Below are 57,671 nucleotides of genomic sequence, written 5' to 3'. Positions count from 1 at the left end.
GCAGATCAGCACCGAGACCGGCATCTCGCGCGCCGCGGTGCGGCGCGTGCTCTACACCCTGGCCAAGCTCGGCTATGTCGGCGAGCAGGGCCGCGGCTACGTACTGCTGCCGCGCGTGCTCGGCATCGGCGGCGCCTACGTGGCGTCCTCGTCGATGACCGCCGCCGCGCAGCCGGTGCTGGACGCGCTGCGCGACCAGGTGCACGAATCCTGCTCGCTGGGCGTGCTCGACGGCGACGACCTGCTGTACATCGCCCGCGCCGAGACCGTGCGCATCATGTCGATCGGCCTGCGCGCCGGCAGCCGCCTGCCGGCCTACTGCACCTCGATGGGCCGGGTGCTGCTGGCGGCGCTGCCGCACGACACCCTGGAAAGCTACCTGGAGCGCAATCCGCTGCGCCCGCGCACCGAACGCACCGTCACCGGCCAGCGCGAGTTCCTGGAGACGCTGGCGCGGGTGCGCCGCGAGGACGCCTCGCTGATCGACCAGGAACTGGAGATCGGCCTGCGCTCGATCGCGGTGCCGGTGCGCAACCGCCGCGGCGAGGTCATCGCCGCGCTCAACATCGGCACCCAGGCCGGCCGGGTCAGCCTGCAGGCGATGCAGACGCAGCTGCTGCCGCCACTGAAGGACGCCGCGCAGCGGCTGGGCGGCTTGCTCAGCTGAGGCAGCGCACGCGCCGGGCGCGACGCCGGTAACGCCGAGCGCGAGGCGCAAACCCGGGCCGCGCGGCCGCACGCTGCCGGCGCGAGCGGCGCAAGGACGGCTACGGCCGCGGGCCGCTCGATGCGGATGCGGGCGCAGACCCTGGCACAGCCGCAGGATGCGGCGCGGCGCGCGACGCACTGCACCGCGCCATTGCCGCGCTCAGCGCGGCCGGCGCAGGAACCCGACCACCGCATCCACCCAGGCCGCATGCGCGTCCTCGACATGGGCGACGTGGTCGGCATGCGGCAGCGTCACCCAGCTGCGGTCCTCGCTGCGCAGGCGTGCATACAGGTGCGCGTTTTCCTGCTGGGTGGCGAGCGGATCGTCGACGCCGCGCAGCAACAGCACCGGCACCGCCTGCACCTGCTCGGGACGGTAGGCGAACTGCTCCTGCGCGCGCCAGTCGCTGCGTACCGGGTCGGCGGCCAGCGCCTGCGCCACATAGGCCGCGCGCACCGCCGGCGGCGCGGCGCCGGCGGTGACGAAGTCAGAACCGGCGGCCTCGGCGGTGGTGCGTGCCCGCGGCGGCTGCGCGGGCAGCGCCTCGGCCGCGAGCGGCACCTCGACATCGTCGGGAAAGCCGTACAGCACCAGCGCCGACAGCGCCTGCGGTTGCGCCTGCGCGACCAGCAACGCGACCCGCGCGCCGTTGGAATAGCCCAGCAGCGCCGGCGGCGGCAGCTGCGGGTGCTGGCGCGCGATCCAGGCCAGCACCTCGCCGACGTCGGCAACCGCGCGCGCGGGCGTGTTCCAGCCGCTGCGGTCGCGCGCGCTGGCGCCGTAGCCGCGCAGGTCCAGCGCGTAGGCGGCATAGCCGGCACGCGCCAGCGCCGCCAGCACCGACCGAGAATCCGCCGCCTCGCCCGGCACCTGCAGGTCGAAGTTGGGCAGCGAACTCCAGGTGCGGCCGTGTACCAGCAGGATCGTGCCGCGCGGCTGCGCCGGTACCCGCGACCAGACCGCGAGCGCCTGGCCGTCGTCGGCGCGCACCTGCGCCATCCGCGTCCCGGGGCCGGGCTGCGGTTGCGCCTGCGCGGCGATGCCGGAGAGCAGCAGCAAGGGCAGCAGCAGGGCAAGGCAGGCGCTTCGAAATGGCATGGCGGACCTCGCGAAGTAAAGGGGCACGCGGCGCGGAGCCGCGTCCGGCCCATTGCCCGCATCTTGCCACGGCGACCCGTGCCGTCGTGCCGGTCGATGAAGTACGGATTACCGTGTGGGAGCGACTTCAGTCGCGACGGGCATTACCGGGAAGTCCCGTCGCGACTGAAGTCGCTCCCACAAAAAATGCTGCGTTGCGCCGCCACCGGCCTCAGCCCTCGGCCGCCTGCTCTTCCAGGATCGGCTTGGCCAGCGCGAAGGCGTGGTTGGCCGCGGGCACGCCGCAGTAAATCGCCGTCTGCAGCAGCACTTCCTTGATCTCGTCCGCGCTGACGCCGTTGTTGCGCGCGGCGCGCACGTGCAGCTTGAATTCCTCGTCGTGGCCGAGCGCGACCATCATCGCCAGGGTCAGCAGCGAGCGGGTGTGCCGCGGCAGGCCGTCGCGGGTCCACACCGTGCCCCAGGCGGTGCGGGTGATGAACTCCTGGAACTCGCTGGTGAAGTCGGTGCGCGCGTCCAGCGAACGTTGCACATGCTCCTCGCCGAGCACGGCTTTGCGGACCTGCAGTCCGGCGTCGTAGCGTTGTTTCTCGTCCATGGGGACTCCGTTGTGAGGGCGGGAGGACGCAGCGCCTGATTCGCCGGACGGCGGATCTTCGGCAAGCAGCGGAGCGTAGCGGGATGCGTTCTAGGAAGCCTGCAGAAATTCGAGCAAGAGGCGGTTGAACGCCTGCGCCGACTCCACGTTGCAGATGTGGCGGCCAGGCACCTGCGCGGCGCGACCGTCCTGCACCGCCGCGGCGATGTCGCGCAGGTCCTGCGGCGGGCACACCGGATCGTCGTCGCCGGCGATCGCCAGCAGCGGCACCGCCAGCGCGCCGAGCCGGCCACGGAAATCGGCCGTGGCCACGGCATGGCAGCACGCCGCGTAGCCGTCCGGCGAGGTGGCGAGGAAGCCGGCGATGATCGCGTCCAGCCGCTGCGGCTGCCGCGCGGCGAAGGCGGGAGTGAACCAGCGCTCGCGCGTCGCCGCGGCCAGCGCGGCCAGTCCCTCGGCCTGCACCTGCGCGATGCGCGCGCGCCAGCTGTCGGCGCTGCCGATCTTCTGCGCGGTGGCGCTGACCACCAAGCGCTGCAGCCGCGCACCGGCGTGCAGGCCGAGCCACTGCCCGGTCAGGCCGCCGATCGACAGCCCGCAGAAATGGCTGCGCTCGATCCGCAGCGCGTCCCACAAGGCCAGCACGTCGCCGCCGAGGTCGTCCACGCGGTACGGGCCGGCCGGCACCCCGGACGCGCCGTGCCCGCGACGGTCGTAGCGCAGCAGGCGATAATGCGGCGCCAGCGCGGCGATCTGCTCGTCCCACATGTGCAGGTCGGTGCCGAGCGAGTTGCAGAAGGTCAGCCAGGGCTTGCCCTCGCTGCCGTCGAGGCGGTAGTGCAGGCGATGGCTGGGCAGGTCGAGGAAAGGCATGTCGGCTCCAGGGAAACCAGGGAAATCGCTCAAGCGTTGCCGAGCACGCGGTCGATCCAGGTGTCGGCCATGCCGCGCCAGCTGTCGGCGGCGAACAGGGCCTGCAGCTGCGCGGCGTCCAGCACCGCGGTCACCCGCGCATCGGCGCCCAGCACGTCGCGCAGGTGCCGGCCTTGCTGCAGCGCGTGGCGCGCCGATTCCTCGACCAGCGCGTGCGCGGCCGCCTTGCCCAGGGTCGCGGCGAGCGCGACCGACACGGCCTCGGCGTAGAGCAGCCCGCCGTGGCTGTCCAGGTGGGTGCGCATGCGCGCGCGATCCAGCTGCAGGCCGTCGATGACGATGCGCATCTGCGCCAGGCTGCCGGCGCTCAGGCGCACGATCTCCGGCAGCGTTTCCCACTCGGCATGCCACTGCCCGGCGGCGCGCTCGTGCGGCTGCGGCAGTGCCGCGTACAGCGTGCACACCAGGCCGGGCACGCGCGTGGCCGCGGCGATGGCGGCCACGCAGCCCACCGGGTTGCGCTTGTGCGGCATCGCCGAGGAACCGCCCTTGCCGGCCGCGGCCGGCTCGAACGCCTCGGCCACTTCCGACTGCATCAGCAGCACGATGTCGGTGGCGATCTTGCCCAGGGTCCCGGCCAGCAGCGCGAACGCGCTGCCGACCTCGACGATGCGGTCGCGCGCGGCATGCCAGGGCAGCGCCGGCAGCGGCAGCCGCAGCGTTTGCGCCAGCGCCTGCGCCACCTCCAGGCCCTGCGTCTGCAACGAGGCCAGGGTGCCGGCGGCGCCGCCGAACTGCAGCACCAGCGCATCCTCGCGCAACGCCTGCAGCCGGCGCTGCGCGCGTTGCAGCGCATCCAGCCAGCCGGCCGCCTTGAGCCCGAAGGTCACCGGCACCGCCTGCTGCAACAGGGTGCGCCCGGGCAGGCCGGTGTCGCGTTCGCGCTGGGCGAGCGCGCGCATGGCCTCGCACAGCGCGGCCAGCTTCGGCTGCAGCGCGTCCAGCGCGGCGCGCAGCTGCAGCACGCTGCCGCTGTCGATCACGTCCTGGCTGGTGGCGCCCCAGTGCACCCAGCGCGCGGCGTCCGCGTCGGCGGCCTCGACCTTCGCGGTCAGCGCCTTGACCAGCGGAATGGCCGGATTGCCGGCCAGCGCGGTGGCCTGGCCGAGCGCGGCCAGGTCGTAGTGCCGCGCCTGGCAAGCGGCCTGGATCGGTGCGAGCGCCGCTTCGGGGATCACCCCGCAGCGCGCCTCGGCCTGCGCCAGCGCGGCCTCGACGTCGAGCATGCCCTGCACGCGCGCGGCGTCGTCGAACAGCGCATCGATGTCGGGGTCGCCGAACAGGGGGCTGAGCAGGGAAAAGCTGGAACTCATGCGTGATCTCTCTGCAGGTCGGGCCGGCGCGTCGGGCCGGCCAAGGGTAGCGCCAACGCGATGACGGGATGCGGCGGAGCGCGCCGAGCGGGACATCGCCCGGCTGCCGCGGTCATCTGTGGGAGCGACTTCAGTCGCGACGGGCTCTACATGTAAAGCCCGTCGCGACTGAAGTCGCTCCCACAACACGCATCAGCGGGGACATGAACGCGGCGAGCGCCAGCGCTCAATAGCTGAAGAACACCGTCTCCTGCTCGCCCTGCATGCGCACGTCCCAGGCGTACTGGCCCGGCGCGGTGCGTGCGGCCAGCAGCGTGCCGCGGCGCTCCGGCGGCACCAGCGCCAGGATCGGGTCCTCGCCGTTGCCGGCGGCATCGGCGAAGTACAGCCGGGTGGAGGCGGCGCGCAACAGCCCGCGCATGAACACCAGCACCACCAGGTGCGGCGCCTGCGGCGTGCCCCGCGGCCCGGCCACCCGGCCCGGCATCACCGTGCTGAAGGAGAACCGGCCATGCGCGTCGGTGGGCACGCGGCCCCAGCCGTGGAAGGCCGGATCGTGGTCGTCGTGGCGCGGGTCGTCGCGATGGGCGTAGATGCCGGCGGCGTCGGCCTGCCAGATCTCCAGCACCGCATCGGCGACCGGCACGCCGGCGCCATCGAACACGCTGCCGCTCACCTGCACGCGCTCGCCGCGCGCCGCGGCCGGCGCGATCTCGGTGCGGTACAGCGGCTCCAGGCCCAGGCGGTAGTACGGGCCGACGGTTTGCGAAGGGGTTGCCTGAAAACTCATGGTGTCACTCCCAGACGGTCTGCTTGCGGCCGCGCAGCACGATGTCGAACCGGTAGGCCAGCGCGTATTCGCTGATCGCGTTCTCCCAGTCGAACGCCGACACCATCCGCGCCTTGGCCTTGTCGTCGTCCACGCAATTGAAGATCGGGTCGTAGGCCAGCAGCGGATCGCCGGGGAAATACATCTGTGTGACCAGGCGCTGGCCGATGCCCTCGCCGTGCAGCGAGAAATGGATGTGCGCCGGGCGCCAGGCGTTGTAGTGGTTGCGCCACGGGTAGGCGCCGGGCTTGATGGTCTTGAAGCGGTAGCGGCCGTGTTCGTCGGTCAGCACCTGGCCGGTGCCGGTGAAGTTGGGGTCCAGCGGCGCGTCGTGCTGGTCGCCGCTGTGCAGGTAGCGGCCGGCGGCGTTGCACTGCCAGACCTCGACCACGCTGTTGCGCACCGGCTGGCCGTTCTCGTCGAGCACGCGGCCGGAGACGACGATGCGCTCGCCCAGCGGTTCGCCGGGGAAACCGGCGGTGAGGTCGGCGGCATGCGCGCCCAGGGTGATGCGGTCCAGGGTCGGACCGGTGACTTCCGACAGCGTCGCCGGGATCGCGATCGGGTCGCGGCTGGGGCCGCGGCGCACGGTCGAGGCGTAGGCGGGATGGATGTACGGCGGCTGCGTGCCCGGATACGGCTTGCGATAGCCGAGCAGCGCCTGGTGGGTGGAATCGCTCATCTTGCTCCTTCCGGTGGCTCCGCACGGAGCCTGTTTCGTCTGCGGTTGTTGCGCCCGGCAGGCGCGGCTGCATGGCGCCGCGCTCGCGGCTGAAGCCGCTCCTACAGGGTAGTCGCTCAGACCCGCTCGATCGCCAGCGCCACGCCCTGGCCGACGCCGATGCACATCGTCGCCAGGCCGCGGCGGCCGCCGCCAGCCTCGAGCTGGCGCAGCAGGGTCAGCGCCAGGCGCGCGCCGCTCATGCCCAGCGGATGGCCGAGCGCGATCGCGCCGCCGTTGGCGTTGACGTGCGCGGCATCGTCGGCCAGGCCGAGTTCGCGCAGGCAGGCCAGCCCCTGCGCGGCGAAGGCCTCGTTGAGTTCGATCGCGTCGAAGTCCTCGATCTTCGCGCCGAGCCGCGCCAGCAGCGTGCGCGTGGCCGGCACCGGACCGATGCCCATGTAGGCCGGCTCCACGCCGGCCGCGGCGAAGCCGAGCACGCGCGCCCGCGGGGTCAGGCCCAGCGCCTGCACCTGCGCGGCGGAGGCCAGCAGCAAGGCGGCGGCGCCGTCGTTGATGCCCGACGCGTTGCCGGCGGTGACCGTGCCCGGCTGGCGGAAGATCGGCTTGAGCCTGGCCAGCGCCTCGGCCGTGGTGTCCGCGCGCGGATGCTCGTCGCGCGCGACCTCGACGCTCTCGCCGCGCCTGTTGCCGGGCACCGTCACCGGCACGATCTCGCCGTCGAAGAAGCCGCTCGCCTGCGCGGCGGCGGTGCGCTGCTGGCTGCGCAGCGCGAACGCGTCCTGGTCCTCGCGCGACACGCCGTAGCGCGCGGCGACGTTCTCGGCGGTCTCGCCCATCAGCTCCACGCCGTACAGACGCTTCATCTCGGGATTGACGAAGCGCCAGCCCATCGTGGTGTCCTCGATGCGCTGCTCGCGCGCGAACGGCGTCGCGGCCTTGCCCATCACGTACGGCGCGCGCGACATCGATTCCACGCCGCCGGCGATCGCCAGCCCCAGCTCGCCGGCGCGGATGCCGCGCGCGACGGTGCCGACCGCATCCAGCCCCGAGCCGCACAGGCGGTTGACGGTGCTGCCGGGCACGCTGGACGGCAGGCCGGCCAGCAGCAGGCTCATGCGCGCGACGTTGCGGTTGTCCTCGCCGGCCTGGTTGGCGCAGCCGAGATAGACGTCCTCGACCAATGCCGGATCCAGTTGCGGATGCCGCGCCAGCAGCGCCTGGATCGGCAGCGCGCCGAGGTCGTCGGCGCGCACGCCGGCGAGCGCGCCGCCGTAGCGGCCGATCGGGGTGCGGATGCCGTCGATGATGTACACGTCGCTCATTGCGCAATCTCCAGGTCAGGCCAGCGCCAGCGGCAGGCCGGTCAGGCGTTGCAGCTCGTCCAGCGACACGCCGTCGACGAGTTCGATGACGGCGGCGCCGTGCTTGCCGACCGCGAACACGCCCAGGTCGGTGTAGACGCGCGAGACGCAGCGCAGGCCGGTCAGCGGATAGGTGCATTCGGCGACCAGCTTGCTGTCGCCGCTCTTGGTCAGCAGGTCCATCATCACGAACACGTCCCTGGCGCCGATCGCCAGGTCCATCGCGCCACCGACCGCCGGGATCGCATCGGGCGCGCCGGTGCTCCAGTTGGCCAGGTCGCCATGCACCGAGACCTGGAACGCGCCGAGCACGCACACGTCGAGGCGGCCGCTGCGCATCATCGCGAACGAGTCGGCATGGTGGAAGTAGCAGCCGCCGGTCAGCAGCGTCACCGGCTGCTTGCCGGCGTTGATCAGGTCCGGGTCCTCCGCGCCGGGCGCCGGCGCCGGGCCCATGCCGAGCACGCCGTTCTCCGAATGCAGGAAGATCTCCTTGTCGGCGGGCAGGAAGTTGGCGACCAGGGTCGGCAGGCCGATGCCGAGGTTGACGTAGGCGCCCTCGGCGATGTCGCGCGCCACGCGCGCGGCGATCTGTTCGCGGCTCAGGCGGTTCATGCGCGTTCTCCTGCGGCGACCACGCGTTGCACGAAGATGCCGGGGGTGACCACGGCTTCCGGATCCAGTGCGCCCAGCGCCACCACCGCGCCGACCTGCGCGATGGTGCAGTCGGCGGCCATCGCCATCAGCGGGCCGAAGTTGCGCGCGGTCTTGCGGTACACCAAGTTGCCCCAGCGGTCGCCGCGGTGCGCCTTGATCAGCGCGAAGTCGGCGCGGATCGGGTACTCGAGCACGTAGTGGCGGCCGTCGATCTCGCGCGTTTCCTTGCCCCTGGCCAGTTCGGTGCCGTAGCCGGTCGGGGTGAAGATCGCCCCCAGGCCGTTGCCGGCGGCATGGATGCGTGCGGCCAGGTTGCCCTGCGGCACCAGTTCCAGCGCGATCTCGCCGGCGCGGTAGGCCGCGTCGAAATGCTGCGAATCGCTCTGCCGCGGGAACGAGCAGATGATCTTGCGCACGCGCTTGTGCTTGATCAGCGCGGCCAGCCCGGTCTCGCCGTTGCCGGCGTTGTTGTTGACGATGGTCAGCTCGCGCGCGCCCTGGGCGATCAGCGCGTCGATCAGTTCGTCCGGCATGCCGGCGCTGCCGAAGCCGCCGATCATCACCGTGGCGCCGTCGTGGATGTCGGCCACGGCGGCCTCGAACGAGGCGACGGTCTTGTCGATCATTGCGCCATTCCTGCAGGGCCATGCCCGGGCGCCGGACGCAGGCCGGTCGCGGGGCGGTGAAGGGTTGCCGACATGTCTGCTGTCTCCCGCAAATGCGCAGCGGCGCCGGGCGCCGTGGTGCCTGGTTGATCGGAGCGCCGGTGTGCGGAACAGGCCTCGCAAGGCCGTCGTCCTGCGCCGGGCAGAGCGACACGTTAGGCCCAGCACCGCGCCCGGTCAATTCGATTACCGGCCATGTAAATCGATAATCGAACATTATCGATGCTGCAGTGCGGCGTGCGCAGATGCGGTCCAATGTATACAAAACGCCGGCATCCGCTTTTTTTAACTCTCAGAAAACGGATGCAGGCGTAATTCTTCCGCTGCGCCCAGCTGGGCGCGTCGCCAAATGTATACAGGACCCGCCATGTCCGACCAACTTCCCCGCTACCCGCTCAACGCCTGGTATGCCATCGCCTGGGACCACGAGGTCCGCCACGCGCTGCTGCCGCGCAAGGCCTGCAACCTGGACATCGTGCTCTACCGCACCGGCGCCGGCGCGCTGGTGGCGCTGGAGGACGCCTGCTGGCACCGGCTGGTGCCGCTGTCGATGGGCAAGCTGCGCGGCGACGACGTGGTCTGCGGCTACCACGGCCTGGTCTACGACGCGCACGGCCGCTGCGTGCACATGCCTTCGCAGGAGACGATCAACCCCTCGGCCTGCGTGCGCAGCTTCCCGGTCGCCGAGAAACACCGCTACGTGTGGATCTGGCCCGGCGATGCCGCCCTCGCCGATCCGGCGCTGATCCCGGACCTGCACTGGAACAGCGACCCGGCCTGGGCCGGCGACGGCCGCACCATCCAGGTCAAGTGCGATTACCGGCTGGTGCTGGACAACCTGATGGACCTGACCCACGAGACCTTCGTGCACGGCTCCAGCATCGGCCAGGACGCGGTGGCCGAGGCGCCGTTCGAGGTGGTGCACGGCGAGCGCACGGTCACCGTCTCGCGCTGGATGCGCGACATCGACCCGCCGCCGTTCTGGGCGCGGCAGATCGAGCACGCGCTGGGCTACCGCGGCAAGGTCGACCGCTGGCAGATCATCCGCTTCGAGGCGCCGTGCACCATCGCCATCGACGTCGGCGTGGCGATCGCCGGCAGCGGCGCGCCGGAAGGCGACCGCAGCCAGGGCGTGAACGGCTACGTGCTCAACACCATCACCCCCGAGACCGACGGCAGCTGCCACTACTTCTGGGCGTTCATGCGCAACCACTCGCTGCACGAGCAGTCGATGACCACACTGCTGCGCGAGGGCGTGACCGGTGTGTTCGGCGAGGACGAGGCGGTGCTGGAGGCGCAGCAGCGCGCGATCGACGCGCATCCGGACCACGTGTTCTACAACCTCAACGTCGATGCCGGCGGGATGTGGGCGCGGCGTCTGATCGAGCGCATGATCGCGCGCGAACAGCGCAGCCGCGACCTGGACATGCGCATGGTCGGCTGATCCCGCCCGCCCTCCCTTTCTTTCGGATTGCCATGAACGCCACGCCTCCGTTCCGCTCCAGCGCCGCGCAGACCACCCGCGCGCTGCTCGAACTGCGCGACCTGATCCTCGGCGGCACGCTGGCGCCGGGCGAGCGCCTGTCGGAACTGGCGGTGGTCGAACGCCTCGGCGTCTCGCGCACCCCGGTGCGCGCGGCGCTGCAACGTCTGTGCGAGGAAGGCCTGACCACCGCCCTGCCCGGCGGCGGCTACGCGGTGAAGTCCTTCAGCGAGCGCGACGTGCACGACGCGATCGAACTGCGCGGCACCCTGGAGGGGCTGGCCGCGCGCCTGGCCGCCGAACGCGGCGCCAGCGCCACCGACCTGCAGCAGGCGCGCGTGCTGCTGGAACGGCTGGACGCGGTACTGGCCTCGGACCTGGCCGAGGACGACTTCGCCGACTACGTGCAATACAACGAACGGCTGCATGCCTTGCTGATCGGGATGGCCGGCAGCGAGCTGCTCGCGCGCGAGTTCGCGCGCACGGTGCAGCTGCCGTTCGCCTCGCCCAACGGCTTCGTGATGGCGCAGGCGGCGGTGCCGGAAGCGCGGCTGATCCTGACCCTGGCGCAGGACCAGCACCGGCAGGTGGTCGAGGCGATCGAGCAGCGCCAGGGCGCACGCGCCGAGGCGCTGATGCGCGAGCACGCGCACCTGGCGCAACGCAACTTCCGCTACGCCCTGCGCGACCAGCACGCGATCGGCCGCGTCCACGGCGGCGCGCTGATCCGGCGCAAGGCGCCTGGCGCGCGGGCGCGCGGCAGCGACGGAACGTCCTGAGCCGACAGCGTGCCGGCCGCGGCGCGCACCGCTCGCGTTCTCAGCAGACCGTTCTTCTTCCTCCACACCTGGACCCCCGCCATGCGCAAGGAAACCCAGTGGTACCCCACCCGCGTGGTCGCGATCGCCGATGCCTGCGACGGCGTGCGCGAGATTCTGCTCGATCCCGGCGCGCACACGCGTCCGTTCGCGGTCGGCAGCCACCTCGACTTCCGCCTGCGCCTGAACGGGCGCGAGGACATGCGCTCCTACTCGCTGGTCGGCGAGCCGCGCGCCGACGGCCGCTACCTGATCGCGGTACGCGCGATGCCCGACAGCCGCGGCGGCTCGCGCCACATGTGGACGCTGGCGCCGGGCGACAGCCTCGAGACCTCCGTCCCCAGCAACAACTTCGCGCTCGACGAGCGCGCCGCAGAGATCCTGCTGGTGGCCGGCGGCATCGGCATCACCCCGATCCTGGGCATGGCGCAGCGGCTGGCGCAGCGGCATCCGGCGTTCCGCCTGCTCTACGTGGGCCGCGCGCGCAGCGCGATGGCCTACCTGCCGCAGCTGCAGGCCACGCTGGGCGAGCGCCTGCAGCTGCATTGCGACGACGAACACGGCGCGCCCGACCTGGAGACCGAGATCGCCAAGCTGTCCGCGACCGCGGAGATCTACGTCTGCGGCCCGCTGGGCATGCTCGACGCGGTGCGCCGCCACTGGCACGCCGCCGGACGTTCGCGCGCGCGGCTGCACTTCGAGACCTTCGGCAACAGCGGCAGCGCCGCGGCGCAACCGTTCGTGGTGCGGCTGCCGGCGCTGGGCCTGGAGGTCCCGGTGGCCGAGAACGAATCGATGCTCGACGCCCTGCAGGCGGCCGGCGTGGAAATGATGGCCGAATGCCGCCGCGGCGAATGCGGCCTGTGCCAGGTGGACGTGCTCGCCGCCGACGCCGGCCTGGACCACCGCGACGTCTTCTTCAGCGACGAACAGCGCCGCGAGAACCGCAAACTCTGCGCCTGCGTCTCCCGCGCCCTGGGCGGCAGCATCAGCATCGACACCGGCTACCGCGCCGACGCGCTGTGAGCCTGCGTCGCGCGACCGGCCAGAGTGGGATTGCCTCACACGCACCCCATCGAGGCAAATGAGGGTACGCGCGGAACCTCGTGCAATTTGAAGCAGCGCCAGGCTGCGCCCGTACCCTCACCCCAACCCCTCTCCCGATGGGAGAGGGGCTAAGAGCGCGCTAGCGCCGTTACTTCCACCGTCACGCTTGTCCTTACCCGGCTGTTGCTCCTGCTCCTGCTCTTGCTCTTGCTCCTGCTCTTGCTCTTGCTCTTGCTCCTACTGTTGCTGTTGCTGCTGTGCTTTTGATTTTCCGGGCCCCCTCAGCGCGGCAGACCCGGCGGGCGAATACCCGAAGGGCGGCGCGCAGGATGCGCGCCGTTTTTCGCTGGCACAGGGATGTGCCATCGAAAAATGCCCGTCGGGGCTGCGGCCCCGGAGCGCGCAGCGCGGAGGGCGCGCTGCGGGGTGTGCTTTCTTTTGGTTACTTTTCTTTGCACAAGCAAAGAAAAGTGACTCGCCGCAAGGCGAAAGCCTTTGCTGTTGCTCTCTGCTGTTGCTCTAGCTCTAGCTCTAGCTCTAGCTCAAGCGCTGGCTTCAGCACGTCTCCGGACCAAATAATCCAGCCCTCTCGCGGCGAATGAGATCGGACGCTGTACCGCTTCGTTCGTCGCGACTGAAGTCGCTCCTACAAGGAGCGGGGCAATCGATACGCCGATGGGATCCGCTGCCATCCGGCCTCGCGTTCCGCCGACCCGGCTAAGCCAACGCCGCCCCCGTCTCCATCGGCAACCCCGCATAGTTCTCCGCAATCGTCGCGCGCCCACCGGCACTGCCCAGCAGATAGTCCAACTCGGCTTCGTGCAGCCGCCGCTCGAACGCGTCCTCGTCGGGGAAGTGATGCAGCATCGTCGTCATCCACCACGAAAAGCGCACCGCCTTCCACACCCGCTTCAACGCCAGCTCCGAATAGCGCTGCAGCGGCGCAGCGTCGCCCTGCTGCCGCGCCTGCGCGAACAACGACGCCAACAGCCCCACGTCGCCCGCCGCCAGATTCAAGCCCTTGGCCCCGGTCGGCGGCACGATATGCGCCGCATCGCCGGCCAGGAACAGCCGCCCGTACTGCATCGGCTCCACCACATAGCTGCGCAGCGGCGCGATGCTCTTCTCGATCGCCGGCCCGGTGCGCAGGCGCGCGGCCACCGCGTCCGGCAGGCGCGCGCGCAACTCGTCCCAGAAGCGCGCGTCCGGCCAGTCCTCCACCCGCTCGCCGGCCGGCACCTGCACGTAGTAGCGGGTGCGCGTGGGCGATCGCATCGAACACAGCGCAAAGCCGCGCGCGTGCCGCGCATAGATCAACTCCTCGTTGACCGGCGCGGTATCGGCCAGCACGCCCAGCCAGCCGAACGGATAGACCCGCTCGTACTCGCGCAGCACCCCGGCCGGGATCGAGGCGCGGCTGATCCCATGGAAGCCGTCGCAGCCGGCGATGTAGTCGCAGCCCAGCCGCAGCCGCGTCCCGTCCTGCACGTACTCCACCCACGGCTGTTCGCCGTCCAGGCCGTGCAAGGTCACGTCCTCGGCGGCGTACACGCTGACGCCGCCGGCCTCGGCCCGCGCCTGCATCAGGTCGCGGGTGACCTCGGTCTGGCCGTAGATGGTGACCGCGCGCCCGCCGGTGGGGCCGCTCAGGTCGATGCGCTCGCGGCGCCCGTCCAGCATCAGTTCGAACCCGTGGTGGACCACGCCCTCGCGCTGCAGCCGCGCATCGGCGCCGGCCGCGCGCAGCAGCTCCACCGTGCCCTGCTCCAGCACCCCGGCGCGGATGCGCGAGAGCACGTATTGCGGCGAACGCCGCTCGATGACGATGGTATCGATGCCCTGGCGCAGCAGCAGCTGGCCGAGCAGCAGCCCCGCGGGACCTGCGCCGATGATGGCGACGGTGGTCTTCATGCTGTCCTCCCGAACACGGTTGCGGTACTTTTCGCCAGTCTTCTGCCGCGATCGGCGGATGCCAATGGACTAACCGCAGGATTTCCTGCACTTTCCGACGATGGCTGCGATCACCGAACCGAGCGTTCAGGCACACCCCGTCCCCGCGTTCCGCCTGTATGGGGAGACCGGCGACGGCGCCGCGGCCGATGCGCTGCACTGGGAATCGATCGCGGCGCGCAGCCGCCTGCACGATTGGCGGATCCGCCCGCACCGCCACCACGACCTGTCGCAGCTGCTGTACGTGCAGAGCGGCCCGGCCGGGATCCACATCGACGGCCGCAGCCAGCGCGTGGACCGCGCCACGCTGGTGTGGATGCCGCCGCTGTACGTGCACGGCTTCGATTTCCATCGGCGCATCCGCGGCCACATCGTCACCCTGTCCGCCGCGCTGCTGCAGGCCTGGCACGCGCAGTGGCCGCAGATGGCGCAGGCGCTGGCGCGGCCGGCGTGCCTGGAGGTCGGGCGCGAGCGCACCACGCTCGACGCCTGCTTCGCCGCACTCGCCGCCGAACACGCGCACCGCCGCGAGGGCCGGGTGCCGATGCTGCATGCGCTGGCCGGCCAGCTGCTGGTGTGGACCGCGCGGCGCGTGCTGCAGCAACCCGCGCCGGGCGCTGACAGCGGCCACGACCGCGGCAGCGCGCATGTGCGCGGCTTCCTGGCGCTGGTGGACCGGCACTATCGCGAACACTGGCCGCTGCAGCGCTATGCCGACCAGCTCGGACTCAGCGCCAGCCACCTCGGCGCGCTGTGCCGGCAGCATGCCGGCGCCGCGCCACTGCAGCTGCTGCAGCGGCGGGTGATGCTGGAAGCGCAGCGCAGCCTGGTCTACACCTCGCTGAGCGTGCAGCAGATCGCCACCTGGCTGGGCTTCGCCGACGCGGCCTATTTCAGCCGCTATTTCGCGCGCAACGCCGGCTGTTCGCCGAATGCGTTCCGCCGCGCGCAGCAGGGCGGCGGCGTGCCGGCACCGCGCTAGACTGCCCTCCCTCTCCGAACAGGTCGCTTTGGGCCGGTCGAGTTGCCAGCCGGGGCTGCGCGGCGCAGCGAGCCGGACCCGATCGCGTCACGCCAGGCGCTTGCGCAGGAAGTCGCCGCTGCGCTCGATCGCCTGGGCCGCGGCCGGCACCACACCCGCCATCTCGATGAAGCCGTGGACCATGCCGGGCAGTTCGACGTAGTCCACCGGCACCGCGGCGGCCCGCAGCGCCTCGGCGTACAGGCGACCGTCGTCGAGCAGCGCATCGCACTCGGCGGTGAAGATCAGCGCCGGCGGCAATCCGGCGAAATCGGTCGCCTGCAGCGGGGACAGGCGCGGATCGCGCGTGTCGATGCCAGACGACAGGAACGGACCGGACATCGCCTGCATCAGCTCCAGCGTCAACGGCGGCACCGCGCCATTGCGGCGCCGCGACGCGAACGCGTCGCCAGTCGCCGACAGGTCGGTGCCCGGATAGAACAACACCTGCGCGCGCAGCGCCACCTGGCCGCGCAGCAACTGGCACGCCATCGCCGCCAGGCCGCCGCCGGCGCTGTCGCCGGCCACCGCGAAGCGCGCCGGATCCAGATCCAGCGTGCCGGCATGCGCGGCCAGCCAGCGGATCGCCGCCAGCACGTCCTCGGGACCGGCCGGCGCCGGGTGCTCCGGCGCCAGCCGGTAGTCCACGGCGACCACCACGCAGCCCGCGGCCTGCGCCAGGCGCCGGCAGACCTTGTCGTGGCTGTCCAGGTCGCCCAGGCTCCAACCGCCGCCATGCAGGTACACGATGGTCGCGTACGGCGCCAGCGCTCCCGCCGGCACGTAGCGCCGCAGCGGGATCGGCCCCAGCGGCCCGTCGGCCTGAAAATCGCGCACGTCCTGCATCGGCCATGGCTCGCCACCGAGCAAGGTGGTGACGCCCTTGTACGCCTGGCGCATGGCCGGCATCGGCAAGCTGTGCAGCGGCGGCGCGCCCGCGCTGGCGGCGGCGATGGTCGTCAGCGCTTGCAACGCGTCGGGCGCCAGCCGCGCGGGATCGAAAGGATCTGCCTGCATCATGTGCTCCGGGTCAGGTGGCGTCGTGGAAAAGCCGGCCGCGCGGCCGGGTCAGTCGATCAGCATCAGCGCGTCCAGCGCGAGCACGCCGCGGCCCCGCGGGTAGACGAGCACCGGATTGAGGTCGATCTCGCGGATGCGCGGTTGCGCGCGCAGCACCGCGCCCAGCCGCACCACCAGTTCGGCCAGCGCGGCCACGTCCAGCGCCGGCGCGCCGCGATGGCCATGCAGCAGCGCCGCGCCCTTGAGCCGTTCCAGTTCGCGGACTACCGCGGCCGCCGGCAGGTCCGGCGCGAGCAGGCGCACGTCGCGGATCACCTCGGCGGCGACGCCGCCGAAGCCGACCAGGACCACCGGCCCCCACTGCGGATCGTGGCGCGCGCCAACGATCATCTCCATGCCGCGCTCGGCCATCGCCTCGACCAGCACGCCCTCCAGCGGCGCGTCCGGCGCATGCCGGGCCAGGTTGGCGTGCAAGCGCTCCCAGCCCTGCGCCAGCGCCGTCGCATCGCCGAGGCCGAGGATCACGCCGCCGACATCGCTCTTGTGGCCCAGCTGCACCGATTGCACCTTCAATGCCACCGGATAGCCGATCCGCGCCGCCGCCGCCTGCGCCTGCTGCAGCGTGCCGGCCAGTTCGCCGGGCGCGAACGGCAGCCCGAGCGGCGCCAGCAGCGCCTTGGCGCGGTGCTCGGGAATCACCCCGGCCTGCGCCGGCAAGGCGAGCTGCACCGGCACCGCCGCGGCTTCGTCGAAGTCGCGCGCGGCCAGCGCCGCCAGGCGTGCGAGCGCACGCAGCGCGCGCTCGGTGCTGGGGAAGTACGGCACGCCCAGTTCGCGCAGTTGGGCGAGATAGTCGGCCGGCAACGCCGCGCCCTCGTCCAGGCCGGCGAAGATCACCGCCTTGCGCGGGCGCAGTTCGCGCACCGCGCGCAGCACCGGCGGCAGCTTGATCGCGCAGGTCACCGGATCGGTCTGGATCAGGCCGACCACGATCGAGGCGCAGCGCGGGTCGTCGAACAGCGCCGCCAGCGTGCGCTGGTACAGGTCCGGATCGACCAGCCCCTGCGCGGTGAGATCGAGCGGATTGCTGACCGCGACGAACGGCGGCAGCGCCGCGCGCAGCGCCGGCGAATCGGCGTCGTGCAAGGGTGGCAGGGCCAGGCCCAGGTCCTCGCACAGGTCCAGGCACAGCGCCTTGAACGCGCCGGACTCACCCAGGATCGCGGTGCCCGCCGCCGGCAGGAACTGGCAGCGCAGCGCGATCTCGACGATGTCGCCCAGTTCTTCCAGGGTGTCGGCCAGCACCACGCCGGCGCGTTCGACCAGCGTGCGCATCACCTGATGGTCGCCGGCGAGCGCGCCGGTGTGGGTGGCGGCCGATTCGCGCGCGGCGCTGCTCTTGCCCGGATGCAGCAGCACCAGCCGGGTACCGGCGGCGCGCGCGCGCCGCGCCAGCGCCAGCAGCCGCCGCGGCTGGCGGAACTGCTCGGCGATCATCGCGATCACCCGCGTGCCCGGATGATCGAGCAGGAACTCGATGTAGTCCTCGATGTGGCTGGCGGCCTCGTTGCCGGTGGAGATCGCATAGGACAGCGGCAGCTCGCGGCTGGCCAGGGTGGTGTTGAGCACCGTCATCATCGCCCCGCTCTGCGAGAGGATGCCGATCGCCGGCGCGGCGCGGTTGCGCGCGGCCTGTTCGGCGCTGACGTCGGCTTCGATGAAGGTCAGCGGGATGCGCGCCAGGTAGTTGATGCAACCCAGGCAGTTGGGGCCTTCGACCAGCATGCCGGCCGCCGCGGCGATGCGCGCGATCTCGCGCTGCTGCGCCTGCCCGGCCTCGCCGGCCTCGGCGAAACCGGCCGAGAAGATCACCGCCGCGCCCACCCCGCGCGCGGCCAGCGCGCGCACCGCGTCGAGCACCGCCGGCTGCGGGATCGCCAGCACCGCCACGTCCACGCCGTCGGGCAGCTGTTCGATCGCCGCCAGGCACGGGCGCCCGCCGATCTCCTCGCGCTTGGGGTTGATCAGGTGGATCCGCCCTGCATAGCCGTTGCGTTCGAGATTGCCCAGCACCGAGGCGCCGAGCGCGCCGGGCGTCGGCGAGGCGCCGACGATGGCGATCGAGGCCGGCTCCAGCAGGCGCTGCACCGGGGTCCGCGCCGCGCCCAGCGGCGGCGCGGCGGAAGTCGTGCTCATGTCCATCGCGGCCTCGCTGTGGTCAGGCGTCGCGGCGTTGCCGGGACAGGTCGTAGGCGCCCAGGCCGGGCTTGTAGGTCTTCTCGTCCAGGAACTGCTTCAGGCCTTCCTTGCGGCCGTCGTTGTCGTAGCTGTTGGCCGCCTCCTGCGCGCGCACCAGGTAGTCCTCGGCGTTCTCGTAGGTCATCTCGCGCACGCGGCGGACCGCGTCCTTGGTCGCCTTCAGCGCCACCGGATTCTTCTTCGACAAGGCCTGCGCCACCTCCGCCACGCGCGCGCGCAGGCGCTCGCCCGGCAGCGCCTCGTTGACCAGGCCCCACTCGGCGGCAGTGCGCCCGTCGATCGGCTCGCCGAGCATGGCGTGGTACATCGCGCGCCGGAACGACAGCAACTCGGCCGCCACCTTGGACGCGCCGCCGCCGGGCAGGATGCCCCAGTTGATCTCGGACAGGCCGAACTTGGCCTCCTCGGCGGCGAAGGCCAGGTCGCAGGCGAACAGCGGGCCGTAGCCGCCGCCGAAGCACCAGCCGTTGACCATCGCGATGGTCGGCTTCTGGTACCAGCGCAGACGCCGCCACCAGCCGTAGCTCTCGCGCTGCGCCTTGCGCGTGCCGGCCAGGCCGTGCGCCTCGGTGTCGCGGAAATACTCCTGCAGGTCCATGCCGGCGGTCCAGGCGCTGCCCTCGCCGCTCAGCACCAGCACGCGCACGTCGTCGCGGAACTCGAGCGCGTCCAGCACCTCCATCATCCTGCGGTTGAGCGCCGGACTCATCGCGTTGCGCTTCTCCGGGCGGTTGAATTTCACCCAGGCCACGCCGTCCTCGACGGCATAGGCGACGGTGTCTTGTTCGGTGTTGCTGCTCATGTGGATCAACCTCAGTGGGGGGAGAATGGGAATCCTCCTTCTCCCGTCGGGAGAAGGTGCCCCGTAGGGGCGGATGAGGGGCGCCGCGAGAAATCCAACGCCGCAGTGAAGACGAACGCGTCGCCACGCGCCAGTGAGGCAAACGATCCAGCAACAGCATCACGATGGTTCACCTTGGCTGGCGCGTGGCGACGCGTTCGTCATGGCGGCTTCTGCGGATTTCTTGCGGCGCCCCCAACCCCTCTCCCGGCGGGAGAGGGGCTGACGCACGTCGCTCAGTACGGGTACTGCGGCACCGCATCCTTGATCGTGACCCACTGCCAGTGGGTGTACTGCTCCCAGTCCGCCGGGCCGCCGACGCTGGTGCCGTTGCCGGAGGCGCCGGTGCCGCCGAACGGGTTGACCACCTCGTCGGCCACGGTCTGGTCGTTGATGTGCAGCAACCCGGTGTGCAGGCGTTCGCCGATCGCCAGCGCGCGACCCACCGAAGCCGAGATCACACCGGCCGACAGGCCGTACTCGGTGCGGTTGGCCAGCTCCACCGCCTCGTCGTCGCTGTCGAAGACGATGATGTTGGCCACCGGCCCGAACACTTCCTCCTCGAACGCGCGCATGCCCGGCTGCACGTTGGACAGCACCGTCGGCGCGTAGAACAGGCCCTCATGGCTGCCGCCGGCCTCGACCACCGCGCCGGCCGCGACCGAGGCGGCGACGATGTCCGCGATGTTCTGCAGCTGGCGCTGGTCGATGATCGGCCCCAGCGCGACCTGGCCGCTGGCCGGGTCGCCGACCGGCAGGTGCCGCGCCTTCTCGGCCAGGCGCCGGGTCAGCTCGGCGGCGATGCCGCGCTGGACCAGCACGCGGCCGGTGGCCATGCAGATCTGGCCCTGATGGAAGTAGGCGCCGAAGGCGATCGCCGAGACCGCGCGCTCCAGGTCGGCGTCCTCCAGCACGATCAGCGCGTTCTTGCCGCCCAGTTCCAGCGAGACCTTCTTCAAGTGCCGGCCGGCCAGCTCGCCGATCTTGCGGCCGGCCGCAGTGGAGCCGGTGAAGGCGATCATCGGCACGCCGGGCGCCTCGACCAGCGCCTGGCCGGCATCGGCGCCACCGGGCAGCACGTGCAGCAGGCCCTTGGGCAGGCCGGCGGCGGCCAGCACCTCGGCGATGACGAAGCCGCCGGCGTACGGGGTGCGCGGATCGGGCTTGAGCACCACCGCATTGCCGACCGCCAGCGCCGGCGCCACCGAGCGCAGCGACAGCACCAGCGGGAAGTTGAACGGCGAGATCACCCCGATCACGCCCAGCGGCAACTGCCGCGCCAGGCTCAGGCGGCCGGGCACGCTCGGCAGCACCTGACCGCTGGCGTGCAGCGGCATCGCCGCGGCGCGCTGCAGCAGCACGATCGCCTCGCGCACCTCGTGTTCGCCCTTGGCCAGGATGCCGCCGGTCTCGCGCGCGATCAGCGCCGCGGCGGCGGGCGCCTGCTCCTGCAGGATCGCCGCGGCGCGATGGAACACCGCGGCGCGCTCGCGCGGCGGCGTCGCGGCCCAGGCGCGCTGCGCGGCGCGCGCCTTCGCCACCGCGGCGCCGACCTCGGCCGGCCCGGCCTTGCCGACCGCGTACAGCGGCTGGCCGGAGCCGGGTTCGATCACCTCGAGGGTCTGCGTCGCGGCGATCCAGTCGCCGTCGAACAGCGTGCCCTGCCAGGTCGCGGCATGGGCCAGGGGAGTGCTGGTGACATTCATGGTGCGTGGTCTCGGAAAATGGACGGGAGAACGGAGGTTCAGATCGCGGTGGCGGCCAGGCCGCCATCCACCGGCAGGTTGACGCCGTTGATCCAGCGCGCGGCATCGGAGGCGAGGAACACGATCGCCTCGGCGACCTCGTCGGCATAGGCCGGGCGCTTCATCTTGCCGGCGTCGGCCTGGACCCGCTCGGGCCCGAGCATGGTCACGAAATCGCCGAGGATCGGCGTGAACACCGGGCCGGGCGCGACGCTGTTGACGCGCACGTCGTGGCCGGCGAACCAGTCCTGCGAGCGCAGCGCGCTCCACACGATCAGCGCTTCCTTGAAGTACTGGTAGCAGGTGGCCTGCGCCACCGGATGCGCCTGCAGCCAGCGTGCGCCGGCGGCGTAGTCGGGGGTCTGCGCCAGTTCGCGATGCAGGTCCAGCCGTTGCGGCCATTCCGCGCCGAGGATCGAGGCGACGTTGACGATGCTGCCGCCGGGCGCGATCCGCGGCAGCAGCGCCTGGCTGAGATGGCGCAGGCCCAGGTAGTTCACCTTCGCCACCAGCGCCACCGGCGCGGTGCCGGGCACGCCGGCGATGTTGGCCAGCGCGTCGATGCGCTCGGGCAAGTGCGCCACCAGCGCATCGATCGCGGCCGGATCGCCGAGGTCGGCCTGGTGGAAACCGTCCAGCGTCATGCTGACCGGGTTGCGGTCCACGCCGATCACGCGCGCGCCATGGAAGCGCGCCAGCCGCGCCACCTCGCCGCCGATGCCCGAGGCCACGCCGGTCACCACGAGAGTCTTGTTGTGCAGGGTCATGAGAAGGAAATCCGGTTCAGAACACGTGGATGTACTGGAAGTTGACGTTGTTGCCGGAGGCGGCGTTCTTCACCTCCACCGGCAGGTACACATTGGCATTGAGGATGTTGTGCGCATCGATCCGCCACGACGCGCCGGGGCCGAGATAGAACTGGCTCTGCTTGGTGTCGGCCACGCGCTCGCCGTTGGTGCGGTTGTCGCGCAGCTGCTTGAGGTAGTAGCCGTTCACGCCCAGCCGGAACGCCGGGGTCAGCGCGTAGGAACCGGCGAAATTGACCCAGAACGCATCGCCGGCCTGGCCGTTGCGGAACGCGAAGCCGGCCAGCTGCGGCGCGTTGGCGGCCTTGTCGGCGCGGAAGTTGTAGAGGTAGTTCAGGCGTGCGCTGAGCTCCCACTGCGGCGTGGGCAACACGGTGAACGCCCAGCTCGGGATCAGCGACCAATAGCCCGAGCTCTGGTTGAGATCGCGGTCGCGATCGAACTTGCCCACCGGCGCGATCGCGTCGAACTCGAAGCGCTGGATGAACACCGGACGCCCGTCGCGGATCGTCGGCAGCATCTGCAGATACGGGCCGAAGGTGATGTCGCCCAGGCCGGAGCCGTTGTCGCGCAGCCGCGCCGGGCTGTCGCTGGCGAACGAGGCGTCGAGGTTGACCAGCGGCACCAGCGCGTTGAGCCCGAGCACGCCGCCGAACAGCTTGTACGGCGTGGCGTAGGCGAACTGGGTCAGCAGCAGCGTGGAGCCGATGTCGGTGCCGCGGAACGCCGGCACGTCGTTGCCGCGCGCGTCCTCGATCGCGTCCAGGTGCGTGTAGCGTGCGTACTGCACGATCCCCCAGCCTGGCTCGGTGCGGGTGAAGCCATCCAGGAAGCTGGTGCCGCCGGTGTTCAGCCCGTTCGGGAGCTGCACCGTCTGCGGCACGCTCTGCGCCCAGGCCGGGGTGCCGGCGAGCGAGAGCAGCAGGGCGAAGGAGAGATGCCGCGGACGCGGCGTTGCGGGGACGGCGACGGACATGCGACTCACGGCGATGGTTCTCCTGGACAGGATGGAACGGCCGAGCGCGGGGGGAGAGGAACGCCGCACGCGCTGCACGCGCCGGCCGGGACACACGGCAGCGTGGAGCGGGACGCGGCGGGGCGGCGCGCGGGCGCCGCGGCAATCAGGTCGTCGGTTCGATCCTGGCGAGCAGGTCGAGCGCACGCAGCAGCGAGCGCCCGGCGGACGCGCCCAGCGCCTGCAGCAGTTGCGCCTCCATCTGCTGCACCGCGGCCTCGGCCTCGTCCAGCAGCGCCTTGCCGGCCGCGGTCAGATGCAGATGCTGCATGCGCCGGTCCTGGCGTCCGCGCACCTGGCGCAGCAGCCGGCGCTTGATCAGCCGCGCGATCACGATCGCCAGGTTGGGCGGGGAGACGTCGAGCACCTCGGCGAGCTGGCGCTGGTTGGCGCCGCTGTTCGCATCCACCAGCACCAGCACCGAGAAGTCGACCGGCTTGAGTTCGTAGGCGCGCACGCAATCCAGGAACATCCGCCGGATCTGCAGCTCGGTCCGGGTCAGCCGGAAGCCGAGCAGCCGGGTCAGCCGGGCCTGGTCGATCGAGTCGGCCGGCGCGCTGCTGTCGGGGAGTTCCGTGTTGCTCAAGGGCGGTGCGCCATGTCCGGGAAGCGGTGCGCACAGCATAGCGCAGGCGTTCGCCGGTCCCGGCCGCCAGCGGCGCGCGGCCGCATGGCGCCGCCGCAGGCACCGCGGGCGCCGGCATGGCCGGCAAGAACGACGCACTGCCTCGCTGCTGCATCCGCATCCTCCCGGATCCGACCACACGCCATGGACACCGCGGCTTCGGACTGGCGCGCAACCGCCACGATCCGATCCGTCCCGCGTCGGCGACCCGGACCGGGCGCCGCACGCTTCAGTTACTTTGAATAATAGTTATTGATCATAATCATGATGGCAAGCTGCACTGCAGCATTCGGCAACGTCTCCTGACGTCGCCGCCAGGCCGGCGCCCGGCTCAGCGCGCGCTACGCTGCAACAGCAGGCAGACCGCGGCGGCCAGCAGCAGCGGCACCGCGCAGACCACGTACAGCGTCGACGGCGTCCAGCCGCGGTCGACCAGCAGGCCCACCGTCAGCGGCGACAGGATCGCGCCGAGCCGGCCGATGCCGATCGCCCAGCCCAGCCCGGTGCTGCGCACCTGCGGCGCGAACACCGCCGGCGCGGTCGCGTACAGGCCGGCCATCGCCGCGAACAGCGCCGCGCCGATCACGAACGCCACCGGGAAGGCGATGCCGAGCCGGGTGTTGAAGCCGGCGAACAGCGCCATGCCCAGCCCGGCCAGCAGCAGGCTGACGATGGTCAGGCGCGGCAGCGGCAGGCGCGAGGCCAGCCAGCCGAACAGGCTGCCGCCGACGATGCCGCCCAGGTTCAGCAGCACCCCGCCCGTGATGCCCTCTTGCGCCGAGACGCCGGCGGCGACCAGCAGCTTGGGGGTCCAGCTGAGCACGAAGTAGAACGCGAACATGTGCAGGAAGAACGCCAGCGCGATCAGCAGCGCCGGCCTGCGCAGGCTGCCGACGAACAGTGCCGCGTAGCCCTGCTTGTCGCCGATGGCGCGCACCGGCAGCGGCGGCAGTTCGGCCAGCGGCGCCATCCGCATCCGCGCCAGCAGCGCGTTGAGCCGCGCCAGCGCGCCGGGCGGGCGCCGCGTGACCAGGAAGTCCAGCGATTCCGGCAGCCAGCGCAGCACCAGCGGCACGCACAGCAGCGACGCCGCCGCGCCCAGCAGGAACACCGCGTGCCAGCTCCAGCGCGCGAGCACGAACGCGGCGATCAACCCGCCCAGGGTGGCGCCGACCGGATAGCCGGTGGCCTGCAGCGCCACCGCGGTGCTGCGCCACTTGGCGTCGGCGTACTCGGCGGTGATCACGCCGACGCTGGCCAGCATGCCGCCGATGCCGACGCCGGTGAACACGCGCAGCAGCCCGAGCTGCCACGCGTCCTGCGCCAGCGCCGACAGCGCCATGCCCACGGTCAGGATGCCCAGGCACCACAGGATCACCGCGCGCCGCCCGATGCGGTCGGCCAACGGCGCCAGGAACAGCGAACCGATCGCCATCCCGACCAGGCCGGCGCTGAGCATCAGCCCCAGCACCTTGCCCGACAGCTGCCAGTCGCCGGAGATATGCGGCGCGGTGAACGCCATCACCATCACGTCGAAGCCGTCGAGCATGTTGAGCAGCACGCAGATCGCGATCGCGATCCACTGGAAGCCGCTCATGCGCTCGAGCACGACGGAGGATGGCGCGGCGGCGGCGTGGCTCATGGCGGAACTCCTGGGTGGCGGGACCGGCTCAGCGCGCGGCGCTGGCGGCCTGGTGGATCGTGTCAAGCACTTCGCGCAGCCGGCCGACCTCGACCTGCCCCGGCGCCGAGGCCTTGCCGAGCATGCCGAAGGTCAGCGCCTGGCCGAAGGTCTCGCCGGACAGGCGCGAGACCACGCCGGTGCCGCCCATCGCCATGGTCAGCAGCGGGCGGTCGCTGCTGCGGCGCAGCTGCCAGGTGGCGTCGAGCAGCTTGAGCACGTCGCCGGCGTCGTGCGGCATCACCGCGATCTTCAGCACGTCCGCGCCCAGCGCCTGCTGGCGCTGCAGGCGCGCGACGATCTCGGCGGTGTCGGGGGTGCGCTCGAAGTCGTGGCTGGACATGACCACGGCCACGCCGGCGGCGTGCGCCTGCGCGACCAGCGCCTGCACCAGCGCCGCATCGCGGAACATCTCCACGTCCAGCAGGTCGGCGAAGCGCGCCTTCAGCAGCGTCGCATAGAGCTTGCCGTAGTCGGCGTCGGCGATCGGCCTGGCGCCGCCCTCGGCCTTGGTGCGGAAGGTCAGCAGCAGCGGCTTGCCGTGCAGGGCCTTGGCCACTTGCGGCCCCAGCCGCGCCAGCGCCTTGCGGTCGAGCGCGATGTCCAGGTAGTCGATGCGCCATTCGGCGATGTCGGTATCGGCATTGGCGGCGATGCGCGCGGCCTGGGCCAGCGCCTCGTCGGCGGTGGTGGCGGTGATCGGCACGATGGTCTTGGGCGCGCCTTCGCCGATGCGCACCCCGCGCACGTCGAGCACCTTGGTCGGCGGCAATGCCGGTGCCGCCGCAGCGGACTGCGCCGACGCCGGCGCTGCGGCAAGGATCAGCAGCCCGGCCAGGGCGGCGGCGCAGACGCGCGACAGGAACAGGGTCATCGGGACACCTCGTGGAAGCGATGGAGGACGCAGCGCAACGCGCCGGGACGCGGCGGGCTGCATCAGAACGTGACCTTGGCCTGCAGGCCGACCACCCAGGCGTTGTCGGTCTGGCGATAGGAGAAGGTGCCGGGATTGACCACGTACTGCACATCCGGGCGCAGCATCAGCCAGGGCGTGGCCTGGAAGCTGTAGGACAGCTCGTACAGTTCCTCCGCCCCGCTCAGCGCGTACAGCGGCGAATCCGCCGGCACCCCGGCCTCGACCAGCGAGGCGCGGCGCGCATCCACCAGCGTGCGGTTGATGTCGCCGCCGACGTAGCCCAGCGCGATGCGGTCCTGGCTGCGCGCGCCGATGCCCTGGTAGATCCCGCCCAGCGCGTACCAGCGGCGGATCTGCGCGGTGGCGCGGTCGGACTGCATGTACTCGCCGAACACGCTGAAGCCGCGCGCCGGATCGGCCGCCTCGCTGTACAGCTTCTGCTCGGCCAGCAGGTAGGCGCCGTGGCGGCCGGTGGTGTCGCGGCTGTCCAGGCCCTTGCGCGGCACGCGCGAAGAGTCGTAATAGCCGCCGACCTTGTACACGCCGGCGTGGCGCGTGCCCTTGCCCGGGGTCCAGGTCAGCTCGACCGGGAACAGCCCGCCGGTGGTGCCGCCGACGAACGGGCGGAACGCGTTGTGCACGTTGTCGCCGGCCAGGTTGGGGTTGACCTGGAACCAGCCCACGCGCAGGTTCAGCGCCGGACTCAGCTGCTGCGCGACTTCGCCGCCCCAGCGCGCCACCGGGTAGTTGTACCAGCCGCTGTTGCCGGACATCGCCAGCGGATGCGCGCAGAACGCGGCATTGACGAAGCTGGTGCCGGCGCCGAGCAGGCCGAACTGGTTGCCCATCGCGTAGTAGCCGAGCTTGAAGTAGGTGCCGCCGGCGAACTTCTGGTCGTAGCTGAACTCGGACAGGCGCGTGTACTGGCCGCCATAGGCTTCCTGCACCGGGAAGCGGTTGCCGATCAGGTCCACCGAGGTGCTGCGGCCGCGGCGGTCGTTGAGGGTGAAGCGGAAGGTGCCGCCCTCCCAGCCGGCGAGCTTGCCCATGTCCAGGTCCAGCCCCAGCCGCACCTGCTGCGCATAGCGCGCGCCGGTGCGGCCGTAGCCGCCGTCGGTCACCCCCAGCGCTTCGCCGACGTAGTCGCCGCGGACGCTGACCCCGTTCGCGGCCCAGGCGCTGCGCGTGCCGCCCCAGTCGCCGGTGAGGGTATTGCCGGCGTAGGCGTTGGCCGCGGACTGAGCGGCCGCCGCGGCGGGCAGCGCCAGCAGCACGGCGACGAGCAGCAGGCGGGATGGACGCGGCGATGCGGACATGCGGGAACTCTTGCTGGGCGGAAGAAGGGTCATGGCGATCAACGCGGCAGCGCCAGCGGCGCGCTCAGCGGCGAGGTCGCGCCGTCGGCGCTGGTGACGGTGGCGGTGAGGTTGGCCAGCTCGGCGCTGTCCGGCGGCAGGCGATAGCGGAAGCGTGCGTGGCCGTCGCCATCCACCACCGCGTCGAGCCGGCCGAGGTAGCGCTCGGCCTCGTCGCTGCCGGCGGCGCGGTTGCCGAACACCTCCACCGTGTAGCGGCTGCGCGGGGTGCCGGCGAACTCGCCCTGCAGCTCGCGCTGGCCGTCGCCGCCGCGCAGCGCCAGCAACCGCGGCGGCGCCTGGCCGTGGTTGGGCGCCGGCTGGCAGTCCGTGGTCTCGCCGGCGGCGCAGATCCTGGCGCGCTTGGACGGATCGGTGTCCACGCCGAGCCCGCGCGAGCCGACGAAGCTGGCGTGTTCCAGCCCCGGCACGCCGAACACGATCGCGCCGCGCGGCTGCCCCGGCACGCAGGCGCCGCCGGCCTGGCAACGCTCGATCTTCAGGCCGTTGCCGGACAGCAGGTTGGCGGTGAAGCGGTTGGCCTCGCTGCGCGGCTGCGGGCGCACCGCGATGCCGATGCCGTTGCCGCTGAGGGTGTTGCCGTCGACCACGTTGCCGCGGCCGCTGATGCTGACCCCGATCGAGTTGCCGGTGAAGGTATTGGCGGCGATGGTGTTGCGGTTGCCCCAGTTGATCTGCAACCCGTCGGAGTAGTTCTCGAAGCGGTTGCGCAGCACGCTGTTGTCGTTGCCCCACAGGATCTCGATGCCTTGCGACGGCTCGGGATTGGCGTCGGTGGAGCGGAACAGGTTGTCGGCCACCAGGTTCCAGGCCGCGCCGCGGGTCAGCTCCAGGCCGTCGCCGTTGTCGATGAACTCGTTGCGCACGATGCGGTTGTGCACGGTGGTGGTGGCGGTGGACTGGCCGCTGCCGTCGTCGCCGGTCAGCATCACCCCGGCGCCGCCCTTGTTGGCGACGATGCGGTTGTCGTGGAGTTCGTTGCCGCTGGCGCGGTTGATCAGCACGCCGATGCAGAAGTTGCGGATCTCCAGGCCGCTCAGCTCCACGCCCTGGGTGTCGCGCAGCACCAGCCCGGGCAGCGTGGTGGTGCGCACGTTGGCGCCGAACTGGCCTTTCTCCGCGCCGGGGCAGGCGTCGGTGCCCTTGCCGCGTACGTAGGCCGAACCGTCGATGACGATGTACTGCCCGTCCACGTCGCGCGCGCTGCCCACGATCTGCACCGGGCCCTTGATCTCCGGCAGCGGCGACGCCGGCCGGATCACGTACGGCGGCCGCCCCACCGCGGCGATCTCGATGCGATGGCGGCCCGGCGCCTGGTTGGCGGTGGCGATCGCCCAGCGCAGCGAGCCCGGCGCGCCATCGTCGGCATAGCGGTCCACGGTGAGCACGCTCAACGCCGCCGGCACCGGCTCGGCCTGGTAGGCGGACACGCACGGCGGCAAGACCGCCGCGGCCAGCAGCGCACACCCGGAAAACATACGACGCATGGGACACATCTCCGCACAAGGACCTTGATCGGCGCCGCCACGCGGCGCGCACTCCCGGCGGTCATCCCCTGCACCTGACCTCGGCACGCAAGTGCCGCCCTCGCCACGTCAGGGATGGAACGCTGGAACGAGAGGCAAAGCTAGTTTTATCGCACCGCACCATTCAAGTGCGAATATCGATGTAATGTGCGTTTATCGGACATCCGGTGATCGAAGGCTGCGCCGCTGGCGGTTCGCCGGGACCGGGGACTCGGGACCTGGGACCCGGAAAAGCGAGACAGCCGCTGCATCCTGCCTGCGCGAGCGCCTGGCGGGCAGGCGCTATCATCGGCGGCCGCGCCATGGCCTGGCGCAGGTCCCGCCCACTTCGTCGGAGAATGCCGTGAACCCGATCCGCCCGTTCCTGGACAAGACGCCGCAGCTGGGCGCACGCGTCTACGTGGATCCGGCCTGCACCGTCATCGGCGACGTGGTGCTGGACGAGGACGTGTCGGTGTGGCCGGGCACGGTGATCCGCGGCGACGTCAACCACGTGCGCATCGGCGCGCGCAGCAACATCCAGGACGGCACCATCATCCACGTCAGCCACCACAGCCCGTTCAACAAGGCCGGCTACCCGACCCTGATCGGCGCCGACGTGACCGTGGGCCACGGTTGCATCATCCACGCCTGCACCATCGAGGACCTGTGCCTGATCGGCATGGGCGCGTGCATCCTCGACGGCGCCACGGTCAAGCAATACGGCTTCGTCGGCGCCGGCGCGGTGGTCGGGCCGGGCAAGACGGTCGGCGAGCGCGAGCTGTGGCTGGGCAATCCGGCGCGGCTGGCACGCACGCTCAGCGACAAGGAAGTGGAAAGCCTGCACTACTCCGCGCAGCACTACGTGCGGCTGAAGGATCGTTACCTGGGCATGGCGGCGCCGGCGCAGTAGACCGCAACGGCGCACGCGCCGGCGCCGGCCGCGCGCGACACGGTGGGCGGCCGCACGACTGGCGCGGCATGGCGCTTTGCGCGACACTGCGCGCCTCTGGCGTGGGGACGCCACCGAATGGATTCGCGATGACCAAGACACTTCCGCTGCGCGGCCTGCTGGCCGCTTTCCTGCTTGCGCTGGGCGCCAGTACCGGACCGGCCATGGCCGCAGGCGGCGAAAACGGCGAGGACGGCATGACCGCCGAACAGTTCGTCGCCTCGCTGCACTTCCAGGACGGGCACATCGCGGTGCCGCAGGCCAAGGTGCATTTCGACTTGAACCACGACTTCCGCTATCTCGGCCAGGCCGACGCGCGGCAGGTGCTGGAGACATACTGGGGCAATCCGCCCGACGACACCGTGCTCGGCCTGATCGTGCCGCGCCAGCCCGCGCTCGACGAGAAAGGCAGCTGGGCAGTGGTGGTCACCTATGCCGACGACGGCTACGTGTCCGACGAGGACGCCAGCAAGATCGACTACAAGGACATGCTCGCGGACATGCAGAAGCAGACCCGCGAGGAAAACACGCAACGCAAGGAAGCCGGCTACGAGAGCGTGGACCTGATCGGCTGGGCGGTGCCGCCGCGCTACGACGCCGCGAGCAAGAAACTGTACTGGGCGCGCGAGCTGGCGTTCCAGGGCAACGCGGGCCACACCCTCAACTACGACATCCGCGTGCTCGGCCGCCACGGCTACCTGAGCCTCAACGCGATCGCCGGCATGGACGAACTGCCGCAGGTGCGCGCCGGCATGCAGCAGTTGCTGCCGATGGCCGAATTCGACAGCGGCGCGCGCTACGCCGACCACAACCCATCCACCGACAAGATCGCCAGCTATGGCCTGGCCACGCTGATCGGCGGCGGCCTGGCGGCCAAGGCCGGCCTGTTCGCCAAACTCGGCCTGGTGCTGGCCAAGGCCTGGAAGCTGGTGGCGCTGGGGCTGATGGCGCTGGTCGGCGGCATCGGCAAGCTGTTCTCCGGCCGCAGGCGCGACGGCGGCACGGTGCGCTGAGCCGTCCGCGCGGCGTGCCCGCCGCACCGCGGTGGTCATCGCAAGGATCATCCGCCGCGGGCGCGGCGGCGGCGCCCGGCTGGGCAATTGGCGCCGCGCCGGCTAAAGTCGCGGTTCGGAGCAGGACGCAGTCGAGATCACGCATGCCGCCACAGGCAGCCGGCCGGACGGAAGGACGGCCTCCCTACATCGCAGGCGCGCATGCGCGCCGCGCCGCAACCCGGCGATGAGCGGCATGCTCGACACCTACCGTGAAGTGATCACGCCCGAAGGCGTGCCGCTGCATCTGCCGGCCGCCGGCGCGGTGCCGCGCGCGCTGGCCTGGCTGATCGACCTGGCGGTGCGGTTCGGCGTGCTGACCCTGATGGGCATGCTGCTCGGCATGCTCGGCGGCTTCGGCCAGGGTCTGTACCTGGTGGCGATGTTCCTGGTGTTCTGGGCCTACCCGATCGTGCTCGAAGGCTGGTTCGGGCAGACCCTGGGCAAGAAGGCGCTGGGCCTGCGCGTGGTCTCGCGCGACGGCGCGCCGGCCGGGTGGATGGCGGCGATCACCCGCAACCTGCTGCGCACCGTGGACATGCTGCCGTTCGGCTACGCCATCGGCCTGATCGCCTGCCTGTTCGACGCGCATGCGCGGCGCCTGGGCGACATGGTCGCCGGCACCCTGGTGATCCACCAGCCGCCGCGCCACGAGACGGCGCTGCCGCCGATCGCCAGCGCGGTGGCGCCGCCGCACAGCCTGCTGCCGGCCGAACAGGCCGCGTTGATCGCCTTCGCCGAGCGCGCGCCGCGGCTGGCCCCGGCGCGGCAGCTGGAACTGGCGACGCTGGCGCTGCCGTTGACGCAGACGCCCGGCCAGGCCGGCGTGCTGCGGCTGTACGCGATGGCCAACTGGTTGCTGGGGCGGCGATGAGGCAGGAGCAGTTCATCGCCCGCCACCAGCACGAGTGGCAGGCCTTCGAAACCTGGCTGCAGACGCATGGACGCAAGGCCGCCGCGCACGCGGCGGACGCCGCCGCGGACCCGGCGCGGCTGGCCGACGAGGATGTGCCGGCACGCTACCGGCGGCTGTGCCAGCAGCTGGCGCTGGCCCGCAGGCGCGGCTACAGCCCGCTGGTCACCGCGCGCCTGCAGCAGCTGATGCAGCAGGGCCACACCGCGCTGTACCGGCCGCCGCGGCCGCGCTGGCGGCGCGCGGCCGAGTTCCTGTTCGCCGATTTCCCGCAGCTGGTGCGCAGCCAGGCCGGTTGCATGGCCGCGGCCACCGCCTTGTTCGTGGTGCCGCTGGTGACGATCTTCGTGCTGCTGCAGTACCGGCCGGAACTGATCCACGGGCTGCTGGACCCGATGGAGGTCGCGCAGATGGAGCGGATGTACGACCCGGCCGCGACCGCGCACAAGCTCGGCCGCGACAGCGGCACCGACTGGCAGATGTTCGGCACCTACATCATGCACAACATCAGCATCGGCCTGCGTACCTTCGCCAGCGGCCTGCTGGCCGGGCTGGGCACGGTGCTGGTGCTGCTGTTCAACGGCGTCACCATCGGCGCGGTGGCCGGGCACCTGCACCAGATCGGCTACGGGGTCACGTTCTGGCGCTTCGTCGCCGGGCATGCGCCGTTCGAGCTGACCGCGATCGTGATCGCCGGCGGCGCCGGCCTGCAGCTGGGCCTGAAGCTGCTGGCGCCGGGCCGGCGCCGGCGCATCGATGCGCTGGTCGAAGGCGGCACCATCGGCGCCAAGCTGTGCCTGGGCGTGGCCTTCATGCTGCTGGTGGCCGCCTTCATCGAGGCGTTCTGGTCCTCGATCGGCACGCTGCCGGCCTGGGTGAAGTACGGCGTGTCCGGCCTGCTGTGGACGCTGGTGCTGGTGTGGCTGTGGCGCGGCGGACGCGGCGTGGCGGAGGCCGGCGATGCGGATTGAGCGGCTGGACGTTGTGCTGCGCGCGCGCTCGGCGTGGGAGGCGATGGAGCTGGGCAGCGCGCTGGTGCGCCGCCATGCCGGCGCGATCTGGAAGCCGTGGCTGCTGTTCACCCTGCCGCTGTTCGCGCTGCTCAATCTCGGCGCCTGGGCGGTCGACCAGCTGTGGCTGGCCAGCCTGGCGCTGTGGTGGCTGAAGCCGGTGCTGGACCGGATCCCGCTGTTCGTGATCTCGCGCGGCGTGTTCGGCGACGTGCCGCGCGTGCGCGACACGCTGCGCGCGCAATGGGGCTGGGGCTGGCGCACGCTGTTCGGCTACCTGACCTGGCGCCGGCTGAGTCCGGCGCGCAGCGTGTTCATGCCGCTGGAGCTGCTCGAAGGCGCCACGGCGGAGCAGCAGCGGCAGCGCCGCCGCAGCCTGGGCGGGGCGGTGTACGGGCACGCGCTGCTGCTGGCCACCGTGTGCTGGCATTTCGAGGCGATGCTGTGCCTGGCCTGCATCGCCGCGATCCTGATGTTCGTGCCGGTGGACCTGCTGCCGGAAACGGTGCGCGCGGCCTGGGCGCTGATCGGCGAGGAGAACCCGCTGTGGGCCGACATCGGCCTGAACGCGTTCGGCTGGCTGGCGATGACCCTGATCGAACCGTTCTTCGTCGGCGCCGGCTTCGGCCTGTATCTCAACCGGCGTACCGAGATCGAAGCCTGGGACGTGGAGATGGCGCTGCGCCGGCTGCGCGAGCGGCTCGCCGGGGCCGCGCCGCTGCTGTTGCTGGCCGTGGCCCTGCTCGCGGCGCCGGGCGCCGCGCTGCGCGCGCAGACCGCGGCGCCGGGCACCGCCGACGACGCCGTCGCGGCCGCGCCGCAGGCGCGCCCCGACCCGGCGCAGCAGACCGCCGGCGACAGCGACGCCAGCCAGGACCCCGAGCAAGCGCAGGACGCAAGCGATGACGACGCGAACGCGCCGGTCGCGCTCGACGACGTCTTCGACACCGTGCCCGCCGCCGACGCGCGCTTCGACCGCGCCGCCGACCGCGCCTACGAAGACCCGCTGCTGTCGGGCAAGCGCAGCATCGGCTACTGGAAGAAGCGCGACCGCAACGAGGACGAGAAACAGCCCGACGCCGACAAGACCGATCCGCGCTTCGGCCAGGCGCTGTTCGCCAGCGTGGCCCGGGTGGTCGCCTTCGTCGGCGAATGGGGTCTGTGGCTGCTGGCCGGCATCCTGCTGCTGGTGCTGCTGCTGACCATGAAGCACTGGCTGCCGTGGATGCGCGGCAGCGTGCGCCGCCGCGCCCCGGCCGAGGCGCCGGTGGCGCATGCGCCGGTGCTGCCGGCCGAGCCGCTGCCGGACGACGTGGCGACCATCGCGCGCCGCCTGTGGGCCGAGGGCCAGCACCGCAACGCGCTGGCGCTGCTGTACCGCGCCAGCGTGCAGACCGTGTGCGAACGGGCCAACCTGGTGCTGCCGCCCGGCGCCACCGAAGCGCAGTGCCTGCGCGCCTCCAGGCGCCTGCCGGAGGAAGCGGACCGCAGCCTGTTCGCGCGCATGGTGCGCACCTGGCAATACGCCGCCTACGCCGGGCGCCTGCCCGACGACGACGCCTTCGCCGGCCTGCTCGACGAACTGCAGCGGCAGTACCGGTGGCGCGCATGAACAGCGGCACACGCAATGCGTTGATCTTCCTGGTCGGGCTGCTGGTGACGAGCGTGCTCGCGGCCTGGTTCCTGGGCCGCTACGAACGCGCCGAACGCGAGCTGCCGCTGCCGCCGCGCGGCGAGGCCGCCTACAACCCGCTGTACGCGCTGCGCCAGACCCTGCGCGCCGACGGCGTGCGCGCCGAGTCGCGGCAGCGCCTGGACCTGGCGGCGATGCGCCTGCAGCCGCACGACAGCGTGCTGCTGCTCGGCGACCCGCGCACGCTGAGCAAACCCGACAGCGAGGCGCTGCTGGCCTGGGTCGCGCGCGGCGGGCACCTGATCCTGCGCACGCCGGCGGCCGACGGCGACGACAAGACCACGCTGCCGATCTTCGATGCGCTCGATGTCGGCCTCGAGGACGGCACGCCGGACGACTGCCTGAAGCTGGCCATTCCGGGACAGCCGGAGCACAGCGAGTTCTGCAACGGCCGGCGCTTCCAGATCGACGAGGACGCGGCGAGCAACTGGTGGGGCGGCAACGAGGACTACGCCTACGCGCGCCTGCCGCACGGCGACGGCAACGTCGATGTGCTGGCGGAGATGGATTTCCTGCAGAACGGCGGCAGCGGCAGCCGCGTGCGCGACAACGCGCTGGACGCCGCGCCCGCGCCGCCCAGCGGCGGCATGCGCGACGTGCCGCACCGCCTGCTGGCGCGGCAGATCCTGGCGCCCAACTACGGCCACGGCACCGTCTACCTGATCTACGCCGCGGAACTGCCGTCGCTGTGGCGCACGCTGTTCACCCGCGGCTGGCCGGCCTGGCTGCCGGCGCTGCTGATGCTGCTGGCCTGGCTGTGGTCGCGCATGCAGCGCTTCGGCCCGCTGCAGGCCTCGCCGGCCGGCGACCGCCGCTCGCTGCTGGAGCATGTGCGCGCCAGCGGCGAGCACCTGTTCCGCTACGGCAAGTCCGCGCTGCTGTACGCGGCGATGCGGCAGGCGTTCCTGACCCGGCTGCGGCGGCGCGCGCCGCTCGCCGCCGCGCTGCAGGGCCCGGCCCAGGCCGCCGCCATCGCCGAACGCCTGAACCTGCCGGCGGCGCATATCGAACAGGCGCTGCAGCCGCCAGCGCCCAAGCAACACGCCGCCTTCCGCGATCGCATTCGCCTCCTCGTCCAGATGAGAAACCAGTTATGACCACCGCATCCGCCGATTCCGTCGCGCCGCTCGCCGGCCCCGCCCTGATCGAACGCGTCGAGGCGATCCGCGATGCGGTCGGCCAGGCCTTCATCGGCCAGCCGGAGGTGCTCGAGCAGATCCTGATCGCGCTGCTGGCCGGCGGCCACGTGCTGATCGAAGGCGTGCCCGGGCTGGGCAAGACCCTGCTGGTGCGCGCGCTGGCGCAGGCGCTGGAACTGAACTACGCACGCGTGCAGTTCACTCCGGACCTGATGCCCAGCGACGTCAGCGGCCACGCCGTGTACGACCCCAAGACCGAGAGCTTCAAGATCCGCCGCGGCCCGGTGTTCACCCACCTGCTGCTCGCCGACGAGATCAACCGCGCCCCGGCCAAGACCCAGTCGGCGCTGCTGGAAGTGATGCAGGAAGGCCAGGTCACCATCGAGGGCAAACCGTTCCCGCTGGCGCCGCCGTTCCTGGCCCTGGCCACGCAGAACCCGGTCGAGCAGGAAGGCACCTATCCGCTGCCGGAAGCGCAGCTGGACCGCTTCCTGCTGAAGATCCTGATCGACTACCCGCAGCTGGAGGACGAGAAGCGGATGGTGGAAGCGGTCACCACCGGGCGCAGCGCCGGCGACTTCGACCTGTCGCAGGTGCCGCGCGTGCTCAGCGCCGCCGACGTGGTGGCGATGCAGCTGGGCACCGCGGCGATCGCGGTGGACCCGCAGGTGATCGACTACGCGGTGCGCATCGTCGCCGCCACCCGCAGCTGGCCGGGCATCGCGCTCGGCGCCGGCCCGCGCGGCAGCATCGCGCTGATCCGCGCCGCGCGCGCGCAGGCGGTGCTGTCCGGCCGCGACTTCGTCACCCCCGACGACATCCGCGACATCGCCAAGCCGGCGCTGCGCCACCGCATCGCCCTGGCCCCGGAACTGCAGATCGAAGGCCAGAGCGCCGACGACGCGCTGGGCGCGCTGCTGGCGAAGGTGGAGGCGCCGCGGAAATGAGGCTCGGGACTGGGGACTCGGGACTCGGGACTCGGTACTGGGTCGCGGCTGATCGTATGCAGGCATGGCACGCGACATGCGGCAGGTGCTTCACTTACATTCCGCGCAGCGCCGTGCTGTTCCGGGTCCCGAGTCCCGAGTCCCGAGTCCCGGCGAGCCCACAATGAGACCCGCCCCGCCACTGCTCGCCCTGCTCGGCCTGTGGGCGCTGTGCGGCCTGGCCGCGGCGCTGGAGGTCCTGCCACTGTGGGCGTGGCAGGCGCTGGGCGCGGCGATCGGCGTGGTCGCCGCGATCGATGCCTGGCGGCTGTGGCGCAGCCCCACCCCGCAGCTGCGCCGCGAGCTGCCCGAGGCCTTGCCGCTGGGCCTGGAGCGCGAGGCCGGGCTGCGCATCGACAGCGCGCGGCGGCAGACGCTGGACGTGTTCGACCTGGTCCCCAGCGGCTGGTGGATGCAGGGCCTGCCGCGGCGGGTGACCCTGCACGCGGCCAGCGAAACCCACCTGCGCTACCGGCTGCGCCCGACCGCGCGCGGCCGCTTCGCGTTCCCCGGCACGCACCTGCGCCTGCATTCGGCCTGGCGCCTGTGGCGGCAGCGGCGCGTGGCCGGCACGGCGCAGACGGTGCGCGTGTATCCGAACTTCGCCCCGCTCACCCGCTTCGCCCTGTTCAGCGCCGAACAGGCCTCGCGCCTGGTCGGCGCGCACCTGAAGCGGCGCCGCGGCGAAGGCACCGACTTCCACCAGATGCGCGAATACCGCGTCGGCGACAGCCTGCGCCAGATCGACTGGAAGGCCACCTCGCGCGCGCGCAAGCTGATCTCGCGCGAATACCAGGACGAGAAGAACCAGCAGCTGCTGATGCTGATCGACACCGGGCGGCGGATGATGGCCAGCGAGAGCGGCCTGTCGCACTTCGACCACGTGCTCAACGCCGCGCTGGTGGTGTCGTACCTGGCGCTGCGCCAGGGCGATGCGGTGGGGCTGATGGCCAGCGGCGGCGACGCGCGCTGGGTCGCGCCGCAGCGCGGCATGGGCACCGTCGATGCGCTGCTGCGCGCCAGCTACGACCTGCAGCCGCAGGCGGTGGCCACCGACTACCTGGCCGCGGCCACCGAACTGTCGCTGCGCCAGCGCCGGCGTTCGCTGGTGATGCTGGTCAGCAACGTGCGCGACGAGGACATCGAGGACCTGCTCGCCGCGGTGCGGCTGCTGCAGCGCCGGCACCTGGTGTGCGTGGCCAGCCTGCGCGAGCGCGACCTGGACCAGGCGCTGACCCAGGACGTGCACGACCTGCAGCAGGCGGTGCAGGCCGGTGCGGTGGCGCGCTACCTGCAGCAACGCCGCGACGCCCACGACGCGCTGCGCAGCCACGGCGTGATGGTGCTCGACGTCACCGGCGAGGAACTGCCGGGCGCGCTGGTGGAGCGCTATCTCGCGGTGAAACGCGACGGATTGCTGTAGCCGCGCGTCCGCCGCGCGGACGATTATGTAGACAAGTCGTCGCGGCGTCTCAGTTGCGCCGCCGCTCGAATCACGTGCGGGCCAGGAGGCGTCCGATCACGCCAGGCCTGGCGCTGCGCGACGCAGATGACGATGCATTTCGCATTCATGTTTCTGCTTGCGCCATTCAAATCGCATTTGTGGCAGAAACTTTACCTGCGCCGTCATAAAAGCGTTCGCGGGCAGTCATTTATCGCTCCTATGGTCCTCGCCGCACCGCAGCGGTCTTCATAGGCGGCATCGCGCCGCACGCCGAAGTCAGGGGATATTTTCAGATGGAGTTGCGAATCTTCGCAGCGCTCGGCATGGCCGTGTGCGGCGTGCCGTGCGCCTTCGCCGCAGACGCGCCGGCGGCGCGTTTCGACGTGATGGCCTACCAGGTCGTCGGCAACAGCGAATTGAGCGCAACCGAGATCGAGCGCGCGGTGTATCCGTTCCTCGGCCCGCAACGCAGCGAGGCCGATGTGGAAGCGGCGCGCGCCGCGTTGCAGACGCTGTACGCCGGCAAGGGCCTGGCCACGGTGGCGGTGAGCATTCCCGAACAGGATGCGGGCAACGGGCTGGTCACGCTGCAGGTGAGCGAGCAGCGCATCGGCCGCTTGCGGGTGAACGGCGCCGCCTATTTCTCGCCCGATGCCGTCGCCGACGGCGCGCCCTCCCTGCAGGAAGGCAAGGTGCCCGACTTCAACGCCGTGCAGCGCGACATCGTCGCGCTGAACCAGTGGCCGGATCGCCGCGTCACCCCCGACGTCAAGCCCGGCGCGCAGCCGAACACGGTGGACGTGGACTTGAACGTGGAGGACACGCTGCCGCTGCACGGCAGCCTGGAACTCAACAACCGCAACAGCGCCAACACCTCGGAACTGCGCCTGAGCGGGTCGCTGCGCTACGACAACCTGTGGCAACGCGGCCACAGTTTCACCTTCTCGGCGCAGACCGCGCCGCAGCAGCCGGCCGATGCGCGGGTGTTTTCCGCCTCCTACCTGGCGCGCTTCGGCGCAGCGCCGTGGTCGCTGCTCGGCTACACGGTGCGCAGCGACAGCGAGGTCGCCGCGATCGGCGGCTTCAACGTGATCGGCAACGGCAGCCTCTCCGGCCTGCGCCTGATCCGCACGCTGCGGGCCGAGGCGGGCTTCTTCCACACCCTGAGCGTCGGCGCCGACTACAAGGACTTCAAGGAAGACACCTTGTTCGGCGGCGACCGCAGTTCCGCGCCGATCCGCTACCTGCCGCTCAGCGCCGCCTACAGCGCCACCTGGAGCCGGCCGCGCGGCACCGACACGCTGGAACTGACCGCGACGATGAACGTGCGCGGCGTCGGCGACGACAGCGCGCGCTTCGACATCAAGCGCTACAAGGCGCGCTCGAACTTCTTCCACCTGCGCACCGATGTCTCGCGCACGCGCAGCTTCGGCGGCGACTACCAGTGGTACGCGCGGCTGCAGACCCAGCTGGCATCCGAGCCGCTGATCAGCAACGAGCAATTCAGCATCGGCGGCATGGACAGCGTGCGCGGCTACGACGAAAGCCAGGCGCTGGGCGACTACGGCGCGGCCGGCCAGTTCGAGCTGCGCAGTCCCTCGTTGGCCTCCGCGGCCGGGCGCACGGTGCAGGACGCGCGCGTGCACGCGTTCGTGGATGCCGGCTATGCGCGCATCCACGACCCGCTGCCCGAGCAGTCGGTCAGCGAGACCCTGGTCGGCACCGGGCTGGGGGCGACGTTCAAGGCGTTCGAGCATCTCAACGGTGCGCTGGAAGTGGCCGCGCCGCTGTCCAGTCCCGGCGGGCGCAAGCAGAAAGACATCAACGTGCTGTTCCGGCTGTGGAGCGAGTTCTGACGCCGGCGTCGTTCAAACATCAATCGGGGTAGATCGTGATCAGACTGCGTATTTTCGTGCTCCTGGGATCGTTGCTGCTGGCATTGCCGGCGATGGCGGCGACGTGGTGGGACGGCAAGTGGAACTACCGGGCCAAGCTCAGCGTGGACACCACCTCCACCGGCGCGGCGCTGAGCCAGCCGGGCGGACGCACCCAGGTGCTGGTGCGCCTGCATGCGGGCAACTTCAATTTCGCCGACGCCAAGGCCGACGGCAGCGACGTGCGCTTCGTCGCCGGCGACGACCGCACGCCGCTGAAGTACCACTTCGAGAAATACGACGGCCTGGTCGACCAGGTGGCGCTGGCCTGGGTCGACCTGCCCGAGCTGCCGGCCAACGCCAGCACGCCGCTGTACGTGTACTTCGGCAATCCCGAGGCCAGCGGCGGCAGCGACGCCAAGGGCAGCTACGACGCCGACACCGTCGCGGTCTACCACTTCGCCAGCGCGCAGGCCGCCGGCACCGACAGCACCGCCTACGCCAACAACGCCAGCGCGGCGCCGACCCTGGCCGACACCGCGCTGATCGGCGCCGGCCTGCGCCTGGACGGGCGCGCGCCGGTGACGGTGCCGGCCTCCGCCTCGCTGACCTGGCCGGCGGCGCAGCCGGCGACCGTGTCGCTGTGGGCCAAGCCGGCCAGCGCCAATGCCTCCGGCGTGCTGCTGGCGCTGCCCGGCGCGCTGACCCTGCGCCTGGACCAGGGCCGCGTGCTGGCCGAGTTCGGCGCCGCCGCGCAGATCGCCGCCACTGCCGCGCTGCCGGCCGACGCCTGGGCGCATGTGGCGCTGCGCAGCGACGGCAAGAGCGCGACCCTGTTCGTCAACGGCCAGCCCGTCGGCGAGACCGCCGTGGCCTTGCCGGCCAGCACTGGCGGCCTGCTGCTCGGCGGCGAGCCCGGCGCGGCGCGGCCGAACTTCATCGGCCTGCTCGACGAGGTCGAGGTGTCCAAAAGCGCGCGTGCGATCGGCGCGATCGAAGCGGCGGCGCGCAGCCAGGGCGTGGACGCGCGGCTGCTGCGTTTCGATCCGGTGGAGCAGCATTCCAGCGACGGCGGCCACAACTACTTCGGCATCCTGATCGCCGCGCTGACCCCGGATGCGTGGGCGGTGATCGGGATCCTGGCGGTGATGGCGCTGATCAGCTGGTGGGTGATGGTGCGCAAGGGCCTGTACCTCAATGCTACCGCCGGCGCCAACGCGCGCTTCCTGCACGCGTACCGGCAGCAGGTGGCGGCGCATCCGCTGCACGCGCCGCACTGGCAGCAGCTCGGCGCGTCCGCCGGCATCCGCTCCAACCTGGCGCGGCTGCTGCAGGTCGGCCAGCAGGAATTGCGCGAGCGGCTGCAGGCGAGCGGCAGCAACGTGGTGCGCACGCAGTCGATCGCCGCGATCCGCTCGGCGCTGGACGCGGCCGCGGTGCGCGAGGGCCAGCGCATCCACAAGGGCATGGTGCTGCTGACCATCGCCATTTCCGGCGGCCCGTTCCTGGGCCTGCTCGGCACCGTGGTCGGGGTCATGATCACCTTCGCCGCGGTGGCCGCGGCCGGCGACGTCAACATCAACGCGATCGCCCCCGGCATCGCCGCCGCGCTGCTGGCCACGGTGGCCGGCCTGGCCGTCGCGATCCCGGCGCTGTTCGGCTACAACTACCTGCTCAGCCAGGCCGAAGCGGTCTCGGCGGACATGCAGGTGTTCGTCGACGAACTGGAAAAGCGCATCGCCGAAGACTATGCCGGCGACGCGCCGGCGCGCGCGGGCGGAGGCTGAGCCGATGAAGGTCCAAGGCAAGAAGCCCTACGACGACATCAACATCACGCCGATGCTGGACCTGGCCTACGTGCTGCTGGTGATCTTCATCATCATGACCACGGCGGCGGTGCAGGGCATCAAGGTCGAACTGCCCAAGGCCAGCGCGGCCAAGCCGCTGTCCGAGCCCAAGACCAAGGTCATCGCGATCGACAACAACGGCCAGGTCAGCCTGGACGCGGTGCCGGTGAGCATGAGCGAACTGGAACAGCAGCTGCGCAACGCGCTGGCCAGCGACGCCGACCTGCCGGTGATGCTGCGCGGCGATCGCACCGTGCAGTACGAGAAGGTGATGGCGGTGCTGGACCTGTGCAGCCGGCTCGGCATCGCCTCGATCGGCTTGGCCACGCAGCGCCAGGCGGCCGGCTGAGTGGACGCGATGGATCCGCTGCACTACACCGAACCGCCGCGGCGCTGGCTGAAGCTCGGCGCCGCGCTGCTGGCGCTGCTGCTGCTCGGCTGGCTGGCCACGCTGCTGCTGCGCCCGCAGCAGGCGGCGCCAACGCGCGCGCAGCCGCCGCGCATCACCCAGGTGATGCTGCCGCCCCCGCCGCCTCCGCCACCACCCAAGCCCGATCCGCAGCCGCCCAAGCCGCAGGAACGGCCGCAACCCTTGCAGGCCGCCGAACCGACGCCGCAACCCAAGCCGGACGCCGCGCCGACCCCGCCGGGCGATCCGCTGACCGCGCCGGCCGGCCCCGGCGACAACGCCTTCGGCCTGCAGGCCGGCGATGGCGGCGGCACCCGCATCGGCGGCAAGGGCGGCGGCGGCAGCCCGTTCGGCGGCTATGCGGCCAGCGTGCAGCGCGCGGTCCAGCAACTGCTGCAACGCGACGAGCGCACCCGCAAGGGCCGCTACAGCGCCACCGTGGCGCTGTGGCTGAACCCGGACGGCAGCATCGGCCGCCTGCAGATCCTCAGCTCGGCCGGCAAGCCGGAACTGGACGCGGCGATCGTGCGCGCGCTGCAGGACCAGCCGCTGCCGCAACCGCCGCCCGCTTCCCTTCCCCAACCCATCCAGTTGCGCATCGGCGCCCTGGCGCCGGGCTGACGCCGCGTTCCGCACCAAGGACTCCCGCATGACCATTCCGTCTCCCCTCCCCCGTCCGTCCCGGCTGCGCCTGGCGCTGCTGGCGTTGCTGCTGGCGCCGGCCGCGGCCATGGCCCAGTCCGCGGCGTCCGCGATCGATCCGGCGCAGATCAACCCGCAGGTCACGCTGCGCCTGATCGACCTGCTGGTCGCCAAGGGCGTGATGACCCGCGCCCAGGCCGACGACCTGATCCGCGAGGCCTCGGCCACCGCGGCGCCCGCGCCCGCAGCGGCACTGGCCGGCGCCGCGCCCTACAAGACCCAGCCCGGCGCGGTGGTGGTGCCGTACGTGCCCGAGCCGGTGCGCCAGCAGATCAAGGACGAGCTGCGCGCCGAGGTCACCGCGCAGGCCAAGTCCGAAGGCTGGGCCGCGCCCGGCGCGCTGCCCGAATGGACCCAGCGCGTGCGCGTGTACGGCGATCTGCGCGTGCGCGGCGAAGGCGTGTTCAACGCCGACGACAACTACGCGTTCTTCCCCAACTTCGGCGCGATCAATGCCGGTTCCGGTTTCGACACGGTGGGCAGCAACAACGCCCCGTTCCTCAACACCACGCAGAACCGCAGCCGCATGCGCGTGCGCGCGCGGCTCGGGGTGAGCGCGCAGATCGCCGACTGGGTGCAGGCCGACCTGCGCCTGGCCACCGGCAGCGACCGCAGCCCGGTGTCCACCAACCAGACCCTGGGCGGCAGCGGCAACCTGTCCAAGTATTCGCTGTGGCTGGACCGCGCCGCGCTGCAGTTGACCCCGATCGACGCGCTGACCCTGTCGTTCGGCCGCTTCGCCAATCCGTTCTGGAGCAGCGAACTGGTGTTCGACAACGACCTCAACTTCGACGGCGTGGCCGCGCGCTACGAGCCGGCCGACGCCGACGCCGATGTCGCGCCATGGATCAGCGCCGGCCTGTTCCCGGTCTACAACACCGAGTTCGATTTCGGCTCCACCAGCACCAGCAAGACCCGCAGCCGCGACAAGTGGATGTACGGCGCGCAGCTGGGCCTGCAGTGGCGCTTCGCCGACGCGATGGCGCTGCGCGTGGGCCTGGGCTACTTCCAGTACGACCAGTTCGAGGGCAAGCGTTCGGCGCCGTGCCTGGCGCCGACCTCGGCCGACAGCTGCGACAGCGACGGGTCGCGGCCGCAGTTCCAGCAGTTCGGCAACACCTTGTTCGCGCTGCGCGACATCGTCGCCGACAGCGCCAATCCCAACGGCCCGCAACTGCAGTACTACGGCTACGCCAGCAAGTTCGGCGTGGCCGACCTGCACGCGCAGCTGCAGCTGGACCAGTTCGCCCCGGTCGCGGTGCTGGTCGAGGCCGACGTGGTCAAGAACACCCGCTACAACGCCGCGCGCGTGCGCTCGCTCGGCCCGGTCAACAACCTCGGCGACCAGGGCGTGTTCGATGGCGGCGACATGGGCTACTACCTCAACTTCACCGTCGGCCAGCCCAAGCCGGTCAAGCCCGGCGACTGGAACGTCAGCATCGGCTACAAGTACCTGGAATCGGACGCGGTGCCGGACGGCTTCACCGATTCGGACTTCCACCTCGGCGGCACCAATGCACGCGGGCTGATCGTCGGCGGCAACTACGCGCTGGCGCGCAACACCTGGCTCGGCCTGCGCTGGCTCAGCGCCAACGAGGTATCCGGCCCGCCGTTCGCAGTGGACCTGCTGCAGCTCGACCTCGGCACGGAGTTCTGAGCATGCCGCGCCTTCCCTCCCCCCTGGCCTGCTGCATGCTGGCGGCGGCGCTGCTCGCCGTCGCCCCGCTGCACGCCCAGGACAGCACCGAGACGCGGCTGCGCGAGACCGGCGCGCGCTTGCGCAAGGCCGAAGCGGACCTGGTCCAGCAACAGCTGGCCACCGCGGCCGCCGAACGCGAGCGCGATGCGCTGCGCAGCGCGCCGGCGCCGGCGCCGCGTGCCGCCAGCGCCGATCCGGGCCGCGAGGCCGCGCTGCAACGCCAGCTGCAGCAGGCGCAGCGCGAACGCGACGCGGCGCTGGCGCAGCAGCGCGACCAGCAGCAGGCGCAGGCCAAGGCCGCGCAAGCCGTCGCGCAGCAGGCGCAGACGCAGGCGGCGCTGGATGCGGAACTGCAGCGCCAGCGCGCGCGGATGGCGCAGTGCGCGCGCGGCAGCGAGGCGCTGTACGCCACCGCGCGAGAACTGGCCGCGCTGTACCGCGACCCGGCGTTCGTGCGCTTCGTGCGCAGCCACGGCCGCGAGATGTTCGGCATGGCCAGGGTGACCCGCGAGAACCGCGTGCGCGCGCTGGAAGACCGCCTGGCCGAGCAGCACGCGCAGACCCAGGCCTGCGCCGGCGCAACCGCGATCGCTGCCACAGCGACGGCCACGGCGCTGCAGGACACCGCGCAATGAACCGCGGCGGCGCCGCGCTTGCATCGCTCGCGCTGGCCGCGCTGGCGCTGCACGCGCGCGCCGCGCCGGCCACGCCGCCGGCGACCGCGCCGTGCGTGCAGGTGCGGGTCGGCGAAGACGTCGCCGGCCACCTGGACTGCCTCAACCAGACGCTGCGCGCCGCCGCGGCCAATGCCCGCCCCGGCGCCGTGCCGCTGGCCGCCGCCGCGGCCACGCTGGATCCGCTGCAGCGCGGGCAGCCCACGCCGGCCGCGCTGCGCCAGCGCTACGGCGATGCCTACGGCCGCTCGCTGCTGCCGCAGCGGCCGCAGCCGCGCTACCTCCCCACTCCGTTCGCTCCGGCGCGCTGACGCGCCGCTACCGAGATCGCCGCCATGCCCCGCAACCGCCGCCGCACCCGCCGTCCCCTTCGCCTGCTGCTGCTCAGCGTGGCGATCTCGGCCGCCCTGGTCGGCCGCAGCCAGGCGCAGAGCAGTCCGTTCGTGCGCCGCGGCGCCGATCCGGGCGCGCAGGCGGCCGCCGCCGCGCAGCAACAAGGATTGCAGTCGGCGGCGGCGAGCAAGCTGGCGCAGACCTCGCTGCAGGCGTTCCAGCGCGCCGCGCAGGCGCGCCAGGCCCTGGACGCGACCCAGGCCGCCGCGCGCGCCGCGGCGCAGGCCGCGCAAGCCGGCATGGTCCCCGATGGCCTGGGCAAGGGCGGCCTGCAGTTGCCCGACGGCGCCATCATCGATCCCGGCGCGGTGCGCAGCGACGATCCGCGCCTGGGCCAGCGCAACGTGTGGCTGGGCGCGCGCGCGCCGACCCAACAGGTGGTCGGCGGCACCACCCAGGTCACCATCCAGCAGACCCAGAAGAAGGCGATCCTCAACTGGGAGACGTTCAACGTCGGCAGCCGCACCGTGCTGCAGTTCGACCAGTCGGCCGGCGGCAGCGACGCGGCGCAGTGGATCGCGCTGAACCGGGTCAACGACCCGAGCGCGGCGCCGAGCAGGATCCTGGGCAGCATCCAGGCGCCGGGCCAGGTCTACCTGCTCAACCGCAACGGCGTGCTGTTCGGCGGCGCCAGCCAGGTCAACGTGCATTCGCTGCTGGTGTCGTCGCTGGACCTGTTCGACGCCAACCGCGCGCTCAGCGACCAGACCTTCCTGGCCCGCGGCCTGTTCGGCGCAACCGGGCAGAGCGGCACGGTGCTGACCGGGCTGGACAGCATGGCCGCCGGGCAGACCCCGGGCGACATCCGCATCGACAGCGGCGCGCGCATCGCCAGCGGCAGCCAGGGCTATACCCTGATCGCCGCGCCGAACGTCAGCAACGCCGGCACGGTGACCGCGCAGGACGGGCAGGCGATGCTGGCGGCGGTGCTGGGCCTGCGTCAGTCGCAGGAATTGCAGCAGCTGCTGGGGACCAGCAGCGGCAACAGCATGCCGCTGGGCTTCAGCGGCTTCTTCTCGCCGACCGGCGACCGCTCCGCGATCGGCACGCTGGACAACAGCGGCATCGTCGCCGCCACCCGCGGCAACGCGACCCTGGCCGGCTACAGCGTGCAGCAGCGCGGCCTGGTCCAGGCCAGCACCAGCATCAGCCGCCCGGGCAGCGCGATGCTGCTGGCGATCAACCAGGAGGCCCTGGTCGGCGGCGACGCGCTGGCCAACTACCGGGGCGGGGCGCTGGAGCTGGCGCCCGGCTCGGTCACCGCCATCCTGCCCGAGCACGATGGCGAGACCACCACCTCCAGCAACGCCGCCGACCTGGCCTTCGTCGGCCCGACGATGGTCCTGGCCGGCGCCCAGGTGCAGTTGCGCGATCAGTCGCTCACCTTCGCCCCGGGCGGTACCGTGAACCTGATCGGCCTGGGCAGCGAGACCAGCCGGCTGCAGGGGCGTGCCCAGCTCAACAACCGGCTGCTGATCGACAGCGGCGCGCGGCTCGACGTGTCCGGCATCGCCGATGTGCAACAGGCAATGAGCAGCAACCTGGTGCAGATCCCGCGCGTGGGCCAGAACGAACTGGCCGATGCGCCGCTGCAGCGCGACGGCGCGCTGTTCCGCCAGGCGCTGCAGTTCGATCGCCGCGCCAGCGGCGTGCGCGAGGACGGCCAGGCCTGGGTCGGCAGCCCGCTGCTCAACGCGCAGGGCTACGTCGACCAGGTGCCGCGCACGATCGACGAGATGCTGCTCGACGGCGGCACCATCAACATCGGCGCGCGCGACCTGGTGATCGCGCCCGGCGCGCAGGTGAACATGGATGGCGGCTACGTGCACATGCTCGGCGGCATGGTCGAGACGCCGCGCCTGCTCGGCGCCGACGGCCGCCTGTACGACCTGGCCAGCGCCGATCCGTCGCTGCGCTACCTGGGCGTGGCCGGCACGCAGACCGTCGCGCACATCCGCTGGGGCGTGAGCGAACAGTTCGCCAACCCGCTGCTGGGCAGCCGCCGCTATTACGAGAGCGATTATCTGCAGGGCGGCGATGCCGGTGCGCTGAACATCGAACTCGGCCGCCATGCCAGCGGCAGCGGCCAGCAACCGGGCGTGGCGCTGCTCGCCGGCGACCTGTCCGCGCAGGCGCTCGCCGGGCGCTACCAGATCGCCAACGGCACCCTGCCGCAGGGCGGCGCGCTGCGCATCGACAGCGATGTGGGCCTGTACAACGCGACGATCGGCCTGTCGGTCAACGGCGACATCGGCCGCGAGCAACGCAGCTGGCGCATCGTCGACGACGCCACGGCGCTGCCGCAGGGGCTGACGCTCGAGACGCGCGCCGATGCGCTGCCGGGCAGCGCGGCCCCGGCGCAGGACCGCGACAATCCGCTGTTCTGGTCGCAGCTGTCCACGCGCATGGTGAACGGCAGCGGATTGCAGACGCTGGCGATCGGCAACGCGCCGGTGATCGAGGTCGCCGCCGGCGCGGCGCTGCAGGTCGCCGACGGCGGCACGATGTCGCTGCAGGCGCAGCGCCTGGAGATCGACGGCACGCTGACCGCGCATGCCGGCAAGATCGCGCTGCAGAGCAGCGGCGGCTTCGCCTACGCGCAGGATCCGCGGCAAGCCGGCAACACCCAGCAGTCGCTCGGCCACGGCGACCTGCTGCTCGGTGCGGACGCACGGCTGGACGTGAGCGGGCGCTGGATCAACGACGACCGCCGCTTCGGCACCGAAGCGCAGGGCAGCGCCTTCGTCGATGGCGGCAGCATCGCCCTCGACGCGCTGCAGGCCCGGCTCACCGACGCGGCCACCGGCCAGAACAGCGACCAGAGCGCCTCGCTGCTGATCGCGACCGGCGCCGTGCTCGACGCCTCCGGCGGCGGCTACGTCGATGCCGACGGCGCGCTGGCGATGCGCGACGGCCGGCCGCTCGGCCATGGCGGCGACATCGCGCTGCATACCTACGTGCGTCCGTCCAACGAGAATCCCGGCGCGCCCACCTACACCGCCGACCTGCCGGTGGCCGCCGGCGCCGGGCTGCTGCAGTTCGACCCGGCCAGCCTGCGCGCGGACAACTTCGCCGGCGGCGGCACGCTGAGCCTGCGCGCCTTCGGCGTGCAGATCGGCGGCAGCGCGCCGGGCGATGCGCGCGTACTGCACCTGGATGCGGGTTTCTTTGCCGACAACAGCTTCGGCGGCTACGACCTGGCCGCAGAACAGGACGCCACCATTGTCGCCGGCACCGAGCTGCGGGTGAGCCAGCGCAACCTGCTCCCGAACCTGCAGGCGCTGCGCGGCGCCGCCAGCGGCAGTGCGGTGGTCGCCGGCGCGGCGCAGGCCGGCGGCAACGGCTACGCCACGCTCGGCCAACTGGATCCGTTCTACCGCCCCGCCACCGATTTCGCGCTGCGCGGCGGCGATTTTCTCGGCCGCGTCGCCGGCGATCCCAGCCTGAGCGGCGCCAGCGGCCGCGTGCTGCTCGACGCAGGCGCGCAGCTGCTGCTGGATCCGGGCGCCAACGTGCGCATCGGCGGGCGCGGCCAGGTCGCGATACTGGGCGGCATCCAGGCGCAGGGCGGCAGCATCGCCGTGTCCGGCGACACCTCGGCCAGCTACGGCCTGTCCGCGGCGCCGGCGGTGGACCGCGGCCAGGCCCATGCGGCGCCGGGCAAGGCGGTATGGCTGGGCGCCGACAGCCGCCTGGACGTCTCCGGCATCGCCCTGCTCGACCCGCAGGCCGCCCTGCAACCCGGCGCCAGCGGCCTGCTGCGGCCACGCAGCGGGCGCGTGCTCGACGGCGGCCACATCACCCTCAGCAACGACAGCGGCGCGATCGTGGTCGCCGCCGGCGCGCAGCTGGACCTGTCCGGCACCAGCGCCGTGCTCGACCTGCCCAGCGGCAACGCCCTCATCGGCGGCGGCGACACGCTGCAGGCGCAGACCGTGGGCAGCGCCGGCGGACGCCTGGACCTGGCCGCCAGCACCGGCCTGTATTTCGACGGCAGCATCCGCGCCGGCGGCGGCAGCGCGCAGGACCGCGGCGGTACCCTGGCGCTGCTGCCGCTGAAGCTGGCCGAAGGCAGCAACCAACTGCTCGCCGGTCCCAGCGGCGTGATCTTCACCCAGCACGACAGCCGCCTGCCGCAGGGCGCGCAGCCGGATGCGCCGTTGCCCGGCGCCACCGCCACGCCCGGCCCGCTGTACTTCGCCGCCGACCGCCTGCACGGCAGCGGCATCGACACCCTGCTGGTCGGCGACCAGGCGCCGACCGGCAACTTGCGTGCGCAGGTGCCGGTCGGTTTCGCCGGCGACGTCGACCTGTCGCTGTCGCGCGCGCTGCTGTTCAACGCGCCGCGCTACGCGCTGCTGGCGGAGGACGCGACCGGGTTCGGCAGCCTCGCCGACAGTGGCCAGGTCAGCCTGAGCGCCGCCTACGTCGGCCTCAACGGCTGGCAGTCGCCGACCAGCCCGGCGGCCGTGCTGGCCGAACCGCAGGCGCCCGGCGCGACCACGCTGACGGTGAACGCCGCACAGATCGATCTCGGCGGCCAGTTCGCGCTGGACGGCGTCGGCGAGGCACGCCTGTCCAGCAGCGGCGCGCTGCGTTTCCACACGCCCGCCGCCTATGCCTACCTGCTCGACGCCAACGGCATCGCCACGCCGCGCGCCGGCGAACTGCTGACCGCCGGCAATCTGACGTTCAACGCCGCGCAGCTGTATCCGGCCAGCGGCGAGACCTTCCTGGTGCGCGCGCTCGGCGCATTGGGCAGCGACGGCAGCCGCGCCGACACCCGCATCCGCATCGAGGCGCAGGGCGAGCTGCCGGCGCTGCCGCTGTCGGCCGGCGGCACGCTGGCGCTGGATGCGACCCGCATCGCCCAGGACGGACGCCTGCGCGCGCCGAGCGGGCAGTTGCTGCTCGGGGTCGGCGCGCTCGACGACGCGGCCGCGCGCGCGGTGTTCGGCAATCGCACGTTGACCCCGACCCTGGAGGTCAGCCTCGGCGCCGGCAGCCTCACCTCGGTGTCGCTGGAAGGCGCGACCTTGCCGTACGGCAGCACCGTGGACGGCGCGCAATGGCGCTACGACGGCAGCGCGCAAGGCAGCAGCACCGCGCTGAGCGCGCCGCCGCAGAAGCAGATCCGGCTGGACGCCGACAGCGTCGCGCTGGCGCCCGGCGCGCGCGTGGACCTGTCCGGCGGCGGCGACCTGCAGGCCAGCGAATGGGTGCCCGGCACCGGCGGCAGCCGCGACCTGCTGTCCTCGACCAACACCAGCTATGCCAGCGGCAGCGCCACCCAGGTCCCGCTGTACGCGGACGGCCGCACCGTCTACGCGATCGTGCCCGGGGTACAGGCGCCGGTCGCCGCCAGCGACGCGGCGTTCGAGCAGAAGGGCGGCACGCCCGCGCTCGGCAGCGCCGTGCATCTGAGCGGCGTGCCCGGCCTGGCCGACGGCGACTACACGCTGCTGCCGGCCAAGTACGCCACCCTGCCCGGCGCCTACCGGGTGGTCGCGCGCAGCGGCAGCGCCGACGCCACCGCCGCGCAGAACCTGGTCGCGGCCGACGGCACCGCGGTGGTCGCCGGCTACCTGGTCGATACCCTGAGCGGCACCCGCAGCGCGCGCAGCCAGCTGTTCGAGGTGCAGTCGGCGGCGACCTGGGGCCTGTACTCGGAATACACCCGCACCGGCGCCAATGCGTTCTTCGCCGCACAGGCGGCCAGCCAGGGCAACGCGACGCCGCAACTGCCGCGCGACGGTGGGCAACTGGTCCTGGCCGCCGGCGACGCGCTGCGCCTGGGCGCGACGCTGAACACCGCCGCGGCCAGCGGCGGCAACGCCGCGCAGATCGACATCGCCGCGCACGCGCTGCAGGTGCTCGGCGCCGGCCAGACCGCCACGGCCGGCTACGTCGGCGTGGAGGCGAGCGCGCTCAATGCGATGAACGCCGGCAGCCTGCTGCTCGGCGGCACCCGCGAGCAGAGCGCCGACGGCACGCGCCTGCATGTGAGCGCGCAGCGCCTGCGGGTCAGCAACGATGCCGGCAGCGCGCTGCGCGCGCCGGAACTGCTGCTGGCCGCTGCCGGCGACGCCACCGATGCCGACAGCGGCGTGCGCGTGGACGCCGGCAGCGTGCTGCAGGCGCAGGGCGGCAGCGGCGATCGCGCGGCCACGACGCTGCTGATCGGCGAGGACGGCGGCGACAGCGGCGACAGTGCGCTGCTGCGCCTGTCCAGCCTCGGCGCGGCCACGATCGTGCGCGACAACGTGCCGGACGCGGCGCAGGCGCGCGCGCGGCTGCAGGTCGGCAGCGGTGCGCTGCTCGATGGCGGCGCGGCGCTGAGCCTGGATTCCACCGGCGACAGCGCGATCGACGCCGGCGCGCTGCTGCGCGGCCAGCGCATCGACGCCAGCGCCGGGCACGTGCGGCTGGACGCACAGGCGGCCAGCGGCGAGGCCGACGGCCTGGTGCTGGGCGCCGGCAGCCTGGCCCAGTTCGCGCAGGCGAAACAGGTCAACCTGCACAGCTACGGCGACATGCAACTGGCCGGCGGCCTGGACCTGCGCGTGAGCAATGCGCTCACCCTCAGCGCCGGCCGCTTCGTCGGCGACGGCGGCGACGTCGCCCTGCGCGCGGACCAGCTGACCCTGTCCAACCAGGGCGCCGGCGCGGCACCGGCCGACAGCGTGGCCGGCGGCGGCCTGCTGCACCTGCAGGGGCGCGAGGTCGCCTTCGCCGGCGGCGACAAGCAGCTGACCGGGTTCGGCGCGGTCGCGGTGGATGCGGCGCAGACGCTGTACGTGCGCGACCGCGGCCAGTTCGATTTCGGCACGCGCGACGTGGACCTGCGCACGCCGCTGCTGCTGGCCGACGCCGGCGCCGACCAGACCCTGCTCACCGGCGGCGCGCTGCGCCTGCAACGCAGCGCGGGCAGCGCCAGCGCCGCGCAGCCGCTGGGCGGGCGGGTCAGCCTGGTCGCCGCCAGCATCGACAGCGACGGGCTGATCCGCGCCAATTCCGGCGCCATCGCGCTGCACAGTACCGAAGGCGCGGTGCGCCTGCACGATGGCGCCACGCTGGACGCGTCCGGTGTGGCCAGCACGTTCTTCGACACCACCAAGCCGACCCAAGGCGGCACGGTCACGCTGCAGGCCAGCGCCGGCGACGTGCTCGCCGATGCCTCCACCCGCCTCGTCGTGTCGGCCGTGGGCAATGCCGATGCCGGCAGCGTCAACCTGGCGGCGGCGCAGGGCCGGGTGACCCTGCCCGGCACCCTCGACGGCCACGCCGCGCAGGGCCGCGGCGGCCGCTTCCTGCTCGACTCGGGCAGCGCGATCGCGCTGGATCCGCTCGCGGCGCAACTGGCCGGCGGCGGCTTCGACGGCGCCATCGACCTGCACGCGCGCAGCGGCAACCTGCTGCTGTCGGCCGGCAACACGCTGCGCGCCGACGCGGTGACCCTGACCGCCGACGGCGGCGCCGACGCCAGCGGCCGCGATGCGGCGAACGGCAACATCGGCATCGCCGGCAGCATCGACGCCTCCGGCACGCAGGGCGGCAGCATCGCGCTGTGGGGCCGCCACGGCGTGGCGATCGACGGCCAGCTGCTGGCCCGCGGCAGCGCCGCCGACACGCGCGGCGGCACGATCACGCTGGGCAGCAGCGGCCGCGACGACGGCACCCTCAACGCCGACTACGGCTACCAGAACGTGCAGGCCGGCGCGGCCGGCACCATCGCGATCGGCGCAGGGGCGGTGCTGGATGTCTCCGGCGGCAGCGCCGGCGGCCTGTCCGGCGGCAGCGTGGAGATCCGCACGCCCCTGCTCGCCGATGGCGAGGTCAACGTGACCGTGGCCAACGGCGCCAGCGTGCGCGGCGCGCGCGAAGTGGGCCTGGAAGCCTACGCGGTGTGGAGCACCACCGACGCCAGCACCGATCCGCTCAAGCACTTCGACGGCATCATCGATCCGGCCGGCTGGTACGACGCGCAGGGCGCATTGCTGGCCGGCAGCTGGTCGGACCTGGCCGGCAACGCGCTGGCCGCGCCGACCACGCCGGCGCAGATCGCCGATTACCTCAGCCGCTACGTGTTCGTTCCCGACAGCGCCAACGCCGCGCATCGCCAGTTCTACGGCTATGCCGACGACAGCGCCGGCACCCCCGGCACGCTGATGGGGTTCGTGCAACGCCCCGGCTTCGCATTCGAGGCGCGCCTGGGCAACCTGCCCAACCTGCGCGCGCGCCCCGGCATCGAGCTGCGCAATCCGGATCCGGCCATCAACGGCGGCGAGATCCGGGTGATGAGCAACTGGAACCTCGGCTCCGGCGCCAACCGCGACCAGCTGGACTTCCGCTACAACGGCAACGCGCCGGCGCTGACCCTGCGCGCCGAGGGCGGCGTGACCATCAAGGCCAGCCTCAGCGACGGCTTCTACCAGCTGCGCAACCCGTTCGGCGGCGGCGGCCCGCAGGGCACCTACAGCGGCGCGGCCAACGCCTACCAGGCACTGCTCGACAACGCTTTCAACAACGCCTTCATCAGCATCGACGGCCTGCTGCCGGCGCCGTCGTCCGACCCCGGCGACCCCGCCGAAGCCGCGCAGTACTACGGGCAATACCTGCAGTTGCTGGACATGCTGCAGCAGCCGCACGACCTCGGCGGCCTGCCGATGAGCCTGCTGGAAGGCGTGATCTACAGCTATTCGCCGGACAACGGCTACCCGGTCCAGGACTACCCCGACCAGCCGGAGGCGCCGCGCGCGCCGACCTCGCCCGCCGACTATTCCACCTACCTGGCCAGCTACCAGAGCTACCTGCTCGCCATGTTCGCGTACAACACCGAGCTGTCCAACGCCGGCGTGTTCGGCCTGGCCACCCTGGCCCTGCCCGCCGCGCCGGTGCTCGGGCCGCTGCTGCCGGCGGCCACCCACAACACCCCGTCGCTGCAGGCCAACGCCGACAATCCGCTGCCGCTCGCCACCACCAGCCTGATCGGCGGCGACAGCAGCCGCTACCGCATCGTCGCCGGCGCCGATTTCGCCAGCATCCGCCCCGACGCGCTGCGCGCCGGCAGCGACGCCGACGTGGTGCTCGACGGCCACCAGCGCTACCAGGAAAGCGGCAAGAAGGACGTGCTGCTGCCGACCGTGGTGCGCACCGGCACCGGCAGCATCCAGATCGCCGCCGCGCGCGACCTGCGCTTCGCCGATGCCGACGCGCCGGCCAGCATCTACAGCGCCGGCCAGCCCGCCGCCGGCAGCGAGGCCGACAGCGACATCCGCATCGTGCGCAGCGACGCCGCCAGCCGCAGCGCCGACCAGGTGGTCAGCGCGCAGGCCAACGCCGAAGCCGCCGGCGACCTGCTGCTGCAGGCCGGGCGCGACATCCTCGGCAACCGCCAGGTGTTCGATCGCGACGGCAGCCGCACCGGCGTGGCCGGCAACTACGTCGGCCAGTCCTGGTGGCAGTGGTTGCAGGTGGGCAATCCGACCGGTGCCGACGGCGTCACCCCCAGCGCCGGGCTGATCAACTACGGCGGCTTCGCCCAGGGCGTGCTCAGCAGCGGCGGCGACGTCGCGGTGCAGGCCGGGCGCGACATCCGCGAACTGTCGGTATCGCTGCCGACCAGCTACCGGCTGACCGCGCAGGGCCGCCAGACCTATGGCGGCGGCGACCTGCAGGTGGACGCCGGACGCGACGTGCTCGGCGGCGACTACTTCGTCGCCCGCGGGCAGGGCCGCCTGGACGCCGGCGGCAAGCTGGGCAGCGCGTTCACGCTGAGCGGCGAAGGCTACAGCGGATCGGCCACGCCGCTGCAGGTGAGCAGCGCGGTCGACCCGGTGTTCGCGCTGCAGGACGGGCAATGGACGATCCACGCCGGCGGCGACGCGTCGCTCGGCGCCATCGTCAATCCCGGCTACGTGCTGTCCTCCGGCGGCGTCGCCGCATTGCTGGGCGACAGCACCCGCGCCAGCACCGACTACGGCAGCGCCTCGGCGATCGCCGTCGACAGCTTGAACGGCGATATCCGCCTCGGCACGCTCAAGCTGCCGGCGGTGCTGTTCGGCAACGGCGCGCGCGATGCGAGCCGCGGCAGCGACAGTCTCATCCTCAACGACGGCGTGTTCGACAACGTGCTGCCGGCGCGGGTGGAGGCGGTCGCCCACGCCGGCAGCCTGCAGTTCGAAACCGGCGGCCGCCTGTATCCGTCCGCGCAAGGGCAGCTCGAGGCGATGGCGCAGGGCGACATCCGCCTGTTCAACGACTCCCTGGTCGCCGGCAAGAGCAAGTTGCAACTGGCGATGCTGGACGAGACCGGCAACTACGACGGCAACGACAACCCGGCCGGCAGCGGCGTGCAACTCGGCCTGCACCAGCACGACACGCAACCGGTGCGCCTGTACAGCCGCGACGGCGACGTGGCCAGCGGCTATGCCGCCGACGGCTTCATGCTCAATCCGCTGACCCTGCAGTTGCCGAAACCGGCCGACATCCGCGCCGGGCGCGACATCGTCAATCTCGACCTGAGGGCGCAGAACTACCGGGCCTCGGACGTGACCCGGGTACAGGCCGGACGCGACATCTCCTACACCCCGATCCTGGGCGGGCCACGCGGGGACGACGCCATCCGCTGGGGCTGGATGGCGCTCGCCGGCCCGGGCACCTTCGAGGTGGAGGCCGGGCGCAATCTCGGTCCGTTGACCTCGGCCGAGGAGGCCATGAAAGGCCTGCAGGTCAACGTGATCAGTCGCGACGCCGGCGGCATCCGCACCACGTCCGGCGCGGACCTTGTCGTGCGCTACGGCGTGGCCAACGGCGAGGATGCCGATGCGCTGGCCGCGCTGTACCTGGACCCGGGCAGCGCGCAGAGCACCGCCACCTACCGGCAGTGGCTGCTCGCGTTCGTGCGCCAACACGCGCAGGACGCGTCCGCCTCCGCGCCGTCGGCGCAGCACGCCGCGGCCACGCAGGACACGCCGACGTCCGCCGAGGCGTGGCGCCAGTTCACCCAGCTGCCGAGCGCCACCCGGCGCCTGCTCAGCGAACGCGTGTTCCTGGACGTGCTCAAGCAGGTCGGCGAAGGCTACGCCAATCCCGCCAGCCCCGACTTCCAGAAATACGCGCGCGGCTATGCCGCGATCGAGGCCTTGTTCCCGTCACGCCTGGGCTATACCCGCAACAACCTGGAAGGCGGCGCCAACGGCGCGGCCGCGCGCAGCGCCACCGGCACCCTGGACATGCGCGGCTCCACCCTGCAGACCCAGGCCGGCGGCGACATCCGCATCCTCGGCCCGGGCGGCGGACTGCAGGTCGGCAGCGTGCTGGCGCCGCCGGTGGTGACCGATGCCCAGGGCAACGTGCTGATCGGTCCGGCGCAGCAGGGCATCCTGGCGATGGGGCAAGGCGACATCGGCGTGTTCACCGACGCCAGCGTGCTGCTGGCGCAGAGCCGCATCTTCACCCAGCGCGGCGGCGACCTGCTGCTGTGGAGTTCCAACGGCGACATCAACGCCGGCAAGGGCAGCAAGACCAGCGCCGAGCGCGCGCGGGCGCGCTACCTGTGCGACCAGGACCAGTACTGCGTGCTCGATGCCAGCGGCCAGGTCAGCGGCGCCGGCATCGCCACGCTGCGCCTGAGCGCGGACGATCCGCGCGGCAACGCCGTGCTGGTCGCTCCGCGCGGCACCGTCGATGCCGGCGATGCCGGCATCCGTGCCAGCGGCAACCTGATCGTGGCCTCGCAGTTCGTCGCCAATGCCGACAACATCCAGGTGCAGGGCGACACCGTCGGCGTCGGCACCGCGCGCAACGTCGATGGCGGCGCGTTGAGCGCCGCCTCCAACGCCGCCGCCGCGGTGACCGATGCGGTCGGCGACCTGGCGGCGCGCGGGACCTCCACGCCACGCGAAGCGCCGTCGGTCATCACCGTGC

At 72.1% G+C, this 57,671-nt stretch carries 42 protein-coding genes (2 of these 42 cut by a window edge); 21 read left to right on the top strand and 21 right to left on the bottom strand.

All coding sequences use genetic code 11. The annotated features are described in order from the left end of the window. Window positions 1-667: the 3' portion of an IclR family transcriptional regulator domain-containing protein gene (locus tag AB3X10_RS02290; protein ID WP_369978725.1), read on the top strand. It extends 194 nt beyond the left edge of the window; 667 of the gene's 861 nt are visible here — the last part of the coding sequence; its start codon lies beyond the left edge, outside the window; it ends in the stop codon at window positions 665-667. Between the two features lie 201 nt (window positions 668-868). Here AB3X10_RS02290 and AB3X10_RS02285 read toward each other — a convergent pair whose 3' ends face one another. The 9 genes from AB3X10_RS02285 to AB3X10_RS02245 all read right to left on the bottom strand — a co-directional run bounded on the left by AB3X10_RS02285 (window position 869) and on the right by AB3X10_RS02245 (window position 8,809). Further along, window positions 869-1,807 (bottom strand): alpha/beta hydrolase, encoded by a 939-nt coding sequence (locus tag AB3X10_RS02285; RefSeq protein ID WP_369978723.1) that lies wholly within the window; start codon window positions 1,805-1,807, stop codon window positions 869-871. 211 nt (window positions 1,808-2,018) lie between these two features. After that, window positions 2,019-2,405, bottom strand: coding sequence for a 4-carboxymuconolactone decarboxylase (pcaC, locus tag AB3X10_RS02280; RefSeq protein ID WP_369978721.1), 387 nt, complete (start codon window positions 2,403-2,405; stop codon window positions 2,019-2,021). Between the two features lie 90 nt (window positions 2,406-2,495). Further along, on the bottom strand, window positions 2,496-3,278 hold the full coding sequence (gene pcaD / locus AB3X10_RS02275; protein ID WP_369978719.1) for a 3-oxoadipate enol-lactonase: 783 nt from the start codon (window positions 3,276-3,278) through the stop codon (window positions 2,496-2,498). A gap of 29 nt (window positions 3,279-3,307) precedes the next feature. Continuing rightward, window positions 3,308-4,651, bottom strand: coding sequence for a 3-carboxy-cis,cis-muconate cycloisomerase (locus AB3X10_RS02270; protein WP_369978717.1), 1,344 nt, complete (start codon window positions 4,649-4,651; stop codon window positions 3,308-3,310). A 226-nt stretch (window positions 4,652-4,877) separates the two neighbouring features. Further along, complete coding sequence (gene pcaG, locus AB3X10_RS02265; protein ID WP_369978715.1) at window positions 4,878-5,441, bottom strand: protocatechuate 3,4-dioxygenase subunit alpha; 564 nt, start codon at window positions 5,439-5,441, stop codon at window positions 4,878-4,880. 4 nt (window positions 5,442-5,445) lie between these two features. Continuing rightward, entirely contained in the window at window positions 5,446-6,162 is a 717-nt protein-coding gene (gene pcaH, locus AB3X10_RS02260; RefSeq protein WP_369978714.1) for a protocatechuate 3,4-dioxygenase subunit beta, read from the bottom strand. 116 nt (window positions 6,163-6,278) lie between these two features. Further along, window positions 6,279-7,487 (bottom strand): 3-oxoadipyl-CoA thiolase, encoded by a 1,209-nt coding sequence (gene pcaF, locus AB3X10_RS02255; protein WP_369978713.1) that lies wholly within the window; start codon window positions 7,485-7,487, stop codon window positions 6,279-6,281. A gap of 15 nt (window positions 7,488-7,502) precedes the next feature. After that, entirely contained in the window at window positions 7,503-8,141 is a 639-nt protein-coding gene (locus AB3X10_RS02250) for a 3-oxoacid CoA-transferase subunit B (RefSeq protein ID WP_369978711.1), read from the bottom strand. Continuing rightward, window positions 8,138-8,809, bottom strand: a complete 672-nt coding sequence (locus tag AB3X10_RS02245; RefSeq protein ID WP_369978709.1) for a 3-oxoacid CoA-transferase subunit A — start codon at window positions 8,807-8,809, stop codon at window positions 8,138-8,140. Before AB3X10_RS02245 ends, AB3X10_RS02250 begins: the two co-directional genes overlap by 4 nt. A gap of 406 nt (window positions 8,810-9,215) precedes the next feature. Between AB3X10_RS02245 and AB3X10_RS02240 the strand changes: the two genes are divergently transcribed. The 3 genes from AB3X10_RS02240 to AB3X10_RS02230 all read left to right on the top strand — a co-directional run bounded on the left by AB3X10_RS02240 (window position 9,216) and on the right by AB3X10_RS02230 (window position 12,175). Continuing rightward, window positions 9,216-10,292 (top strand): Rieske 2Fe-2S domain-containing protein, encoded by a 1,077-nt coding sequence (locus AB3X10_RS02240; RefSeq protein WP_369978707.1) that lies wholly within the window; start codon window positions 9,216-9,218, stop codon window positions 10,290-10,292. Window positions 10,293-10,324: 32 nt separating this feature from the next. Then, a complete protein-coding gene (locus AB3X10_RS02235; RefSeq protein WP_228318733.1) occupies window positions 10,325-11,110 on the top strand; it encodes a GntR family transcriptional regulator in 786 nt (261 codons plus the stop codon). Window positions 11,111-11,191: 81 nt separating this feature from the next. Continuing rightward, entirely contained in the window at window positions 11,192-12,175 is a 984-nt protein-coding gene (locus tag AB3X10_RS02230) for a PDR/VanB family oxidoreductase (RefSeq protein WP_369978705.1), read from the top strand. Between the two features lie 738 nt (window positions 12,176-12,913). On the opposite strand, the gene pobA is transcribed toward AB3X10_RS02230, so the two are convergent. Then, on the bottom strand, window positions 12,914-14,107 hold the full coding sequence (gene pobA, locus AB3X10_RS02225) for a 4-hydroxybenzoate 3-monooxygenase (RefSeq protein WP_369978703.1): 1,194 nt from the start codon (window positions 14,105-14,107) through the stop codon (window positions 12,914-12,916). Window positions 14,108-14,207: 100 nt separating this feature from the next. On the opposite strand from pobA, the gene AB3X10_RS02220 reads away from it, so the two are divergent. Beyond that, a complete protein-coding gene (locus AB3X10_RS02220) occupies window positions 14,208-15,128 on the top strand; it encodes a helix-turn-helix domain-containing protein (protein WP_369978701.1) in 921 nt (306 codons plus the stop codon). An 87-nt stretch (window positions 15,129-15,215) separates the two neighbouring features. Here AB3X10_RS02220 and AB3X10_RS02215 read toward each other — a convergent pair whose 3' ends face one another. From AB3X10_RS02215 to AB3X10_RS02165, 11 genes are all read right to left on the bottom strand, one after another. Beyond that, on the bottom strand, window positions 15,216-16,184 hold the full coding sequence (locus AB3X10_RS02215; RefSeq protein ID WP_369978699.1) for an alpha/beta hydrolase: 969 nt from the start codon (window positions 16,182-16,184) through the stop codon (window positions 15,216-15,218). Window positions 16,185-16,235: 51 nt separating this feature from the next. Continuing rightward, complete coding sequence (locus AB3X10_RS02210; RefSeq protein ID WP_369978697.1) at window positions 16,236-18,383, bottom strand: acetate--CoA ligase family protein; 2,148 nt, start codon at window positions 18,381-18,383, stop codon at window positions 16,236-16,238. A gap of 22 nt (window positions 18,384-18,405) precedes the next feature. Beyond that, a complete protein-coding gene (locus AB3X10_RS02205) occupies window positions 18,406-19,248 on the bottom strand; it encodes a p-hydroxycinnamoyl CoA hydratase/lyase (protein ID WP_369978695.1) in 843 nt (280 codons plus the stop codon). Between the two features lie 275 nt (window positions 19,249-19,523). Continuing rightward, window positions 19,524-20,993 (bottom strand): benzaldehyde dehydrogenase, encoded by a 1,470-nt coding sequence (locus AB3X10_RS02200; protein WP_369978693.1) that lies wholly within the window; start codon window positions 20,991-20,993, stop codon window positions 19,524-19,526. Window positions 20,994-21,031: 38 nt separating this feature from the next. After that, entirely contained in the window at window positions 21,032-21,799 is a 768-nt protein-coding gene (locus AB3X10_RS02195) for a coniferyl-alcohol dehydrogenase (protein WP_369978691.1), read from the bottom strand. Between the two features lie 16 nt (window positions 21,800-21,815). After that, complete coding sequence (locus AB3X10_RS02190) at window positions 21,816-22,814, bottom strand: SphA family protein (RefSeq protein WP_369981604.1); 999 nt, start codon at window positions 22,812-22,814, stop codon at window positions 21,816-21,818. Window positions 22,815-22,959: 145 nt separating this feature from the next. Then, a complete protein-coding gene (locus AB3X10_RS02185) occupies window positions 22,960-23,478 on the bottom strand; it encodes a MarR family winged helix-turn-helix transcriptional regulator (RefSeq protein ID WP_369978689.1) in 519 nt (172 codons plus the stop codon). A gap of 331 nt (window positions 23,479-23,809) precedes the next feature. Beyond that, complete coding sequence (locus AB3X10_RS02180; RefSeq protein WP_369978687.1) at window positions 23,810-25,120, bottom strand: MFS transporter; 1,311 nt, start codon at window positions 25,118-25,120, stop codon at window positions 23,810-23,812. A 28-nt stretch (window positions 25,121-25,148) separates the two neighbouring features. Beyond that, window positions 25,149-26,033, bottom strand: coding sequence for a type I 3-dehydroquinate dehydratase (aroD, locus tag AB3X10_RS02175; protein WP_369978685.1), 885 nt, complete (start codon window positions 26,031-26,033; stop codon window positions 25,149-25,151). A gap of 62 nt (window positions 26,034-26,095) precedes the next feature. After that, window positions 26,096-27,391 carry a carbohydrate porin gene (locus AB3X10_RS02170; protein WP_369978683.1) on the bottom strand — a complete coding sequence of 432 codons (1,296 nt, stop codon included), beginning with the start codon at window positions 27,389-27,391 and terminating at the stop codon, window positions 26,096-26,098. Between the two features lie 38 nt (window positions 27,392-27,429). After that, window positions 27,430-28,938, bottom strand: coding sequence for a right-handed parallel beta-helix repeat-containing protein (locus AB3X10_RS02165; RefSeq protein ID WP_369978681.1), 1,509 nt, complete (start codon window positions 28,936-28,938; stop codon window positions 27,430-27,432). A gap of 382 nt (window positions 28,939-29,320) precedes the next feature. On the opposite strand from AB3X10_RS02165, the gene AB3X10_RS02160 reads away from it, so the two are divergent. From AB3X10_RS02160 to AB3X10_RS02085, 16 genes are all read left to right on the top strand, one after another. Next, window positions 29,321-29,869, top strand: coding sequence for a gamma carbonic anhydrase family protein (locus AB3X10_RS02160; protein WP_369978679.1), 549 nt, complete (start codon window positions 29,321-29,323; stop codon window positions 29,867-29,869). A 128-nt stretch (window positions 29,870-29,997) separates the two neighbouring features. After that, the gene (locus AB3X10_RS02155) at window positions 29,998-30,921 is read left to right on the top strand and encodes a DUF2167 domain-containing protein (RefSeq protein ID WP_369978677.1); all 924 of its coding nucleotides are present in this window, start codon (window positions 29,998-30,000) and stop codon (window positions 30,919-30,921) included. A gap of 226 nt (window positions 30,922-31,147) precedes the next feature. After that, window positions 31,148-31,834, top strand: coding sequence for an RDD family protein (locus tag AB3X10_RS02150; protein ID WP_369978675.1), 687 nt, complete (start codon window positions 31,148-31,150; stop codon window positions 31,832-31,834). Next, complete coding sequence (locus AB3X10_RS02145; RefSeq protein WP_369978674.1) at window positions 31,831-32,844, top strand: stage II sporulation protein M; 1,014 nt, start codon at window positions 31,831-31,833, stop codon at window positions 32,842-32,844. Before AB3X10_RS02150 ends, AB3X10_RS02145 begins: the two co-directional genes overlap by 4 nt. After that, on the top strand, window positions 32,834-34,495 hold the full coding sequence (locus AB3X10_RS02140; protein WP_369978672.1) for a DUF4129 domain-containing protein: 1,662 nt from the start codon (window positions 32,834-32,836) through the stop codon (window positions 34,493-34,495). The genes AB3X10_RS02145 and AB3X10_RS02140 overlap by 11 nt, the downstream gene beginning before the upstream one ends. Further along, window positions 34,492-35,673 (top strand): DUF4350 domain-containing protein, encoded by a 1,182-nt coding sequence (locus AB3X10_RS02135; protein ID WP_369978670.1) that lies wholly within the window; start codon window positions 34,492-34,494, stop codon window positions 35,671-35,673. The genes AB3X10_RS02140 and AB3X10_RS02135 overlap by 4 nt, the downstream gene beginning before the upstream one ends. Continuing rightward, entirely contained in the window at window positions 35,670-36,662 is a 993-nt protein-coding gene (locus AB3X10_RS02130; protein ID WP_369978668.1) for an AAA family ATPase, read from the top strand. Before AB3X10_RS02135 ends, AB3X10_RS02130 begins: the two co-directional genes overlap by 4 nt. A gap of 163 nt (window positions 36,663-36,825) precedes the next feature. Next, complete coding sequence (locus AB3X10_RS02125) at window positions 36,826-38,124, top strand: DUF58 domain-containing protein (protein WP_369978665.1); 1,299 nt, start codon at window positions 36,826-36,828, stop codon at window positions 38,122-38,124. A 314-nt stretch (window positions 38,125-38,438) separates the two neighbouring features. After that, entirely contained in the window at window positions 38,439-40,001 is a 1,563-nt protein-coding gene (locus tag AB3X10_RS02120) for a ShlB/FhaC/HecB family hemolysin secretion/activation protein (RefSeq protein WP_369978663.1), read from the top strand. Between the two features lie 56 nt (window positions 40,002-40,057). Next, complete coding sequence (locus AB3X10_RS02115; RefSeq protein WP_369978661.1) at window positions 40,058-41,806, top strand: DUF2341 domain-containing protein; 1,749 nt, start codon at window positions 40,058-40,060, stop codon at window positions 41,804-41,806. Between the two features lie 4 nt (window positions 41,807-41,810). Next, window positions 41,811-42,215 (top strand): ExbD/TolR family protein, encoded by a 405-nt coding sequence (locus AB3X10_RS02110; protein WP_145706738.1) that lies wholly within the window; start codon window positions 41,811-41,813, stop codon window positions 42,213-42,215. 9 nt (window positions 42,216-42,224) lie between these two features. Then, complete coding sequence (locus AB3X10_RS02105) at window positions 42,225-42,896, top strand: TonB family protein (protein ID WP_369978658.1); 672 nt, start codon at window positions 42,225-42,227, stop codon at window positions 42,894-42,896. 28 nt (window positions 42,897-42,924) lie between these two features. Next, window positions 42,925-44,634 (top strand): putative porin, encoded by a 1,710-nt coding sequence (locus AB3X10_RS02100; RefSeq protein ID WP_369978656.1) that lies wholly within the window; start codon window positions 42,925-42,927, stop codon window positions 44,632-44,634. 2 nt (window positions 44,635-44,636) lie between these two features. After that, a complete protein-coding gene (locus AB3X10_RS02095) occupies window positions 44,637-45,311 on the top strand; it encodes a hypothetical protein (RefSeq protein WP_369978654.1) in 675 nt (224 codons plus the stop codon). Then, window positions 45,308-45,661, top strand: a complete 354-nt coding sequence (locus tag AB3X10_RS02090) for a hypothetical protein (protein WP_369978652.1) — start codon at window positions 45,308-45,310, stop codon at window positions 45,659-45,661. The genes AB3X10_RS02095 and AB3X10_RS02090 overlap by 4 nt, the downstream gene beginning before the upstream one ends. Before the next feature lie 24 nt (window positions 45,662-45,685). Then, a protein-coding gene (locus AB3X10_RS02085) for a filamentous haemagglutinin family protein (protein ID WP_369978650.1) crosses the window boundary here: on the top strand, window positions 45,686-57,671 show its 5' portion. Its footprint extends 59 nt past the window's final position; the window shows 11,986 of its 12,045 coding nt (coding positions 1-11,986); the start codon lies at window positions 45,686-45,688; its stop codon lies off the right edge, out of view.

Source organism: Xanthomonas sp. DAR 80977 (genome assembly GCF_041240605.1).
In the GTDB taxonomy this organism is placed as follows: Bacteria; Pseudomonadota; Gammaproteobacteria; order Xanthomonadales; family Xanthomonadaceae; genus Xanthomonas_A; species Xanthomonas_A bundabergensis.
This window is presented reverse-complemented; position numbering and strand designations above follow the sequence as displayed.

Coding starts and splice junctions, on each gene's coding strand:
- AB3X10_RS02285 (WP_369978723.1), bottom strand. CDS start 1,807: ATGCCATTTCGAAGCGCCTGCCTTGCCCTGCTGCTGCCCTTGCTGCTG.
- pcaC (WP_369978721.1), bottom strand. CDS start 2,405: ATGGACGAGAAACAACGCTACGACGCCGGACTGCAGGTCCGCAAAGCC.
- pcaD (WP_369978719.1), bottom strand. CDS start 3,278: ATGCCTTTCCTCGACCTGCCCAGCCATCGCCTGCACTACCGCCTCGAC.
- AB3X10_RS02270 (WP_369978717.1), bottom strand. CDS start 4,651: ATGAGTTCCAGCTTTTCCCTGCTCAGCCCCCTGTTCGGCGACCCCGAC.
- pcaG (WP_369978715.1), bottom strand. CDS start 5,441: ATGAGTTTTCAGGCAACCCCTTCGCAAACCGTCGGCCCGTACTACCGC.
- pcaH (WP_369978714.1), bottom strand. CDS start 6,162: ATGAGCGATTCCACCCACCAGGCGCTGCTCGGCTATCGCAAGCCGTAT.
- pcaF (WP_369978713.1), bottom strand. CDS start 7,487: ATGAGCGACGTGTACATCATCGACGGCATCCGCACCCCGATCGGCCGC.
- AB3X10_RS02250 (WP_369978711.1), bottom strand. CDS start 8,141: ATGAACCGCCTGAGCCGCGAACAGATCGCCGCGCGCGTGGCGCGCGAC.
- AB3X10_RS02245 (WP_369978709.1), bottom strand. CDS start 8,809: ATGATCGACAAGACCGTCGCCTCGTTCGAGGCCGCCGTGGCCGACATC.
- AB3X10_RS02240 (WP_369978707.1), top strand. CDS start 9,216: ATGTCCGACCAACTTCCCCGCTACCCGCTCAACGCCTGGTATGCCATC.
- AB3X10_RS02235 (WP_228318733.1), top strand. CDS start 10,325: ATGAACGCCACGCCTCCGTTCCGCTCCAGCGCCGCGCAGACCACCCGC.
- AB3X10_RS02230 (WP_369978705.1), top strand. CDS start 11,192: ATGCGCAAGGAAACCCAGTGGTACCCCACCCGCGTGGTCGCGATCGCC.
- pobA (WP_369978703.1), bottom strand. CDS start 14,107: ATGAAGACCACCGTCGCCATCATCGGCGCAGGTCCCGCGGGGCTGCTG.
- AB3X10_RS02220 (WP_369978701.1), top strand. CDS start 14,208: ATGGCTGCGATCACCGAACCGAGCGTTCAGGCACACCCCGTCCCCGCG.
- AB3X10_RS02215 (WP_369978699.1), bottom strand. CDS start 16,184: ATGCAGGCAGATCCTTTCGATCCCGCGCGGCTGGCGCCCGACGCGTTG.
- AB3X10_RS02210 (WP_369978697.1), bottom strand. CDS start 18,383: ATGAGCACGACTTCCGCCGCGCCGCCGCTGGGCGCGGCGCGGACCCCG.
- AB3X10_RS02205 (WP_369978695.1), bottom strand. CDS start 19,248: ATGAGCAGCAACACCGAACAAGACACCGTCGCCTATGCCGTCGAGGAC.
- AB3X10_RS02200 (WP_369978693.1), bottom strand. CDS start 20,993: ATGAATGTCACCAGCACTCCCCTGGCCCATGCCGCGACCTGGCAGGGC.
- AB3X10_RS02195 (WP_369978691.1), bottom strand. CDS start 21,799: ATGACCCTGCACAACAAGACTCTCGTGGTGACCGGCGTGGCCTCGGGC.
- AB3X10_RS02190 (WP_369981604.1), bottom strand. CDS start 22,814: ATGTCCGTCGCCGTCCCCGCAACGCCGCGTCCGCGGCATCTCTCCTTC.
- AB3X10_RS02185 (WP_369978689.1), bottom strand. CDS start 23,478: ATGCTGTGCGCACCGCTTCCCGGACATGGCGCACCGCCCTTGAGCAAC.
- AB3X10_RS02180 (WP_369978687.1), bottom strand. CDS start 25,120: ATGAGCCACGCCGCCGCCGCGCCATCCTCCGTCGTGCTCGAGCGCATG.
- aroD (WP_369978685.1), bottom strand. CDS start 26,033: ATGACCCTGTTCCTGTCGCGCGTCTGCGCCGCCGCCCTGGCCGGGCTG.
- AB3X10_RS02170 (WP_369978683.1), bottom strand. CDS start 27,391: ATGTCCGCATCGCCGCGTCCATCCCGCCTGCTGCTCGTCGCCGTGCTG.
- AB3X10_RS02165 (WP_369978681.1), bottom strand. CDS start 28,938: ATGCGTCGTATGTTTTCCGGGTGTGCGCTGCTGGCCGCGGCGGTCTTG.
- AB3X10_RS02155 (WP_369978677.1), top strand. CDS start 29,998: ATGACCAAGACACTTCCGCTGCGCGGCCTGCTGGCCGCTTTCCTGCTT.
- AB3X10_RS02150 (WP_369978675.1), top strand. CDS start 31,148: ATGAGCGGCATGCTCGACACCTACCGTGAAGTGATCACGCCCGAAGGC.
- AB3X10_RS02145 (WP_369978674.1), top strand. CDS start 31,831: ATGAGGCAGGAGCAGTTCATCGCCCGCCACCAGCACGAGTGGCAGGCC.
- AB3X10_RS02140 (WP_369978672.1), top strand. CDS start 32,834: ATGCGGATTGAGCGGCTGGACGTTGTGCTGCGCGCGCGCTCGGCGTGG.
- AB3X10_RS02135 (WP_369978670.1), top strand. CDS start 34,492: ATGAACAGCGGCACACGCAATGCGTTGATCTTCCTGGTCGGGCTGCTG.
- AB3X10_RS02130 (WP_369978668.1), top strand. CDS start 35,670: ATGACCACCGCATCCGCCGATTCCGTCGCGCCGCTCGCCGGCCCCGCC.
- AB3X10_RS02125 (WP_369978665.1), top strand. CDS start 36,826: ATGAGACCCGCCCCGCCACTGCTCGCCCTGCTCGGCCTGTGGGCGCTG.
- AB3X10_RS02120 (WP_369978663.1), top strand. CDS start 38,439: ATGGAGTTGCGAATCTTCGCAGCGCTCGGCATGGCCGTGTGCGGCGTG.
- AB3X10_RS02110 (WP_145706738.1), top strand. CDS start 41,811: ATGAAGGTCCAAGGCAAGAAGCCCTACGACGACATCAACATCACGCCG.
- AB3X10_RS02105 (WP_369978658.1), top strand. CDS start 42,225: ATGGATCCGCTGCACTACACCGAACCGCCGCGGCGCTGGCTGAAGCTC.
- AB3X10_RS02100 (WP_369978656.1), top strand. CDS start 42,925: ATGACCATTCCGTCTCCCCTCCCCCGTCCGTCCCGGCTGCGCCTGGCG.
- AB3X10_RS02095 (WP_369978654.1), top strand. CDS start 44,637: ATGCCGCGCCTTCCCTCCCCCCTGGCCTGCTGCATGCTGGCGGCGGCG.
- AB3X10_RS02090 (WP_369978652.1), top strand. CDS start 45,308: ATGAACCGCGGCGGCGCCGCGCTTGCATCGCTCGCGCTGGCCGCGCTG.